Here is a 57,671-nt window from a genome sequence, read left to right as displayed (position 1 = left end):
AGTGTCATTGATCGAGAATTTCTGCTCGGTCAGTCCTTCAAACAGGTTTTCCAGTTCGTGGGACAGGTCACCCACGGCCGGAATGTCGGCCAGTCGGGCGCCACCCTTGAGGGTGTGCAGGTCACGCTGGAGCAACCGCAGGAGGTCCAGGTTTGATGTGTCCTCGCTCCAGCTGTGCAGGGCTTCCGCGGTGCTGTCAATCAGGTCGCGGGCTTCCTCCAGGAAGATTGCTGCCAGCTCGTCGTCCATGGCCTGATCGTCTTCAGACGTTTCAGGCAGTGGCGGCGTTTCTGTCAGCTCAGGTTCTTCTGTTGCCTGCTCCAGTTCATCCATCTCCAGGCTGAGGTCGATCTCTTCCAGGTCGTCGGTGAACTGCTGCTCGAACTCATCCGGTTCTGCGGGCTCGGCTGCGGTTGCCTGTGCCAGCGCCTCGAGTTCCTGAATCAGTTCCTGGCTGGGTTCAGTAGCCAGCCCGGCCGCCACCTGATCCATCATGTTAATCAACTGCTCATGGCCGGCGCGCAGGGTCTGGAATACATCATCGCCCGGCGGCAGGCCCTGCTCTGAAATCGCGGTGTAGGTGCGGGTCAAAGCGGCGGCCAGTTCGGCAACATCGGGCAGATTGGCGTCCGTCGCACCCTGGGTCAGTTGCTCCAGTTCGGCACGGAGGGTTGCCAGTGCCTCGTCCTGCTGCGGGTTTTCAGACCAGCGATCGACAATGCTTTCGGCATCCAGAACGATATCCAGGCCTTCACCCAGGAACAGCTGTACCAGCTGTGACGACGATTTCCTGGCGGGTTGTTCGTCGTCTGCCTGGGCATGGCTGGTGAGTGTCTGCTCACACACCTGGTGCAGGCGCTCAAGGTACTCGTCGGTGCCTGCCAGCGGTGCCTGGGGATTCTCCCGAATCTGGGCAAGCCCTTGGGTCAGGAAGCCCGCCGCATCACTGATCAGCGCCAGTACGTCGCGGTCTGCCCGTTTGTTCTGGGCCCGGGATTCTTTGATAAAGCGCTCAAGCGGCGTAATGACTTCCGCAATCGGCGCGATACCGGCGGTGTTGGCACTGCCTTTCAGGGTATGCAACGCCCGAGAGAGATCGTCCGTGTAGGCGGCGGTGGCTTTGTCGCCCGCAGCCTCCAGGTATTCCTTGATGGTCTGCAGATGGGTTTCGGTTTCGTTCTCGAAGATATCCAGCAGCACCGGATCCACTTCGTCTTCTCCGGGCAGGGCATCATACTCAATGCTGTCTTCCGGAGTGACGGTACCGGCCGTTGTTTCCTCTGCAGACTCTGTGTCGGTGTCCACCAGCGGCATGGCGGTGGCATCGGGAATTTCGCCATTGGCCAGGGCATTGGCCCGCGCCTCCATGGCAGATGTGTTCAGGCTCGGCGCCTGGCGTTTCTCAAAATCGGTGACCAGCGCCGGCACCGAATCGGTGACATCCTGAAGCAGCTGGGCAATATCATCATTCATGAACACGCTGCCGTCGATCACCCGGTTCAGCATGTTCTCGACCGACCACGCCAGCTCCCCGATCACGGTAGCGCCAACCATCCGGCCACTGCCTTTCAGGGTATGAAAGGCCCGTCGAACTTCTGCCAGGGCACTGCGGTCATCGTGCTGACGTAGCAGCATGGGCAGGTATTCGCGAATGGTGTCGAGTACCTCGCCAGCTTCCTCAATAAAGATCTCGAGGATTTCGTCATCAATGAGATCGTCACTGTCGTCCGCTTCTTCAACTTCGCTCGTTGGCGCGGTAACGGGCGTTTCGGGAATTTCGATTTCGTGCTCGGCGGCGGCCTCGTCTGCAGTTTCTGCTTCGCCTGTGGTCTCTCCGGCCGCCTGTCCGGTTTCTGCGCGTCGGGTCGTTGCCAGCGCTTCAGCCTGTTCAATCAGCTCGTTGACGTCGCCACTGGTCTCGCCGTTCCGGAAGTCCTCAATCAGGGAAGGAATACGGGCGTTGACCTGGTCCACCAGGGTGAACATGTCATCGGTCGGTTTGATGGTCTGGTCGATGACCCGATTGAGCAGATTTTCCACCGACCACGCCAGTTCCCCAATGCTGGTGGCGCCGACCAGGCGGCCACTGCCTTTGAGGGTATGGAAAGCCCGGCGAACTTCCGTCAGAGCTTCGCGATCGTCGTGATCCTGGCGCAACCTCGGATAGAACTCGTGGATGGTCTGCAGAACTTCTTCCGCTTCCTCAACAAAAATGCCGAGGATCTCATCATCCAGCAGCTCGGCATCAGAGGTTTTGGCCTCTGGTGCGGTGGTCTCTTCGGCGCTTGCCTCAGGTTCTTCAGCAACGGGTACTTCAGCCGGGGCCTCTTCAGCTTCTTCCGTCAGGCTCCAGGTGGGCTCCTGTCCGACCGGGAAGCCGAGACTGGCGAGGCTGTCTTCCGCCACGCGCAGGATAGCGTCGTTATCGCTGATGCCATCTGCCAGTCTCTCCAGGTAATACTCGATACTGGTAACGGCATCGGCCAGGGTGTCGAGCTGTTTCCAGTCCGGAACCTGTTTGTTGCTGAGCAGTACGTCGGTGACGTAACGCTCGGCTGAGGCGAGCATATCGGCAACGCGATCCAGTGGCACCAGGCTCAGACCGCCACGGATACTGTGCAGGAGTCCGGGTACGTGTTCGATTTCACGGGCATCCCACTGGGAGGCAATGAAATTGACGATGGCGGATTTAACCTGCTCCAGGGTATTCCGGGATTCGCGGATCAGCGCTTCGCTGGCCTCTCCGAGTTCACGGGAGCCCATGTTGATGGCGGAGGCTTCCTCGGCCGAGCCGGAAGACTGCTCCGGGCGTCGCTCGCTGTCGAGACCAGCCAGACTGGCCTCCACGTAAAGCAGGGCACCGGCAATGTCCATCAGGGTGCCATCGTCGACCACTTCGGCCTGCTGGCAGAGTTTTTCTACCAGTTCAATCTGTTCGGTGACGACCTTCCGGGGAATGCCAAGACCAAGAACGGCCAGGGTGTTGGCAACCTGACGCAGGCCGGGCAGTAACTCGTCCAGTTCGCTGTTCTGACGAAATTCGGCCCGCACAAACAGGTCAAGCTGATCTTTCAGTCGAGCCAGTTCTTCGTTGAGGGCACTGACCACGGAGTGGATGGCGTCCCGGCCTGGACCGGATACCCGGTTGCGGGCCGCATCCACGTCGTCTTCCGAGGGCAGGGCGCTATCCAGCTGATAGGCCTGACGCAGTGCCTGAACCTGAGGGCGATCGAGATCCCGGGCGCGGGCGACGTAATACAACAGGTGTTTGAACAGCGCTTCCGGAACCGGCTGCTGAAGGATATCCGCATGTTCGTCGGTGAGCCGGCGGATCTCGGAATCCAGTTCCCTGAGCAGGGATTTGACGGCGGTGTTCACCGGGTTGACCCGGGCTTGCAGAGTGTCGACAAAGGCGCTGGCCGCTTTCCAGAGTTCGCCCCGGGGCGTTTTCTGGCACAGGCGCACCAACCGCTGGATTACCTTCTGCATGTAATCGAAATGGGCGTCGAGGTCCGCCTCGCGAACCACGCCAGCAAGGGCAAACTGGTACATCTGGCGCAGCTTGCGCAGGTGGCCCAGGACTTTTGGATCGTGCAGGCGTTCAGACACCTTGCCGCTGACCCTCATCTGTGAAGCAGAGAGATCCGGCTTGAACAGGGAGGTGTCGGACAACAGGGAGTCGCCCCGGGCGGCCCGGAGATCGTTGAGCAGCGGCAGCAGAACCATGGGAAAGTCATCGCTGCTGCTGCCAATGTGCTCCAGATACTGTGGCAGCTGCAGAATGGCCTGCATCAGCACGTTGACGGCATCGTCAACGCTGGTCACGGTTTCGTTGAGAATGGCCTGGGTCAGTTTTTCCATCTCTTCGGTGAGCAATGCTGCACCGTAGAGTTCCACCATTTGCAGGGTACCGTGTACCTGGTGAAGGTAATTCAGGCAGAAGCGCAGGCGCGCAGTGTCGTCGCGATTCTCGACATACGCTTCAAGTGCATGCTGGCCCTGGGTCAGCGTGTCCTGTATCTCTCCCCGAACCCAGTCGAGGGCGATGCTGTCATGGTGATTGCCCATAACCACTCCGGTTATTCTTCGTCGGACTGGCGCTTGATCCACGCCAGTACATGTTCCGAGGGAACCCTCTGCAGGCCCGGTGGCTGCCAGTCGGTCAGTTCACCCTGGCCAAGCACCAGTAACCCCCCCGGTGCCAGACGCTCTGCGAGCCGTTTGACGATCTCCCGTCGGCGCCAGCGACGGAAGTAGATCAGCAGGTTCTGGCAGAAGATAATGTTCATCCCGTGCATGGGTGCTTTATCCAGATCCAGAACATTGAGCCTGGTAAAGCACACCCGGTCACGGATGCTGTTCACAATTTCTACGGTATTCCGCTCCGAGGGCCGGAAATACCTGGCTTTCAGGTCTTCTTCCATTCCCAGCAACTTGCGGGCATTAAACCGGCCCTGGCGCGCTTTTTCGATGGCCGGCTGACTGATGTCCGAGCCGGTTACGCCGAAGAGCGGTTGCACGCCCAACTGAGCCATGCCCTCGTTCAGGATCATCGCGAGCGTGTAAGGCTCCTCGCCGGTGGAGCAGCCAACACTCCAGGCCTCCAGGGCCCGCTTCCTGAACTGTTCCCGGGGACGGGTAAGCACATAATCCGCCACCAGCCGGAAGGCGTCCGGGTCCCGGAAAAACCGGGTTTCCTGAACAGTGAGCCGGTCTACCAGTGTGGCCCACTCCCTGACAGCATCCGGGCCGGATACGATTTTCTCGTAATAGGCCTGGTAGCTGCTGCAACCGATTTCGCGCATCCGGATGCCAAGATTGGTTTCCAGAAACGAGCGCCGTTCGGTGGTCAGGGTTATGCCGGTGCGGTGCTCCAGCAAGGTCTGCCACTGGCTGAACTGCGCGTCGTCCATATCCGGAAGACGGCGCAGTGACCAGATGCCTTCGGCGGGTGACAGTTGGTTATGCGTATGCGCCATAGACCGTCATCTGCCCCGGGCCGGTGATCAGCTGACCACCGGTACGTCGCTGTTTTCCTCTTCTTCCTGATTGGCCATTTCCTCATCCGGCAGGGTGAAGCCGGCAACGGAGGACCGCAGCTCGGAGGCCATTTCTGCCAGGTTACCGATAGACTTCGCGGTAGCGTTGGTACCGGAGGAAGTCTGGGAGGTGATTTCCTGGATAACGTTCATGGTGTTGGAAATGTGCGCCGCAGAGGATGACTGCTGACGGGCGGCGTTGGAGATGTTCTGGATCAACTCCGCCAGGGACATGGATACGTTCTCGATTTCCTCGAGGGCGATACCCGCGTCCTGGGCCAGTCGGGCACCACGGACCACCTCGGCGGTGGTGTGTTCCATGGAGATAACCGCTTCGTTGGTATCAGACTGGATCGTCTTAACCAGGGCTTCAATCTGCTTGGTTGCTGCAGAGGAACGTTCCGCCAGGCGCTGAACTTCGTCCGCAACCACCGCGAAGCCCCGACCCGCGTCACCGGCCATGGAGGCCTGGATTGCCGCGTTCAGGGACAGGATGTTGGTCTGGTCGGCAATGTCGTTGATCAGGGATACGATGTCACCGATTTCCTGGGAGGATTCACCCAGACGCTTGATCCGCTTGGACGTTTCCTGGATCTGCTCCCGGATGTTATCCATGCCGCGAATGGTGTTCTGTACCACTTCTGCGCCTTTCTTCGCGATCGCAACCGACCGCTCCGCAACCGCGGAGGATTCGGCGGCGTTCGAGGATACCTGGTCGATGGACACGGCCATCTCGTTAACCGCGGCAGAGGCGCCGGCAATTTCCTGGGCCTGGTGCTCGGATGCATCGGCGAGGTGCATGGCCGTGGCCTGAGTTTCCTGGGCGGCGGAAGCTACTCGTACCGCAGTACCACGAATGGCCTGTACCAGGCCGCGCATCTGGTCGATCGCGTAGTTGATGGAGTCGGCGATGGCACCGGTGAAGTCCTCGGTTACCGTGGCCTCTGTGGTCAGGTCACCATCGGCCAGGTCGGCCAGTTCGTCCAGCAGTCGCAGGATCGCGTTCTGGTTCTGTTCGTTCTGCTCCTGGGTGGTGGCCAGACGCTCCTGGGCGTCGCGGTACAGGGCAAGACCGATAAAGACAACAATCGCAACCATGGCGGCCAGGATGGCGAAGGCCAGGGTCGGGCTGATCAGACGGGAACTGGACTGGGTAGCGAAGTTGTCGGCCAGAGTCGACAGTTCGGCCAGCAGGTTCTCGGAGTTCTGGAAGATGTCACTTGCGGCGGTACGAACCTTGAAGAGGTCGGGAGAGGCTTCAAGGATCGCGTCTACGTTCTGGGAAACGAACTGGAACAGCTCGTCAACCGCTTCCAGGCCATAGATGGCGTCTTCGTCCGCTACGCGGGAGATGCCCATGGCGGGATTGCCGTTGAGCTGGCCGTCAAGAACCCGGCCGAACAGGCTGGCGTCCCGGCCGAAACGGTCGGCCGCGATAACGGCGTCTTCGTTACCGGACAGTACGTTGTTAACGGAGCGGACAATACGCTCTGCCAGCAGCGACTGACGCTGGGCCAGAGAGATCTGTTCGGCAGGGGCACCGTTATCCAGCAGAATCTGAACGATGTCGTCGTATTCCACCTGCAGCTGGGGAATGGTTTCGTTCAGAGTCCGGGCTACTTCGTGCAGGCCGAGTACTGCATCACGGGTGGAGAGGATGCTGTCGGCGTTTTCACGAACGGTGTTCCAGTGTTCCTGTACGCCACTTTGCTGGGCCAGTTCACTGGGCGGGAGGCCGGTTTCCGGGTTGCCCTCGGTCACGTTGGTCCAGAGCTGCTGGAACTCATCCCGCGAACGACGGAGTTGGTCGAAGGCTTCGGCGGTACCACCGGCGGCCTCGGTCGCGTTCTTCGCGATCTCCTGGGAGAGTACCCGCATTTCCGCGGTGTTGGCGATGTACTGCTGGTCGTGCTGACTGTCCTGGTTAATGATGAACAGTACCACAACGAGCAGGACGGTAAGTGCAATCAGCGCTGCGATCAGGCCGGCAACCAGTTTGTTGCCTCCCTGTCCCATACTGAGTCTTCCGGCTCTGTTTTTCATTTTCTGGCTCCCGGCCTCTTTCTTCTGGAAATGGCAAGTATGTGTAGCGGGTTTCAGACGGTCAGGGTGATGTTCCTGCCAGTACCATCACCCTTACCACTGTGCAACATCAAGAAAGCGTTCGTCTTCCACCAGATCGGTGGCTGAGAACACTTTCCAGACCTCCTCATTACGCTCGTAACCGCCGCTCACAAACGGACGAACGCTGTCGGGCACCCCGTCGGGGGTGGCCCTGAAACTGTCTTTGGCGAAGTACTGCATGCCCAGTACGCTGTCGACGACCAGGCCACTGAATACGTCGCCCTGCTCAACCACCAGAACCCGCCGTTCACGCAGGCTGCGGGAAGAGCGGGGCACATCGAAAAAGGTGGCGAGATCGACCAGGGGTAACAGGCGGCCGCGAACATTGGCCGCTCCCATCAGGAACGACCGAACCCCCGGAACATGGGTGAACCGGGGTACATGCAGGATTTCGGTAACTTCGCCCATGGGGGCAACGTAGCGCTCGCCCGAGAGAATAAAACCGATGCCGTTCCAGAGTTCAACGGCTTCCTGTTGTTCCGGCAGACCGGCGGCCATGGACCGGCTGCGCTGGGCGATATCCGTCAGAACGGCAAAAGGGGCGGCCTGGGCGGACATGCGTACTCCAAGGTTGGGGATCAGGCAATCAGGCTGTTGATTGTTTTGATCAGGTCGTCTTCGTTAACTGGCTTGACCAGATAACCCTTGGCACCCTGGCGGGTTCCCCACACCCGGTCAGTTTCCTGATCCTTGGTGGTTACGATCACAACCGGGATGGAAGCGGTTTCCGGCGCACGGGTCAGCTGGCGGGTCGCCTGAAAGCCGTTCAGGCCGGGCATGACAACATCCATCAGCACCAGATCCGGAGTTTCCGCGCGGGCCTTGGCCACACCATCGGCGCCATTATCTGCGGTCAGCACTTCGTGCTTGTGTTTTTCCAGAATGGTGGAAATCTTCTTAACTTCAGTTGGCGAGTCGTCAACAATCAGAATGCGGGCCATGGTTTCCTCGATGGTTCTGTGTGTCAGCAGGGGTTACTGTTCCGCCTGAGGCATGTATTGGCGGATGGTGTTAAGTAGTTCATCCTTGCTGAACGGTTTGGTCAGATACTGGTCCGAGCCTACGATTCGGCCTTTTGCCTTGTCGAACAGGCCGTCCTTGCTCGAAAGCATGATAACCGGCGTCTTTTTAAAAGAGGAATTGTTCTTGATCAGTGCGCAGGTCTGGTAGCCGTCCAGGCGGGGCATCATGATATCGACAAAAATGATGTCCGGCTGGGAGTCGGCAATCTTGGCCAGAGCGTCAAAGCCGTCTGTGGCAGTGATAACCTCACAGCCAACCTTTTTAAGAAGGGTTTCCGCGGTGCGACGAATGGTCTTGCTGTCGTCAATCACCATGATCTTCAGGTTCTCGAAGTTGTCATCCATTGTCCAACTGCCTTGCGCTCTAGCGACTGTCGTTATTTTCGAACGGGGGTTTTAACACAAACGTTAAGGTTGTTCTATAAACCCCGCTCATTTATAGAGTATCCATGGCTGGATAAAAAGTATTAGTTTGTGACCAAATGTACTTCTGCCGCTGCCATCACGGATTTATCTGCGGATTTCTCCGGATGCATTCGCGGCTCGGGTACAATACCATCTGACCTCTCAGCATAGCACTTAATAACCGGTTCGCTCTGCTGACCGGTTCGTGTTTTCTTACCGACAGTTCCAGGAGACGCTATGACAATCCGGCTGGGGATCGTGATGGATCCCATTCAGGATATTCACTTCAAGAAAGACAGTTCTCTGGCCATGCTGCATGCCGCCCAGAAACGCGGCTGGGAAATCGAGTACATGGAACTGCCGGATCTTTATCTTGCGGGCGGCCAGGCCCGGGCTCACACCCGTGGGCTGACTGTGCACATGGATCCGGACAACTGGTACAGCTTCGGCGCCAGTCAGGATCGTGCGCTGGGTGACCTCGACGTCATTCTGATGCGGCAGGACCCACCGGTGGACCGGGAGTTCCTGATGGCCACCTATATACTGGAATCGGCGGAGCAGCAGGGCGCTCTGGTGGTCAATCCGGCGGCCACTCTGCGGGACTGCAACGAAAAACTGTTTGCCACCCAGTTTGAAGACCTGACACCGCCGCTGATCGTGACCCGCTCTGCCCAGCGTTTCCGGGAATTCTATGCCGAACATGGTGACATCATCATGAAACCAGTGGACGGCATGGGTGGCCGCTCGATATTCCGGGTCAAGGAAAACGATGCCAATCTCGGGGTCATCATCGAAACCCTCACCAATTACGGCAGCCATCAGGCCATGGCCCAGAAATTCATCCCCGAAATCACCGAAGGTGACAAGCGTATTCTGCTGATTGAGGGCGAGCCGGTACCCTATGCCCTTGCACGCATTCCGTCACACGGTGAGAATCGCGGCAACCTGGCCGCCGGAGGTCGTGGTGAGGGCCGGGAGCTGACCGAGCGTGACCGTCAGATCTGTGCCCGGGTAGCGCCGGTGATCAAGGAAAAGGGCCTGATGTTCGTGGGGCTTGATGTCATTGGTGACTATCTCACGGAAATCAACGTCACCAGCCCCACCTGCATTCGTGAGCTGGATGCGGCGTTTGGCATCGACATTGCCGGCATGCTGATGGACGCCATCGAGCGACGTCTGGCCAGAGACTGAAGACCGATCACAGCTTTTGAGCGCACAAGGAGACTCAGGAACCGTCATGGCAACCCAGGTTAGCGATTTCGATCGGTTTTCCTTCACCCTGTTTATGGCATTGGCCGTTCATGCCATGTTGGTGTTGGGGATTACCTTTGCCCCGGAATCGCCCCGGTCTTCGGCTCAGACCATGGAAATTACCCTGTCCCAGTTCGACGATGAACAGGCGCCGGAGAAAGCCGATTTTCTGGCCCAGACCAGTCAACAGGGCAGTGGCTCGGAAGAGCAGGCCATGGAAATGACCTCGCCCAATCCCTCCGAGATCAGTCAGCCGGAGCTGGCCCAGGTGCAACCCGAGCCACAGACCACCACTCGGCCTCAGCCTCAACAAAAGCGGGCGGTCGTCCAGACCGAGACTCGCACCGAGCGCCAGGCGTCAAGGCCCGAGGAGCGAACCGAGCCCCAGGAAGAGCCCTTGCCCCAGAGCGAGAAAAAGAGCCTGATGGAGCGCAGCCTGGAGATTGCCAGCCTGGAGGCGCGGTTTGACGCACAGCAGCGGGCCTATGCCCGCAAACCCCGGGTAATGCGGGTAACGGCAGCCTCGACCCTGAAGTCCAGCAACGCCTGGTATGTGCAGAACTGGGTGAGCAAGGTGACCCGGGTGGGCAACATCAACTATCCCACCGAAGCCAGGCAGGCAGGCATCTACGGCACCCTGCGCATGCTGGTTTCGCTGAAGAAAGATGGCACAATCAAGGAAGTGGCAATCCTCCAGTCCTCCGGCAGCACGGTGCTGGACGATGCCGCAATCCGAATTGTGCGTATGGCCGCTCCGTTTGCGCCTTTCCCGGAGGAAATGCGTCAGGACGTGGACGAACTGGAAATCATACGCACCTGGTCATTTCAGAGACGGGGGCTTACATCAGGATGACGGCCGAACACGACACCACAGGCAGTCTCAGGCACCACTTCCTGGTGGCTTCGCCCTGGTTGGCTGATCCTCGCTTTCACGGTGGGGTGATCTACCTTTGCGAACACTCGGAAGAGGGCGCGCTGGGGCTGATGATTAATCAGCCGCTGGATATCCACCTGGGTGAGATCCTCGAGCAGCTCGACATGCACGGCGGGGAGCTGGACTTGCCGGTATACACCGGCGGGCCGGTTCAGCCAGAGCGCGGCTTTGTTCTGCACTCGCCGGGCCGGCAGTGGCAGAATACCGCGCGAGTCACCGACGAAGTGCTGTTGACCACCTCCCGGGATATTCTGGAAAGCATTGGCCGGGATGAGGGGCCGGAATCGTTTCTGGTGGCACTGGGTTACTCTGGCTGGGGCGAGGGTCAGCTGGAGGAAGAGCTGGGCAGCAATGCCTGGTTGACCTGCCCGGCCAGCACCGACATTCTGTTCCGTACGCCGGCAGACCAACGTTACCAGGCGGTACTCCGCCTGATGGGCATTGATCTGAACCAGCTCAGTGATTCGGTGGGTCATGCCTGATCCCGGTAACCGTCGACTACTGGCCTTTGATTTCGGCACCCGGCGTATCGGGGTGGCGTCAGGGCAGGAAATGCTCGGAACCGGCCAGCCCCTGGCCATGCTTCCGGCCAGGGACGGGATCCCCGACTGGCAGCAGATCGAGGCGCTGCTGGCGGACTGGCAGCCGGATATTGTCCTGGTCGGCCTGCCTCTGAATATGGATGACACCGAAAATGAGATGTGCGCGCGGGCCCGCAAGTTCGGCAAGCGTTTGCACGGCCGCTACCATGTCACGGTCGAAATGGTGGACGAACGACTCACCAGCTACGAAGCCAAGGGCGAGGTGATGGCTGGTGGTGGCAGCCGCGATTTCGGCCGCCACGGCGTCGATGACCGTGCCGCCGTGCTGATACTGGAAACCTGGTGCCGGGAGCAGGCCGGCTGATCTGATAAACGAGGCTGTAATGACCGCATTGCTTGATATAGACCAGCTGCTCGACACTTTGGAATCCGGCCTGCGTCAGATTCTCCAGGCGCGTGGCGTAGATGACCCGGTGCTGATCGGAATCCGGACCGGCGGTGTCTGGCTGGCGGATGTGTTGGGGAAGCGCCTGGGTATTGCCCAGCCTTTCGGCGAGCTGGACATCTCGTTCTACCGGGATGACTTCAGTCGCATTGGTCTGAACCCCCGGGTGATGCCGTCCAGTCTGCCGTTTGATACCGAAGGCCGGGACATCATCCTGATCGACGACGTGATCATGAGTGGCCGGACGATCCGGGCTGCCATGAACGAAATATTCGACTACGGTCGTCCGGCCAGTATCATACTGGCCACGCTGATCGATATGGGCGCCAGGGAACTACCAATCCAGCCGGATGTGGTGGGGCGGGCCCTGACGCTGGAAGCCCATCAACGAGTGAAACTGCGTGGCCCCGAGCCACTGCGCATTGAAGTACAGGAATCCGGGCAGTAAACCTTCCCAACTGATAACAGGCGAGCCATGACCGCGAACGACCCTTCCCCGAACCACTTGCAGCTGACCCGGGATGGTCAGTTGCGGCATTTCCTGACGCTGGATGGCCTGGGCCAGCCACTGCTCACGGATATTCTCGACACCGCCGACTCCTTTATTGAGGTGGGAGAGAGAAGTATCAAGAAAGTGCCCCTTCTCAGAGGCCGCACCGTAGTCAACCTGTTCTTTGAATCCAGTACCCGGACCAGGAGTACTTTCGAACTCGCGGCCAAGCGCCTGTCTGCCGACGTCCTGAACCTGGATATTTCTACCTCAGCTACCTCCAAGGGTGAATCCCTGTCCGATACCCTGCTTAATCTGGAGGCCATGGCTTCGGATATGTTCGTAGTGCGTCATTCCCAGAGCGGCGCGCCGCATTTCATAGCCGAGAGTGTGACCCCGGGCGTTGCCATCATCAATGCCGGTGACGGCCGCCACGCCCATCCCACCCAGGCGATGCTGGACATGCTGACCATCCGTCAGCACAAGGGCCGATTCGAAGGCCTGAAAGTTGCCATTGTCGGGGATGTGCTGCACTCCCGGGTGGCGCGCTCGCAGATTCGTGCTTTGAATGTGCTGGGCGCGGAAGAGGTGCGGGTGATTGCTCCCGGCACGCTGCTGCCCAGAGATGTCGAGGATCTTGGCTGTACCGTGGAATACGATATGGCCCGGGGCATGAAAGACCTGGATGTGGTGATCATGCTGAGGCTTCAGAAGGAGCGCATGGAAGGTGCCCTGCTACCCAGTGAACGTGAGTTTTACCGTCTGTACGGGCTGAATCAGGAAAAGCTGGGGCTGGCAAAGCCCGATTGCATCGTTATGCATCCGGGCCCGATCAACCGCGGGGTCGAGATTGAGTCGGCAGTGGCCGATGGGCCCCAGTCGGTCATTCTTAATCAGGTCACCAACGGTATTGCTATCCGGATGGCGGTGATGTCCATGGCCATGGGCGGTCAGATGGCGGAGCGTCAGCAAAGACAGCAGGAACAGCAGGAGGGCCGGGCATGACAGTGTCAGCGAACTGGAATGAGGGCGGCCTGAAACTGACCGGCGGGCAGTTGTTTGAGCCGGGCAAGGGGTTGATCAGTAACCCGGGCTTGTTGGTGCGCAATGGTCGCATAGAGGCGGTTGGAGAGCTGGCTCAGGCAGCCGAGAGCGCCGCAACACTGGACGCCGCCGGGCAGGTGATCGCGCCCGGTTTTATCGACTTGTGCTGTAATCTCCGGGAGCCGGGCAATGGCCAGAAGGGCAATATTGCCTCGGAAACACGGGCCGCCGCCCATGGCGGTTTCGCCACGGTCTGTGCCTCGCCGGAAACCTCGCCGGTCAATGATTCCGGTGCCGTAACCAATCTGATTCTCGACAGCGTGGCCTCCCGAGGTGTGGTTCGGGTGCTGCCGATCGGTGCCATCACCCGTGGCCTTGATGGCGATATGCTCAGTGATATGGCAGGCCTGAAAGCAGCCGGTTGCGTGGCGGTCGGCAATGGTTCCCGGGGCGTGCGCAATGCCCGCATTCTGCGCCGGTGTATGGCCTATGCCCAGACCTTCGGACTGACCGTGATGTTCAGTCCGGAAAATACGGCACTGGCGGCCGATGGCTACGCCCATGATGGCCAGGTCACCACGCGTCTGGGGCTGCTGGGTATCCCCGAGGTGGCCGAAACGGCCGCGGTTATGGAAATGCTACTGCTGGCGGAAGAGACCGGGGTGCGCCTGCACCTGAGCCAGCTGTCCTGCGCCCGCAGCGTCGAGATGCTGGCCCAGGCCCGGGATCGCGGCGTGAAGGTTACCGCCGATGTTGCCATGCACCAGTTGGTCTTCACCGAGTCGGCCCTGGCCGGCTTCGACAGTCGTTTTCATGTCCGGCCTCCCCTGCGCGGAGAAGCCGACCGTCAGGCGCTGGTGGCCGGTGTGCGGGACGGCGTTATCGATGCAATTGTGAGTCAGCATCAGCCCCATGATTCCGCGGCCAAGCAGGCCCCGCTGCCCGCGACCGAGCCCGGGCTGTCGAGCATCGAAAGCGTGCTGTCCCTGGGTCTGGAGCTGGTACAGAATCATGAGTTGGAATTGCCGGATTTGCTGCGGGCACTGACCGCTGGCCCGGCGGCTGTCCTGGGCCGGGAAGTGGCTCTGACGGCCGGGGCTGCTGCTGATCTTTGTCTGTTTGACCCGGATGGCCACTGGCAGCCTTCCGCAGCAACGCTGCTGTCGGCTGGGCGGCACGCTCCGGTTCTGGAACGAGCCCTGCCAGGGGAGGTGAAACTCACCCTGGTGGCAGGTCGCACCGCCTGGCAGGCTCCCGGAACACCACTTTGAAAAATGAGGCAGAGGTGGCTCCGCCTCTGTCGACATCATCACAGAACTCGCCGGTTTTGCTGAAAAACCCTTGATGGCAGGCACCTGAGCCAACGTATTCTATGACCTGACCCTCTACGGTCAGGTCATAGAATACGAGAGCCAGTCACCCGGATGTGACCGGCCCGACAATAAAAACTCAGGAGTCATCCCGTGAAATCAATCCGCTTTTCCCGCCGGCTCGCCATGGCGGCCGCCCTGTGTGCCAGCGTGGTGGCACCCTCCCTGGTTCAGGCCCAGGATGAAATCCTTGAGCGCAGTTTCTGTGTGTTTGACCCGGTTGGTGCCAATGGCCCGCTGTTTGCCATTACCAAGGAGTTCCAGCCGGTGGCCCTCAAGCGAGGCATCAAGCTGGAACTGCGTGCCTACACCGATGAAAAAGTAGCGGCCGAAGACTTCAAGGCCGGTCAGTGCGATGCCGTGTTGCTGACCGGCACCCGTGCCCGGGAATTCAACAAGTTTACCGGTAGCCTCGAAGCCATGGGGGCAGTGCCGGGTGAAGAAGAAATGCGCCTGTTGTACAACACCCTGAGCCAGCCCAAGGCCCGGCCGTTCCTGGTTGACGGGCCTTATGAGGTAGCCGGTGTCTTTCCTGCCGGGGCCATTTACCTGTATACCCGCGACCGGGCCATTGATTCGGTCGAGAAACTCCAGGGCAAACGCATCGCAACGCTGGATTACGACTCGGCCTCGGTGCGCATGGTCCGTCATGTCGGCGCATCGGTGGTTGGCTCCAACTCCGCCAACTTTGCCGGCAAGTTCAATAATGGCAGTGTCGACCTGGCCTATGCACCAGCCGTGGCCTATCAGCCTCTGGAACTCTATAAGGGTGTTAATTCCAAGGGTGGGGTGTTCAAGTATGCCCTGGCGTACATGAACTTCCAGGTCATTATTCATCGCGACCGTTTCCCGGAAGACGCCGGCCAGATGGTTCGGGATGAGTCCATCAAGCGGATTGATCAGGCCTACGAGATCATTGCGGAAGCGGAGTCCGGGATTCCTGCCGAGGTTTGGATGCACCCGCCCCGGGAAGATGTGGCCGAGTACGACAAGATGCTGCGCCAGGTTCGTCTTTCACTGTTGGAGGACGGGGTCTATGACGAGCGCGCCATCAAGTTGATGAAGGCGATTCGCTGTCGGGTGGATGGCTCCCGTTCGGAGTGCGCCTCCTGAGGCACTGAGCGGCCCGCATACAGAGCGGGCCGCAGGTGATCAGCGGATGGCGTCTTTCAGGGCCTTGCCGGCCTTGAAACCCACGGTCTTGCTGGCAGGGATCTGGATGCTTGCGCCGGTTTGCGGGTTGCGTCCGTTGCGGGCTTCCCGGCTGCGGATATTGAAGGTGCCGAAACCGATCAGTGTCACGTCCTCTCCCCGCGCGGCAGCCGCCGATACCTGGTCGGTAAACGCGTTGATTACCTCTCCGGCCTTTTCCCGGGTAAGCCCGGTTTTGTCGGCAATGGCAGCAGCAAGTTCAGGTTTGCGCATCGGATACTCCTGATTATTCGTTCTGATTGTTGTTGGTTATTGCCCCGGCCAGGCCGGAGGCTGAAGCAATCTATAGTGGCTTTGGGCTGAATCTGCAAACCTTCTTCGGTAACGATATGTTCCCGGAGGCGTCATTTGCGGGATCGGTCTCATAAACCCGGGGCGGAGTTCGTCATAATGAGCGTCGGTTACAGACTGTAACAAATGGTGCAGTCCGCCCCCATCTTCTGGACAAAACACAAGAACAAAAGGTTGAAAGGTATGAAGGGTTTCCGGAGATCCCCGACAACATCATCTGGGCTTCGCGGCATGGTGGCGGCATTGACTGCCGGTCTCCTGCTGAGCGGCTGCGGGGCGGTCAATAACATGATCTACAAGACCACGGGGGATGTCATGAAGGGCTTCTCCCGCAACCATACCGTCCCCTACCTCATGGAGTCGGACGATCTGGCCATGGGCTGTTCCATGAGCGAGGCTACCGCGCCGCTGTTGATGTCGTTTGGTCGGGTAACCAGCGAGCCGGATCAACTGGCTGTGATGCTCTACCTGTCTTCGGGCAGTTGTGCGGAAGAGCAGGCCAGGGAGCATGAGCTGGCAGGGTTGGCCGCCATGTACGCCATGGACGCGACCGCGGCGGAAGACGCCTTTATTCGCCAGAAGCGTGCCCATACCCTGGCCGCTCGCCGCTATCTGAAAAGCTGGCAGCATCACAATAGCCACTATGGCAACCCGGATGAAACCGAGTGCCCGGATTTCGACGATGACATGGACGAGTTCATGTACATGGCCGGTTTGCTGTCCGGGCTGCAGGCGCTTAACGCCCAGATCCAGGCCACTTCCTCGGTGGGCGTTCCGTTCAATACCGGCTCCGTGGTGGGCCGTGCTACCCAATGTCTGGATAACAAGAAATGGTGGGGCGCCCCCATGGGCCTGCGTGCCACGGTCTGGGCCATGATCCCGGGAACCCAGCCCCAGGGTGAAGATGCCTTCGAGCGCCTGGCCATTGCCGCGGAGCAGGGTGAGGAAGCTGGCGTCCGACTGGGCCATGTGTTCCAGGCCATTGCGGCCATGAACAAGAATGATGAAGCCCTGGTGAAGTCGGTTATCCGGGACCATGCTGAATCCCTTGAGGCCAATCCCGCCAACGAGGAATGGCGGTTTGTGGATGCCATGGCGACCAATATGCTGGTGGCGATTTCGGATCGGTTGTGGGTGGAAAACACCGGCCACCGCACTCCCATCGGGCAGTTCGGTGCCTTCTGGGATGACCAGCGTGAACCGGTCGAGACCATGGATCTGGACGACCTGTTGTAACCATCATCAAGCCGAGTAAGCCGTTATGCCCCAGGGTGGTTTTCGTCGTAGTGGTCTGGAGTGGTTTTCATCGCTGCCGGCCTGTCTGTTGTTGCTGGCTGTGGTTCTGTTCTCCACCAGCAGTGATATTCATAATCAGATGTTGCGCGCTGGTGAGCAGCTCTGGAGCGGTTATTACAAGCTGCGCATGGACCCGGTACAACCGGAGTGCGACCTCGACCGGGATATTGAGGCAGAGGTCGCCCGGGAGCTGGCTGAGCAAGCGCCGGCAGACGACCCGATGGCAGCACTGCTTGGCGCCCATGAAAAAGACCCCCGGGAAGTCCGTCTTGCCATAGAGCGCTCGGTGGCGGATTGCCGGGCCGCTCACGCCAGTTACGAAGACCTGCAGGACAAACTGACTCCCGGTGTGAAAGCCTATCGGGCGGTAGAGCTTTTTGTAGCCGACCTGATCGCGTTCGGGCTCACAGCCCAACGCTATGTTCTGGTGATTCTGGTAATGCTGTGTGCGGTGACCGCCACACTCACCCGCCATCACATTGCCATGCGAGCCATGGAGACCCGGTTGGACTACACCGTCTCCTATACCCTGCAAACCATTGCCAACGCCATGTTGCTGGGCTCGTCGGTGATCTTCCGGCAATCCAGCCTGGCCAGCAGCACCACAGTATCTGGTGAGGAGCTGCTCCTGCACAATTTCTGGATTGTCGGCTTTGCCTGCCTGACACTGGCGAGCCTCTATCGCCTGTTCCGCGTGTCCGACAATCTGGCGCCGGGGGGCAATCTGAACCAGGCGTTTCTGTCGGTTCCGCTCTATACCGTGATGTGTCTGATTTCAGGTACTTACTTCGCGCTGATCGGTCATTCCTCCGGTATCGGGATCTATCTGGGCAAGATGATGGAGCTGGCCGACATGTTCCTGAATGTCGGGCTGTACGTGTGGGTGGGCATGATGCTGAAGCAGACGCGCCTGGCGACACTGGTTTTCAATATTTTCCGGCCCTGGCGTATGCCGCCGGAGATGCTGGCGGTGGTGGCTGTTCTGGTGGCGGCGGTGCCTACCGCCTATACCGGTGCTTCCGGTATTTTTGTGATTGCTGCCGGTGCTGTTATCTACAGTGAGCTCCGAGCGGCGGGCGCGCGCAGACATCTGGCCCTGGCGGCCACGGCCATGTCGGGCTCCCTGGGTGTGGTATTGCGGCCGTGTCTGCTGGTGGTGGTGATTGCCTACCTGAACCGAGAGGTGACGACCGATGAGTTGTTTGGCTGGGGCATCTGGGTATTCGTACTGACCGCCACCATGTTTGCGATGGTGGCTCTCACGGTGAACCGGCAGAGCCAGTTTGACCTTGCCCCGGCGGCCGATGCCTTTCCGGCGTCCATTCAGGCTTTGCGGCCATTGATTCCCTATGTGATCGTGATCGCTGCCGTAGTGCTGTTCTACCGGCTTGCCCTGGATGTGAAGATGGACGAATTTTCGGCACCCCGGTTGCTGCCGGTGATCATGCTGGCCATTCTGGTATATGAGCATATCAGCCTGAAAAATGGCCGGGGCCGGGCGTCCGGTGAGATCAATCACCAGGGGCTGGAGCGCAGCGTTCGTGGGGCCACCAACGATACCACCGCTGAGATTGGCGCCCTTTTGTTGCTGCTGGGGCTGTCGGTGAGCATTGGTGGTGTGATCGAGCGCTCCCACATCATGGAAACTTTCCCTCAGGCGTTCGACAGTCCCTGGTCTGCCATGCTGCTGATGGTAGTGATCCTGGTGATTCTGGGGATGATCATGGACGCCTTCGGGGCGGTGATTCTGGTAACCGCAACGGTGGCGACCATAGCCTACTCCAGCGGTATTCACCCGGTGCATTTCTGGATGGTAACGCTGGTGGCCTTCGAGCTCGGCTACCTGAGCCCGCCTGTGGCCCTGAACCATCTGCTCACCCGCCAGGTGGTGGGCGAGGCTGAGGTGCTGGCGGCCCAGCAGGAAGGTGGAACCTTCTACCAGCGCCATGAACGCATCATCATGCCACTGATTGCCATGGGTATTTCCCTGGTACTGGTGGCCTTTGTGCCGTTGCTGTTCTACGCCAACTGATCTCTCTGCCCGAGGCCGCCCCGGCGGCCTGTCTGGTCTGTGTTCTCAAACCAAAGGCACAAAAAAAGCGCCGAGCTTTCGCAAGGCGCTTTTTTTATGGCAGTGAGAAAGCGGCTTTAGCCGGCTTTCGGGCCCGCCTCAACAATGGCGTCGGCCACGTCGAACTTCTTGAAGTTCTCCACGAACTGGGCAATCAGCTCCTGGGCCTTGCCATCGTAGTAGTCCGGGCTGACCCAGGTGGTGCGCGGGTTCAGCAGCTCGGTGTCTACGCCCGGAACATGCTTGGGCACGTCCAGGTTCAGGGCATCCAGGTGCTCAGTTTCGACGTCGTCCAGATCACCGTTCTGGATGGCGGCAATGATGGCGCGGGTGGTCGGAATGCTGAAGCGCTTGCCTTCACCGTAGGGGCCGCCGGTCCAGCCGGTGTTGACCAGAAATACCTTGCTGCCGAATTCGTCGATACGCTTCATCAGCAGCTCGGCATAGACGCCGGCCGGGCGCGGGAAGAACGGCGCACCAAAGCAGGTGGAGAAAGTGGACTTCAGCTTGGAGGATGAGCCCATTTCGGTGGAGCCCACCAGCGCAGTGTAGCCACTCAGGAAGTGGTAGGCTGCAGCTTCACGGCTCAGGATGGATACCGGAGGCAGAACGCCGGTCATGTCGCAGGTCAGGAAGATGATGTGCGAGGGCTCACCGGCACGGTTCTCGATCACGCGCTTTTCGACGTGCTCGAGCGGATAGGCGCAGCGGGAGTTTTCGGTCAGGGAAACGTCGTTGTAATCCGGCTCGCGGGTCTCCGGATCAATCATCACGTTCTCAACGATGGCGCCGAAACGGATGGCGTCCCAGATGATCGGTTCGTTCTTCTGGCTCAGGTCGATGCACTTGGCGTAGCAACCGCCTTCAATATTGAATACGGTGCCCGGGCCCCAGCCGTGCTCATCGTCACCGATCAGGAACCGGTGCGGGTCTGCAGACAGGGTGGTTTTGCCGGTGCCGGACAGGCCGAAGAACAGGCAGGTCTCGCCGGTTTCACTGACGTTGGCTGAGCAGTGCATGGGCAGAACGTCTTTCTCGGGCAGAAGGAAGTTCTGAACCGAGAACATGGCTTTTTTCATCTCGCCGGCGTAGTGCATGCCGGCCAGCAACACCTTGCGCTTGGCGAAGTTGATGATGACGCAGCCGTCGGAGTTGGTGCCATCACGCTCCGGTACACACTCGAAATTAGCGGCGTTGAGAATCTGCCATTCCTGCTTGTCGGCCGGGTTGAAGCTATCCGGGCGAATGAACAGGTTGCGGCCGAACAGGTTCTGCCACGCGGTTTCCGTGGTCATTTTTACCGGCAGGTAGTGTTCCGGGTCGGAACCAACGTGAACGTGAGAGACGAAGCGGTCTTTTTCAGCGATGTAGGCTTCAACGCGATCCCACAGGGCATCGAACTTTTCAGCATCGAACGGGCGGTTGATCGGACCCCAGTGAATGTCGTCGGCGGTGCTGGGCTCCTCGACGATAAAGCGGTCCATAGGAGACCGGCCGGTACGCTCACCGGTGGTGACCACCAGAGAACCGTTGGATGCCAGCTGGCCTTCGTTCCTTGCTAATGCCAGCTCGACCAGTCGTGCTGTACTCAGATCATTATAAGTGTTGCTCACTTCGACCTCGCCCTCGGGATGTCTTCGTGATTGCCCAGGCCGTCCCCCCGAAAATTGACGGAAAACTGAACAATCGGGTCAATTCAGGCGCGCTATTATGCCAGAGACGCCCACAAAAAACGACTGCCCTGAAAGCCGCGCCAGAGGCGGCTTCCGGGCAAGTTCAGTGACGGCTTAGTGTAACGTATGGCCGGTGAAAAGGTGATCAATATCATTTCTATTGAAGCGATAGTTTGCGTGACAGAACTGGCAGTCCATGTTGATGCTGCCCTGTTCGTCGAGGATGCTGTAGCACTCGTCCTTGCCGATGGCTTCCAGCGCGGCCAGGGTGCGTTCGTGGGAACAGCTGCAGCGGAAGGCAACCGGATCCGGCTCGAACAGGCGCACCGTTTCCTCGTGGAACAGCCGGTGCAGCAGGGTTTCACTGTCCAGGCTCAGCAGTTCCTCCGCTTCCACTGTGCGGGCCAGGTGGTTCACCCGGTTCCACAGGTCATCGTCGTCATCGGTATGGCCGGGAAGGCGCTGGAGTAACAGGCCGGCAGCGGTATCCTCGTTGGCAAACAGGAACAGGCTGGTGGCGATCTGCTCGGAGCGCTCGAAGTACTCTTCCAGGCAGCCGGCCAGGGTTTCTGATTCCCTTGGTACCACGCCCTGATAGCGCTGGCCCTGTTCCGGGGTAATGGTGATGGCCATACGGCTTTTTCCGAGCAGCTCGTGCAGGGTTTCGCCGCTGACCGCATCGGCATCAAAGCGGGCCAGGCCACGGATATGGCGGTCATGGCTGCATTCGGCCATGAGTGTGCTGAGGGCACCTTCACCCGCTGCCTGCAGCGAGAGAGTGCCTTTGAATTTCAGGGTGCTGCTCATCAGTACGCTGGCTACCAGGGATTCTCCCAGCAGCTCGCGGACTGAATCCGGGTAGGGGGCCTGGCCGGTGATTTCCTTGAAACTCTCGCCCAGCTGTACCCAGGCACCCCGCACCTGGCTGTGTTCAAAGAGAAAACGTTGGAACTGGTCGCGGGATGCCATGGTGTCTCCTGGAGCTGATGTATCGATTTACTGGGAGTTACTGAAACGGGGTTGTATACGGGTTGTCAGATATGTGGGATTCAATGGTTACAGACCATTCTGTTCCCGGAAGCGCTGGATATCCCGGCGATCTTTCTTGCTCGGCCTTCGAGCCGGGGGCAGCTGTGCAGCCTGCATGGTCTTGCGTTGCCAGGCCAGGTCTTCCCGCCGTTTCACGCTGTCGTCGGTTTCGTGATAGAGCTTCTGGGCTTCCGGGGCGCCCCGGCGTCGGTCGCTGATGTCGTCGACGATCACGATCTTTTCCTGCCAGCCCAGGCGCAGGGTCACTTTGGCGCCGGTCTCAACGATCTTGCCGGGCTTGGTGCGCTGGCTGTTGTAGTGCACCTTACCGCCTTCAATGGCCTCTTTGGCGAGCGAGCGGGTTTTATAGAATCGCGCTGCCCACAGCCATTTATCGAGCCGGACTTTCTGATCGTCTGCGTTCGCCGCCGTCATATCTCCTCACCTGTCGGGCACATGCCGCAATAACCCATTATAACCCCCTCATGGGGTGGATGGCACTGCTGTATGTGAGCGCAAGGCAGGCAGGACTTCATCGAAGTGATGAATGCCGGGAATGTCCGGGTGGTGGTCTTTGGATGGCTGCTGGCTGTCGGGCGCCAGAATCGCCAGGCACTGGCCAATACCGGCGGCCCGGGCACTCTCAAGCACCGGGAAACTGTCGTCGACCATCAGGGTAGATTGGTGGCGATAGGGGGAGCGGCTGGCAAGGTCCTGCCAGAATACCGGGTTCTCTTTGGGCTTGCCCAGTTCGTGGCTGGAGACGATGCCGTCAACATGCTGATCCAGTCTGGTCCGTTGAAGTTTCAGGGCCAGAGGATCCGGATGGCAGTTGGTGACGATGACCGAGCGCAGTCCGGCCTGGCGGAGTGCGGCCAGAAAGTCGGTTACATGGGGGCGGTAGCCAATGCGGTCGCCAACTTCCGCCTTAAGGCCGGTGATGTCCAGGGCAAGGCGTTCGCTCCAGTAATCGGTGCAGTACCAGTTCAGTGAGCCCCGCTCGGCCATAATCATCGGAATCAGGTAGTCCCGGGCCTCGGTTGGGTGCAGGTCAAAGTGTTCGGCATAGCGCCTGGGCAGGTGCTCCAGCCAGAAGTGGTTGTCGAAATGCAGATCCAGCAGTGTCCCGTCCATATCGAGGAACACCGTATCGAGGGTTGACCAGTCCACCATAAACAAAACAGCCTGAAGAATTTTCTTCAGGCTGCCTCAGATCCCGGCCAGTGGCAAGCCGGGATTTTACGGATCGGTGCGCCAAATCAGTTGTCGGACTGCTCCACCGTTTCTGACTTGCGACCGGTGCGGGTGCAGCCCAGGCAGCGCACGAAGGTGGCCTTGGCCGGGCCAACCACCAGTACTTCACCGGCTTCACCGGCATTGCCGCCAAGCGCCGAGAATGGCAGGGATACCAGGTACACAGCACTACCGATAATGGTTGTGGCCAGCAGGGCAGGGCGCAGCAACACCGCATCGGCGGTCATGGCCAGCGCAGACGGGCTTTCATCCACGGCACGGGCATGGCCGAGCGATGAGAATGCCAGCAGGCAGGCTGCGACGGTGGCTACCAGGGTGCGGGAAATCTTGCGGGTCATGTCATTCTCTCCTGAACGTATCAGCCCGGTTGGTCAGGGCTCGCCTGTCTCTGTATTGCGAGCCAGCATGTTCGCGCTGCGTGCGGCGACCGGGTACTAGCACTCCATTAACTATGAATCATATTGCCTCAATTTCAAACGGTTTTTCGTTGAAAAGTGTGAGCCGTTGCGGAATCTCAGCGCTGGCACCGGGGACAGTAAACCGTCGATCGGTTGTTCATGCGGATCTCTTTCAGCGGGGTGTTGCATTCGGTGCAGGGCGCTCCCGCCTTGCCATAAACCAGTAGCGACTGGGCGAAATACCCCGGTTTGCCGTCGCTGTTGACGAAGTCCCGCAGAGTGGTGCCGCCCATCAGTATGGCGGCGCTGAGGGTTTCCCGGATGGCCTCGGCCAGCTTGTGATAGCGGTCCAGGCTGATGCGGCCGGCTTTCCGTTTCGGGTGGATGCCGGCCTTGAACAGGGCTTCGTTGGCGTAGATATTGCCCACGCCCACCACCACATGATTGTCCATAATGAAGGATTTGACCGGCGTCTGTTTCTGCCGGGACAGGCGAAAAAGCCAGACGCCGTTGAAACCTTCGGATAAGGGTTCCGGCCCGAGCGCGCTGATCAGCGGATGCCGGTTCCAGTCGGTAGTCCAGAGCCAACAGCCGAAGCGTCGCGGGTCATTGAAGCGCAGGCGGCGATGATTGCCGAGGACAAGCTCGACGTGATCGTGAGTCATGGCGGGGCTGTCGTCGGTGATCACTCTGAGACTGCCCGACATGCCCAGATGGACAATCACCGAACCTGTCTCCAGGTGCAGGAACAGGTATTTCGCCCGGCGCTCCACGGTACGGATGGTTTTGCCCTCCAGGTGCTCGGCCAGATCCGCCGGCACCGGCCAGCGCAGGCTGGGATTGCGGACAATTACCCGCTGGATGGTCTGGCCTTCGCAGTGAGGCGCAATGCCCTGACGGGTGGTTTCAACTTCAGGTAATTCCGGCACAGAGCCTCCACCAACAGACAGATTTTGAGACGAAACAGTGTAATCGGTAACAAAAAAGCCGCCAAACCTGGTTGTCCAGGCTTACATCTGTACGCTAGAGTGGGCCTAACGATCACCCCCTTCGAGTGCCAGCGACATCCCTCAGCAGTATCGCCTTTCGAAGTTAATCGAGTTTCGAGGATTATCTATGTGGTTTAACGGTCTTCTGGACCTTTCTGTGTGGCAGCTGATCGCGGTCACTCTGGTGATGACACACATCACCATCGTCAGCGTTACCCTTTATCTGCATCGTCATTCGGCCCATAACGCGCTGGATCTGCATCCCGTCCTCAAGCACTTTTTCCGCTTCTGGCTCTGGCTGACCACGGCCCAGAACACCAAAGAGTGGACGGCCATCCACCGTAAACACCATGCCAAGTGCGAAACCGAGGAAGATCCTCACAGCCCGGTGGTGCTGGGTATTCGCAAGGTGCTGTTTGAGGGTGCCGAGTTATACGCAGCTTCTGCCACCCCTGAAACCCTTGAACGCTATGGCCAGCGCACGCCGGAAGACTGGCTCGAGCGTAACCTCTACAGCCGGTACAAGACCCTGGGTATTGCCTTGATGGCAGCGATCAACCTGGCGCTGTTCGGGGTGCACGGCATCTGGATCTGGGCGGTCCAGATGATGTGGATTCCGGTCTGGGCCGCCGGCGTGGTCAATGGCATCGGCCATTACCTGGGTTATCGGAATTTCGAATGCGCTGATAATGCCCGCAACATCTCGCCGCTGGGTATCCTGATTGGTGGTGAGGAGCTGCACAACAATCACCACACCTATCCGAATTCGGCCAAGCTGTCTCGTCGCTGGTACGAAGTGGACATCGGTTGGGGTTACATTCGTCTGTTCCAGCTGTTTGGTCTGGCGACGCCGAAAGGCTATCGGCCTATTGCCCATTATGTTCCCGGCAAGCAGGCGGTGGACGTGGAAACCGTTCAGGCCATCGCCAATAACCGCTTTGTGATCATGCGCCAGTATCGCAAGCGAGTAATGGAGCCGGTGCTGCGACAGCAGAAAGCGTTGATGGACGACGAAATTCGTCCCCGTTATCGCAAACTCAAGCAATTGCTGTCTCGCGAAATCAGCCTGATCAAGCCTCGGGAAAAAGAGCATCTCGACACGGTGCTGGAGCGCAACGAGGTGCTCAGGCTGATTTACGAGAAGAGTCATGAGCTGCAGGCGCTCTGGCGCCAGCGTGGGCTCAAGCCCCAGGATAAGCTGCAGGCACTGATGGAGTGGTGCCGCGACGCCGAAGCCAGCGGTGTTCGTTACCTGGAAGAGTTTGCCGCCCACCTGCGGGCGTATTCCTTGCGCCCCGCCAGTTGAGTTTCGCCTGCCTGTAGGACATCGCCGGAAGCCTCTGTTATTGGGCTTCCGGTTCTTCTCTCTGTTCAACCCGGAAAAGACAGTAGCTGACCTGGCCTGCTGATTTCTGTCGGTGCAGGTGCCAGCTGGCCGGTACCGCCGGCAAGGCTCTTTCACTCTCGTGTTCGACATAGATCCAGCCACCCGGCTTCACCCATTGCTGGGTGTCCAGCAGCGGTATCAACCGTTCAAGCCAGCCTTGCCGGAATGGCGGGTCCATAAACACGATGTCGTAGCCCCGGCCGTCACCCTTTGCCAGAAACTGTTCCACATCCTGGCAGGCGACATCCCCTTTGTTGGTTCCCAGCAGCCGGAGGTTGTCCCGGAGCGCTTTGGCCAGGGCGGGGGTGTGGTCCACCAGCGTTGCCTGCGCTGCTCCACGGGACAGTGCTTCCAGTCCCAGAGCCCCGGAACCGGCGAACAGATCCAGGCACCGGCTGCCTGCCAGGTGGAAGTTCAGCCAGTTGAACAGGGTTTCCCGGGTGCGGGCCGGGCTGGGCCGCACGCCGCCGGCGTCCGGAAAGCGCAGTTTCCGGCTGCGCCAGTCGCCGCCAATGATTCTCAGTTCGCCGGTTCCGGAGCCTTTGACTGGTGAGACGACGGGTTTTTTGCGGGCTGGGGGACGTCGTGCCATAGGGGCGAGGCTCCGGGGAAATCATGGATGGCTGATGTTTGCGGCTATGGTACCGGAATCCACGAGACCGGTTAATCCTGCCCCATCACTTGTGCCGGCCAGTCTGTTAGAATGCTCCACTTATTTTGGCGAGCTGAGGTTCTTGTGTCCTCTTCGCGAACCTGCGGCCTGTGCCCGCCCTTTTTCAGACAGATGGATAGATTATGACGGCAGAGTGGATTTCAGTCGGCCTGTTGGCCCTTCTTGTTCTGTTTTTTGTGCTGGATATCGCCGGCAATCGCAAGCGTGCGCCCTGGCCCAAGCCGGTACCTCAGCGTAAGCGGGAGGTGGCCAGGGGGCCGGCTCCTGTGCCAGCGGAACCGGAGGCCGAAACTGAAGTGCCGCCTGAACCCGCGGTAGAAGCCGCTGAGCCGGAAGCGGCTCAACCGGCTGTTGAGCCGGCTCCCGCGCCGGAACCCGTTCCGGCGGCGGAGCCTGAGGTTGAGCGCGAACCGGAAACCCGAGTCAGTGTCTTCGAACGCATCAAGCAGGGTCTGGGGAAAACCCGGGCCAGCCTGACCGGTGGTCTGGCCGACCTGTTCTCGGTGGGCAAGAAGATTGACGAAGATCTGCTGGAAGAAATCGAAACCACGTTGCTGATGGCCGATGTGGGTGTGACCGCCACCTCTGAGATCATCGACGCCCTGACCGAGAAACTCGAACGCAATCAGCTGAAAGATGGCGAAGCCCTGCGCAAGGCGCTACGGGATGAGTTGCATGGCCTTCTCAAGGAGGTGGCCCGGCCGCTGGAGATCGATGCTGGTAAACAGCCATACGTTATCCTGATGGTTGGCGTGAACGGTGTCGGCAAAACCACTACCATCGGCAAGCTCACCAAGAAATTCCAGAGCGAGGGTAAGTCGGTCATGCTGGCCGCTGGTGACACCTTCCGGGCGGCGGCGGTTGAGCAATTGCAGGTCTGGGGCGAGCGCAACAACGTTCCGGTGGTGGCCCAGCATACCGGCGCAGACAGTGCATCGGTAATTTTCGACGCCATCCAGTCTGCTCAATCCCGGGGTGTGGATGTGGTGATTGCAGACACCGCCGGTCGCCTGCAGAACAAGGACAACCTGATGAACGAGTTGTCCAAGGTCGTTCGGGTGATGAAGAAGCTGGATGAATCTGCGCCTCATGAGGTGATGTTGGTGCTGGATGCCGGTACCGGTCAGAATGCCCTGAGCCAGGCCCAGGTATTCCAGCAGGCAGTAGGTGTCTCCGGCATTACGCTCACGAAACTGGACGGCACGGCCAAAGGCGGTATTGTGTTTGCGATCGCCCGTCAGCTGCAGTTGCCAATCCGCTATATCGGGGTGGGAGAACAGGCCGAAGACCTGCGCAGCTTCGATGCCGAAACTTTTGTGGATGCGTTGTTCGAAGACTGACGCCGTAAATACGGAGTAGCTGCCCCGATGATCGAGTTCCGCCAGGTAACCAAACGCTACGACAGTGATCACATCGCACTCAGGGCTGTGAACTTTCACCTGGATCGTGGTGAGCTGGCGTTTCTGACCGGTCATTCCGGCGCGGGCAAGAGTACCCTTCTGAAACTGATCATGGTGATGGAGCGCCCGACAGCGGGTGAGGTGATCGTGGGCGGCCAGAAACTGAATAGCCTGCCCCGCCGCCAGATTCCTTACATCCGGCGTCATATCGGTGTGGTGTTCCAGAATCACCAGCTGTTGTTCGACCGCACGGTGTTCGACAACGTGGCCATGCCATTGGAGGTGATGGGGGCCTCGCCGGAAGATACCGGCCGGCGCGTGCGGGCGGCACTGGACAAGGTTGGTTTGCTGAAAAAGGAAAAGATGAACCCCATGCAGTTGTCCGGGGGTGAGCAGCAGCGGGTCGGTATTGCCCGTGCGGTGGTAAACAAACCACCCGTACTGCTGGCGGATGAGCCGACCGGTAACCTGGATCCCGAATTGTCTGCAGACATCATGCGATTGTTTACCCAGTTCAGTCAGGTTGGGGTAACGGTACTTGTGGCAACCCACGATATTGCTCTGATTAATGAAATGAATCGACGTACGCTGACTCTGAATCAGGGCCAGCTGGTTGCTGGCGGAGGTGTGAGTGGCCACTGACTCTCGCCAGAAGCCGGATAATCGCCGGGGAGCTGACCGTTCGCGATCACTGTTGAGTGATCAGGCCCGGAGTTATCTGGGCCACCACCGGAAAGTAGCCCGGGATTCTATCCAGAGAATGTGGAAAACCCCGGTAGCCAGCGCCATGACCTGGACAGTGATGGGGGTAGCTCTGGCCTTGCCGGTTGCCCTGCTGTTGCTGTTGACCAGCCTGCAGGGTGTGAGTGCAGGCTGGGAGAGTACGGCCCGGATTACCGCCTATCTGGCGATGGATCTGCCGGCGGAGGAAGCCCGGGGTATGGCCGCGGACATTGAAAGCGATGGGCGAGTGGTATCGGTTCAGCTGGTCGAGCGTGACCAGGCCCTGGCCGACTTTCGAGCCAGTTCCGGGCTGGACGAGGCGCTGGATTTTCTGGAAGAGAATCCTTTGCCGCACACGCTGCTGATTACACCCGAAGACAGCGCTCGCTCGGCAGAGGGTGTTCAGGCACTGGTGACGTTTGTCGAGAATATGAACGGTATCGATCAGGTCCAGGTCGACCTGGGCTGGCTGCAACGCCTGAACGCAATGACCGACATCCTTGCCCGCGCCGTCTGGGCGCTGGCTTTGTTGTTGGGGGCTGCGGTTATCCTGGTGATTGGTAACACGGTGCGTCTGGCCATCGAGAACCGGCGGGATGAAATTCTCGTGGCGAAACTGGTGGGCGGAACCGATGCTTTCGTTCGTCGCCCGTTTCTTTACACCGGCGCCTGGTTCGGGCTCGGGGGTGGCCTGGTGGCGTGGTTACTGATTCAGGTGTCGCTCTGGTGGTTAAGCGGCCCGATCGAGCGTCTTGCCGGGCTGTATCGCAGTGAGTTTACCTTGCAGGGACCGGGGTTCGATGGCGCGCTGGCATTGATAATCGTAGCGATGCTGTTAGGCTGGCTGGGCGCCTGGGTTGCGGTGAGGCGTCATCTGGATGACATAGAGCCGGGCGATATTGCTGGAGGCTGATCCGGATCGCGGGAAAACCGTATTGAAAAAAGAGCCTTTTCTGACGTAGTTTGGTTTATAGAGAAGCAAAGGCGATCTTTCCAGATGTATGATTTTTAACGTTTTACTGGGGAGTTCGGGAACTAATTGAGTTCTTGGCGGTCTCATATTGAGTTGCTATATTTAAAGGCTGTCAGGTTCGGAGGTTAATGCATGGGTACGAGTTTACAGCTGGTTGACAGACTGGTTCCGGGTGCGAATCTCGAGTCGTATATTCAGGCGGCGAGTCGCATTCCAGTTCTCTCCGTTGATGAAGAGCGGGAACTGGCAGAACGGCTGCACTACCATGGCGATGTTGAGGCCGCGCGTCAGTTGGTACTGTCGCACCTGCGCTTTGTGATTCACATTGCTCGCAGCTATGCCGGCTACGGCCTGGCCCAGGCCGACCTGATCCAGGAAGGCAACGTTGGCCTGATGAAGGCCGTCAAGCGGTTTAATCCTGAGTATGGTGTGCGTCTGGTGTCGTTTGCCGTGCATTGGATCAAGGCGGAGATTCACGAATTCATTCTGCGTAACTGGCGCATTGTGAAAGTGGCCACCACCAAGGCCCAGCGCAAGCTGTTCTTCAATCTGCGCAGCCAGAAGAAGAAGCTGGCATGGCTGAATCACGATGAGCTGAAAGCGGTCGCCAATGATCTGGGTGTCGAGCCGCACGTGGTGCGGGAAATGGAAGGTCGCCTGGCTTCCCAGGACACCGCCTTTGACGGCCCGATGGATGATGACGAAGACAACGCCTACCAGGCGCCGGCTTATTACCTGGAAGATCGCCGTAGCGATCCGGCGGTTCAGCTGGAAAACGCTGACTGGTCTGAGGACTCCAACGGCCGGCTGATGCAGGCGCTGGAGCAGCTGGACGAGCGCAGTCAGGATATTCTGCGTGAACGCTGGTTGTCGGAGAGCAAGTCGACGTTGCATGAGCTGGCCGACAAGTACGGGGTGTCCGCTGAGCGGATCCGCCAGCTTGAGAAAAACGCCATGAAGAAGATCCGGGTGCAGATGGCCGAGGTCGCCTGAGGCTTTATTGCAGCCCGGAAGCTGAAAACGCCACCACCGTTCGCGGTTGGTGGCGTTTTTGTTTGTATAATCCGCCTAAACCATTTAATTCACGTGGCTGGGAAGAAGGGATTGGGGTAGCCTTTCCAAAAAACGCTCCTGCGGCACCCCTACGGGGCCCGGCCCGCAATCACAGATTGCGGTCGCTCAGCTGTCGCATGAAGCGTTGCTTCATAATCGCTCGGCTGAGCCCATGTGGCGCTTCTGCTCCGCCATCCATGGCTCCGCAAATTTTTGGAAAGGCTACCCCAATCCCTTCGCCGGGCTTCTGAGTGGGATTCCCCAAAATGTCTACACATTCTCCTCGTATCGCTTTTCTCGGCATCGGCCTGATGGGCACGCCGATGACCCGTAACCTGCTGGACGCCGGTTTTTCCATGACGCTCTGGAATCGCACCACCAGCAAATGCGAGCCCTTTGCCAGCGAAGCGACGATCGCCGGGACGCCCGCCGAGGCGGTGGCGGAGGCCGATATCGTGATCACCATGCTGGAAAATGGCCAGGTGGTGGACGATGTGCTGGTAAATCAGGGCGCTCTGGCTGCGGTGAAGGTGGGTGCGCTGGTAATTGATATGAGTTCGGTGCAGCCTTCGCTGGCGCGACAGCATGCCGAGCTGGCCGCAGAGCAGGGGGTGGGTTATGTGGATGCACCGGTGTCCGGTGGCACGGTGGGTGCGGCCGAGGCCCGGCTGAGTATCATGGCGGGCGGTTCTGAAGCCGATATTGAGCGGGCTTTGCCGGTGTTCAGCGCGCTGGGCAAATGCACCCGCATCGGGCCGGTGGGGGCCGGTCAGTTGGCGAAGCTGGCCAATCAGGCGATTGTGGGTATCACCATTGGTGCGGTGTCGGAGGCGCTGTTGCTGGCAGCCAAAGGTGGCGCGGATCCGGCCGCCGTGCGGGAAGCGCTGATGGGCGGGTTTGCCGGCAGCCGGATTCTGGAACTGCATGGCCAGCGGATGATTGACCGGGACTTCGCGCCGGGCGCTCCGGCCCGCATCCAGCTCAAGGATATGCGTATGATTCTGGATGAGGCCCGCTCGGAAAATCTGACCCTGCCGCTGGCCCAGCAGGTGCATAATGAATACCTTGCCCTGGTCGCCAATGGCCACAGCGATGTCGATCACAGCGGCCTGTTGCTGGAGTTGGAGCATCTGAACGGTACCCTGATGGGTTCCCTGGGCCGAGGCCCCAAGCACTGAATTAACCGGAGAAATCTGCCATGCCCCGTTTTGCTGCCAACCTGAGCATGCTGTTTACCGAAGTGCCGTTTCTGGAACGTTTCGCCCGGGCCCGAAGTGCCGGGTTCCATGGTGTGGAGTATCAGTTTCCCTATGAGTGGCCGGCGGAACAGCTGGCGGAGCGGCTTCAGAGCAACGGGCTGGAACAAGTGCTGTTCAATCTGCCACCCGGCGATTGGGCAGCGGGGGAGCGTGGCATTGCCTGTCTGCCGTGTCGCATTGAGGAGTTTCGCGCCGGTGTCGAGCAGGGCATTCACTACGCCCGGATGCTGGGCTGCAAGCAACTGAACTGTCTGGCAGGTTTGAAGCCCGAATCCGTTGCCGAGGAAGAGGCCTGGCAGACCCTGGTGGCGAATGTGCAGTACGCAGCCGACCGCTTCGCCGAAGCAGGTTTGACCCTGTGCCTGGAAGCCATCAATTCGCGGGTGGATATGCCGGGCTTCATGCTCGATACCAGTGGCAAGGTGATGGCGCTGATTGAGGCGCTGGAGGCAGACAACGTGCGCCTGCAGTACGATCTCTATCACATGCAGATCATGGAAGGGGATCTGATTCGTGGCATGGAATGCCTGTTGCCCTGGATTGGCCACATTCAGTTCGCCGACAACCCGGGCCGGCATCAGCCGGGAACCGGGGAGATTAACTTTTCGAATGTTTTCTCGGCGATAGACAGACTGGGTTATGGCGGCTGGGTGAGCGCAGAGTACAGGCCTACCGGGGCGACAGAGCCGTCTCTGGGCTGGTTTTCTGAGGCAAACTGACCGTCGCCATAGGCGACACCCTCTTACAAGATCGTAACTGGCCGGTTCCCGGAGTTCTTCGTACCCTTGTTGTTAATGTTTTCCGCTATCAGGAGGAGCACCGGTGAAAGCGCTGGTAATCGAAGACGATCGGGATGTAGCAAATTATCTGCTAAAGGGACTGAGGGAATCCGACTTCGTGGTGGATCATGCGGCCGACGGCAAGGAAGGCATGATGATGGCGGCCAGTGAAGAATACGACATCATGATTGTCGACCGGATGTTGCCGGGTATGGATGGCCTTTCCATTATCAAGACGGTAAGGGCCACGGGCAACCAGACGCCGGTGCTGATTCTCAGTGCCCTGGGCGATGTCGATGACCGTGTCGAAGGGCTGCGTGGCGGTGGCGATGACTACCTGACCAAGCCGTTCTCCTTCACCGAGCTGCTGGCGCGTATCGAGTCACTGATCCGGCGTAATCGTCAGGCGGCCGAGACCGAGACAGTTCTGAAAGTGGCGGATCTGGAAATGGACCTGCTGGCCCGCACCGTGAAACGCGCTGGCCAGAATATTGATGTCCAGCCCCGGGAGTTCCGGCTGCTGGAGTATCTGATGCGTAATGCCGGGCAGGTGGTTACCCGTACCATGCTGCTGGAGAAAGTGTGGGACTATCACTTCGACCCCCAGACCAACGTGATCGACGTGCATATCAGCCGTCTGCGCGCCAAGATCGACAAGGAATTCGATACACCCCTGCTGCAGACAGTGCGGGGGGCGGGATACATGTTACGTGAAACTGCTTAGTCAGCTCAGAACATCGTCTTTCCAGCTTGCCCTGCTGTATATGGTGGTGTTTGCCACCTCGGTGTTTCTGCTGTTGGCATTTATCTACTGGCGTACAGCCGGGTTCATGACTGCCCAGACCGACGAGACCATTGAAGCGGAAATCGCCGGCCTGGCGGAGCAGTATCGCAGTCGTGGTGTAAATGGTCTGATCACGATCATCCGGGAACGGGTGGCCAGGGATCCGAATGCCAAGTCCATTTACCTGTTGACCACAGACGACTTTCTGAAACTGGCCGGGAATATTGAAACCTGGCCAGAGGGCAGCCGCTCGTCTGACAGTGGCTGGATCAATTTCACCCTGAATCCCGCCGTTGGCTGGCAGGGCCCAGAGCGCCTGGCCCGGGCCCGGATCTTTGAGGTCCAGGGTGGTTTGCGCTTGCTGGTGGGGCGCGATGTGGATGACCTCACCAACCTCAAGCGGGTGATTGAAACTGCCATCAACTGGGGTATGGGAATCACCCTTGCCCTGGCGCTCCTGGGTGGCTTCCTGATGAGCCGAAGCACCACTCGCCGCATTGAAGTGATCAACAACACCTCTCGCCGGATCATGAATGGGCACCTGTCCCTCCGGATTCCGACCCGTGGGACCGACGACGATTTTGATCAACTGGCCGAAAACCTGAACCAGATGCTGGACCGGATCGTGTATCTGATGGAAGGCATACGCCATGTTTCCGACAGCATCGCCCATGATCTTCGCACTCCACTGACGCGACTGCGTAACCAGCTCGAAAACACGCTGATTACGGTCGACAATGACGAGGCGCGCGAGCATGTCGGGCAGGCTGTGGCGGAGGCTGACCAGCTGCTGGCCACCTTCAATGCCTTGCTGCGCATCGCCCGGCTGGAGACCCGGGGCAACTCGGCCGACATGAAAGTGGTGGCGCTGGATGAACTGGTCAGCGATGCCTGTGAACTCTACGAGGCCCTGTCTGAGGACAAGGATCAGAGTTTCTCTCAGGAACTTGAGCAAAATGTCCGGATTGAGGGAGACCGGGATCTCCTGTTCCAGATGATCAGTAACCTGATCGACAACGCCATCAAATACACGCCGGAGCATGGTGCCATCAAGGTGGTCGTTCGCCGGGACGGCGGCGGAGCGGTGTTTGAGGTTCAGGATTCCGGTATCGGTATTCCGGATGATGAGAAAGACCAGGTTTTCCAGCGCTTCTACCGGGTTGGCAAGAGCCGCTCGTTACCCGGCAATGGTCTGGGGCTCAGCCTGGTGTCGGCGGTGGCGGAGATTCATCAGGGCCAGATTCTGCTGAGTGATACCCATCCTGGGGAAGACATGCCGGGCTTGACCGTCACGGTCCGGATGCCAGCGTACACCGCCGTAAAAAAGCGGATCAAGGCCACACAGTCTGAGAATGGTGGTTCAACGGAGGAGGGTCGCTCCTCCGCAGAACCCGGCACGGCCTGAGATTACTGGCTGGCGCGAAAGCGGTTGATACGGCTCAGGACAGGGCCAAGTACCGCGTCGGCCCGTGACTCGACCTGCTGGCTGATATGATCAAACTGCGAGCGACGGCGATCCACCTTGGCCTGAATACTGTCCCACTCGCCTTCCAGATGCTTCTGTTCGGCCATCAGAAAGGCCGCAATATTGTGGCGATTGACGCGGCTGGTGATGCCCAGCTGGTCCAGCCGGAAACCCAGGCTATCCACCCCTTCAAGTGCCAGATTCATCAGTTTCTTGGTATCCATTAGCATATCTCCATGCAGAAAAGATCAGGTGTCATTGTCGGCCACGCTAATCCTTGGCGCTAGAGTGTTCAACCTAGATTGCGGAACGGATGCCTTGCCAAAAGGTAATCGCATGGCCACAGGCAGGTAATGGTCAATGTGCAGAATAGAGGGTGTAGATGCGGAAGCGGGCGGATGATCTGCTTGCTTCCCCCTCCAGCACAGCGCTAGCCTTATACCCCGTGATTCACGGGGTTTTTTTTGCCCTTCCGAAATGCATTGTTTCTTGAACCAGGACACCCATGGCCAACCAGACGCCTTCAGGCAACAACCGGCCGCGCTATATCACCCCCGAAGGTGAGCAGGCGCTCCGGGATGAGCTGCAATTCCTATGGAAAGTAAAGAGACCAGAGGTTACCCAGGCAGTACGTGAAGCGGCTGCCCTGGGAGACCGGTCCGAGAATGCCGAGTACATCTATGGCAAGAAGCAGCTTCGGGAAATCGACCGCCGCGTACGCTTCCTCAGCAAGCGGCTGGATGAGGTCTCGGTGGTGGATCGCCTGCCAGAAGACCGGAGCCGGGTATTCTTTGGTGCCTGGGTGACCATCGAGGATGAGGACGGCAGTGAGCAGGAGTATCGAATCGTGGGTGCCGATGAATTCGATCTCGAAAAAGGCTATCTCAGTATCAATTCTCCGCTGGCCCGCGCGCTCATTGGCAAGCATCTGGATGACGAGGTATCGGTGAGAACCCCTGAGGGCTGGAAGCAGGTGGTGATTACCGATATCCGCTACCAAATGGCCTCGAACGACAAGTGAGTGCTGTCACAAAACTGGCTTTTGCCTGGGCAAAGGGTCATTTTTGGCGATAGACTGATCAAATATTGTCACCCGTCAGGGCAAATGGATGATCGGCTAGGGTTGGGATGAGCACCATGAATGTCAGGAAACAGACAGAGGAAAAACGAGCCGGGGCAGCGTTGCTGGCGTTGCCGTTGATGCTGCTGACGACCTTGCCTGCCTATGCCCAGAGTGACGATGACGCCGCGTTTGAGTACGAAGAGCGCTCCACTATCGACACCATTCCGTTTCGCTCGGTCGCGGAAGAGGAGCTGGCTAATACCGTAATTGAGGGTGGGCTGGCAGCGCCGGCGGCCGGGGTACCGGTGCAGCAGGCAACGGATGACGATTTCTATCTGGACCCGCTGGCCCTGCAGCCGAGAGACCCGCGAACCGATCTGGGTCGTTCCGAGATTCCCGTCGAGATCCGTTTCAGTAACCCCAAAGTGATACCGGGCCAGAGCCACGGCAACAATTACGTGATCCGACCACCCGAGAACCGCACCTACGATACCCTGAATACCAATCTCACCGGCCGTTAATCATCGGCCCTGCTGCCCAGGCTCAGGCAGCGGCTGAATCTGAAGCAGCAGCGGGCCTGCCGAGCACATCTTCGTAGAAAAAGCTCAGAGCCTGACTGGCCTGATTCAGTCGGGCCCGGGATACCCGGATCTTTTCACTCAGATAGGTCAGGAACAGCTTCTGATCCTCTTCGGCCAGGTTGTCCGGATCCTTCAGATCATGAAACAGCACAAACCGGCTGATCCAGTGCAGATAGGTTTGCTCGGCGCGTTGATTCAGTTCGCGTTTGCGGATAGCGGCCTGTACCTGGCCAATCATGCCTGGGCGCGATTGCTCCAGGGCCTCAGTAATGTCCATGGTGTTTACTCGTTCAAAAGCTTGTTTTTGTTATGTTGCGCGCATCATATGACAAACGTTTGAACGGCGCAAAATTCTGGCGGGTGCGGTGCCCCGCAGCCGGTGTGACGGCGGGGCAGGGGCGTTACTTCAGGGATTCAAGTTTGTCGATGTACTGCTGCATGGCGTCATCGCTGGACATGCCCTTGAGTTTCTCCCAGGCGTCGTACTTGGCCCGGCCAACAAAATCCATCATGCCCGGACGCTTGCCGCTGACATCGCCTTCGGTGGCCTGCTTGTAAAGGGCATAGAATTCCAGTTTCAACTCGTTGGAAGGTTTGAAGTCGCCTTCCGCGGTCTGGATGTAGTTTACCGCTTCTTCGAATTTCGCTTTCAGGTCACTCATGTTGTGTCTCCGTGGTGTTGGTGGTTTTTTTCCATTCAAGTATGCCGGCAGTATAGCGACGGGGCTGGTTGGCGTCATTGACCGAAATAGCGGTTTTCCGGTCGCCCTGGCAATCTGGCAAAAGTTTGCCCAAGCACACATTTTGAGCCATCGCTGGCCAATTTTTGCTTGAGAACCCTGGGTGACCTGTGTACAGTTTTACGCGTTGTCTGCCAGGAGGGCAGACACCAAGGATCGATACAATTGCAAATGACTTGCACAGGGAGCACGCCATGTCTGCCAAAGACGGTTCCGTTGCGCCGAAAGAGCGCATCAATATCAAGTATGTCCCCGCCACAGGCGATCAGCAGGCCGAAACCGAACTACCACTGAAGATGTTCGTGGTTGGTGATTTCAAGGGTCACGCTGAAGAAACCCCCATTGAAGACCGTAAGGCCATTTCCGTCGACAAGAACAACTTCCGTTCTGTCATGAAGGAAGCGGGTCTGACGCTTTCCACCAGTGTTTCCAACAAGCTCGAAGACGGTGCCGACGACCTCCCCGTGAATCTCGAATTCCAGGGGCTCGAAGACTTTTCTCCGGACAGCATTGCCCGCCAGGTCCCTGAGCTCAAGAAGCTGATTGAGCTGCGTGAAGCCCTGGTTGCCCTCAAGGGCCCGCTGGGCAACGTGCCTTCGTTCCGTTCCAAGCTGCAGGAGCTGCTGGACAACGACGACGCCCGGGAAAAGCTGCTGGCTGAACTTGAGCTGGCCACCGACGGCGGCGAGTAATCGCAACACCGGAACCCGGTAACCTACACCGATTATCAATCACGTACTGAAGGGATGTGGTATGTCTGATACTGCTGTGCAGCAATCTGCTGCCTCCGAATCCGTAGCAGAAGGCTCTCTGCTTGACCAGGTCATGGCCAACAGCCGTATGGCGCCGGCCGATGAAGGCTACGATGTTGCCCGTAAAGGGGTGGCTACGTTTATTGCCAACCTGCTGAAGAGCGATGAGAAAGGCCAGCCGGTCAACAAGGCGCTGGTCGACCAGATGGTGGTCGAGCTGGATCGCAAAATCAGCGCCCAGATGGATGAGATTCTGCACGCGCCCAAGCTGCAGGAACTGGAATCGTCCTGGCGTGGCCTGAAACTGATGGTGGATCGCACCGATTTCCGCGAGAACATCAAGGTGGATATCCTCCATGCCACCAAGACCGAACTGCTGGAAGATTTCGAATTTGCTCCGGACGTGACCCAGACCGGCTTCTACAAGCACATTTATGCCGCCGAGTATGGTCAGTTCGGTGGTGAGCCGGTGGGCGCGATTGTCGGCAACTACGCCTTCAGCCCATCAACGCCGGACATGAAGCTGCTGCAGTACGTGTCGTCGGTTGGCGCCATGTCCCACGCGCCGTTCCTGTCCTCGGTTGCACCGTCGTTCTTCGGCGTCGACAGCTACCAGGAACTGCCGGCTATCAAAGAGCTGAGCGCCGTTTTCGAAGGCCCGAAATACGCCAAGTGGCGTTCCCTGCGGGAATCTGAGGATGCCCGTTACCTGGGCCTGACCGCACCGCGCTTCCTGCTGCGGGTGCCTTACGATCCGACTGAAAACCCGGTGCGCAGCTTCAACTACAAGGAAGATGTCTCCGGTGACCACGAGCATTACCTGTGGGGCAATACCTCCTACCTGCTGGCCACACGCCTGACCGAGAGCTTCGCCAAGTACCGTTGGTGCCCGAACATCATTGGTCCCCAGAGTGGCGGTGCGGTGGAAGATCTGCCGGTGCACACCTTCGAGTCCTTCGGTCAGCTGGAAGCCAAGATTCCGACTGAGGTGCTGATTACCGACCGTCGCGAATACGAGCTGGCGGAAGAAGGTTTCATCGCCCTGACCATGCGTAAAGGCAGCGATAACGCCGCGTTCTTCTCCGCCAACTCTGTGCAGAAGCCCAAGCAGTTCCCGAACACCAAGGAAGGCAAGGAAGCGGAAACCAACTACAAGTTGGGTACCCAGTTGCCGTACATGATGATCGTGAACCGCCTGGCCCACTACATCAAGGTGCTGCAGCGAGAGCAGATCGGCTCCTGGAAAGAGCGTCAGGATCTGGAGCGGGAACTGAACACCTGGATTCGCCAGTACGTGGCCGACCAGGAAAACCCGCCTGCAGACGTCCGCAGCCGCCGCCCCTTGCGTGCCGCGAAAGTGGAAGTCTCCGATGTAGAAGGCGATCCGGGCTGGTACCAGGTCTCCCTGGCAGTGCGTCCGCACTTCAAATACATGGGCGCCAACTTCGAACTCTCGCTGGTTGGCCGACTGGACAAGGATTAATCCGTGTTCGGCGGCACCGGCACTGACGGCGTTCGCAACACCGGCAGCCTGTTTGAACGGCTTGAACAGGCTGCCGCTCCTGCGGGCCAGAGCATGGGGGAGTTCACCCATGTGGTTGAGTCCATCAAGCGCCACCTGGTGCGACTGCTGAACGCCCACCCGGGCAACAGCAGCAGCGCACCGGATCTTGGCTTGCTGGATTTCAACGACGCCACGCTGGGCACTCATGACCTGAGCATCCAGATCCGCGGGGCCATCCGTCAGTGCATCGAGAAGTTTGAGCCGCGGGTTAAGCGGGTGGATGTGGTGGCCATGCCACCGGGCCCGGACCCGTTGCAGTTGAAGTTCCAGGTGACGGTCTACCTGAACGTTGCAGGAAGCGATGATCGGACGACGATAGACCTGGTTTTGGATGATAAGCGGTACTACCGGGTTGTTTAGACTTGGTTGCTGGAGGAGATGGGGACACTTTTCTTCTGGGAAAAAATAACTCGCTTTGCTCAGACATCTTTTTTCCCGCCAGAAAAGCATCCCCATCCCCTCCGGCAAACCTGAGTGGAATGCGGTCCGGATCATTCGGAGCCAGAAAGGAAGCAGGCAAGGTGCAGTAACATGAAGTTAAACAGGTTCTACAGGGATGAGTTGAGCTTTCTGCGGTTGCAAGGCAGGGAATTTGCCGAAGCCCACCCGCAGCTCACCCGCTTTCTATCCGAACAGAGCACCGACCCGGACGTAGAACGGCTGCTGGAAGGCTTCGCCTTCCTGACCGGCAAACTGCGGGAAAAAGTTGAGGACGAGTTTCCGGAGCTGACTCATTCGCTGCTGAACATGCTCTGGCCCAATTATCTGCGGCCAGTGCCCAGCTGCACCATCATGCGCTTTGATCCACAGCTGCATGCCATCAGTGAACGTCAGGTTGTTGATCGTCATACCGAGATCAAGAGCCGCCCCCTGGGCGACGCCAGCCGCCAGACCCAATGCCGGTTCCGCACCTGCCGGTCGGTGGATATTTTTCCGATCAGTGTGGCCGATGCCAATGCCGAGCACTCACGGGAGGTTTCCTCCGTGACCGTAGACCTGGCCCTGCATACGGACCAGCCACTGAATGGCATTGGCCTGGAAAATCTGCGTTTTTACCTGGGGGGCGACAACCACACGGCAGAGACCCTGTATCTGTGGTTAAACCATTACCTCAGCCGTATGGAGCTGGTGGTGGGCGACCGTGTGGTCAGTCTGCCTTCATCCCTGTTGCAGCCGGTTGGCTTTGCGGCAGACGAGGCGATCCTGCCTTATCCCAAGAATGCTTATGCCGGCTACCGGATTATCCAGGAGTACCTGAGTTTTCCGGAGGCCTTCCGGTTTGTTGACATCACCGGCCTGAAATCCCGGTTGCCAGCGGTGCAGGCTGATGAGATCAGTCTGCGTTTCCACTTCAGCCGGATTCTGCCCCCGGACACCCGGGTAACCCGCGACTCCATGCAGTTGTACTGCACCCCCGCGGTTAATCTGTTCAGCCACGAAGGCGAGCCGGTAGACCTGAACGGTCGCCAGACTGAATACCGTATTTCACCCTCCAGCCGCTGCCCGGAACACTACGAGGTGTTCAGTATCGAGCAGGTTGAGGGCTGGCTGGAAGGTCGTTCCGGTAGAGGCGAGCCGCGCATCTACACGGCGTTTGAGAGTTTCCAGCATGAAGTGGAGCGGGATCGGGGCCGCACCGCCCTGTACTACCGGGTACGTACCCGGGAGAGCGTGCGTGGGGATGGTTTTGATCACTACATTTCCTTTGTTCGTGGTGATGAAACCGAATGTCTGAATCGTCAGGAAGCGGTCTCGCTCACGCTCACGTGCACCAATCGCCAGTTGCCACAACAACTGGCCGTCGGGGAAGTGTGCATGGCCACCGAGAGCACACCGGCCTTTGCCGCATTCAGCAATATCACGCGCCCGACGGCGACCCTGCGGCCTACCCTGGATGGCAGCCTGTTGTGGACGCTGATATCCAACCTGTCATTGAACTACCTGTCGATGCTGGATGTGGATGCCCTGCGCACCGTGCTGCGAGTGTATGACTTCCGGGCCCTCGTCGACCGACAGGCTGAGCGGGTGTCCCAGAAGCGGCTGGCCGGTATCACGGGCATCACCACCAAGCCGGTTGACCGCATGATTCGCGGGCTGCCGGTGCGCGGTATCCGCTCAGAGCTGAAGCTGGATCAGCATGGGTTTGCCAGTGAAGGTGACCTCTACCTGTTCGGCACGGTCTTGAGTCAGTTTTTTGCGCTTTACGCGAGTATCAATGCGTTTCACCAACTGGAAGTGGTGAATACAGACAATCAGGAACGGTACACATGGACGTTACAGCAAGGTCAGCAGCCGCTGATGTAGCCGGGCTGGAACCCGTTCTCGGCAACGCGCGGCGATACAGTTTTTTTCAGCTGGTGGATCTGATTCACCGGCACCATGGAGACGACCTGGAGCGTGGCGGTCACGATGAGCCCCGCCAGGAACGCATCCGGTTCTCGGCCTCGGCCGGCCTTGGATTTCCCGGCAGTGACGTGGTGTCGGCGCTGTCGCCGGAGCATGAGCACGCTCCCTATCAGATGGAAGTCAGCTTCCTGGGGCTTCACGGCTCCCAGTCGCCACTGCCCGGTTATTACCTGGAAGATCTGGCCTGGGAAGCGGGGCAGAATCTCGGTGTTCGTCGGCATTTTCTGGATTTCTTCAATCACCGGCTGGTGACCCTGTTCCATCGGGCCTGGCGCAAATACCGCTACTACATCCGGTTCCAGCCCGGGGCCAGCGACGGTTTTTCGGAACTGGTGTATGCCCTGACCGGTTTGGGCGACAGTCGGCTGCGGGAAGCGACGCCGGTGAACTGGTCCAAGATGCTGGCCTATGCCGGCTTGATGGCGGGTCGGAGCCGGTCACCGGAAGTGGTCAGCGGCATCATCGGCCACTGTTTTGACCTGGACGACGTCAGCATCGAACAGTGGGTGCTGCGCAAAGTGGACATCGCTCGGGATCAGCAAACCGCGCTGGGCAGGGCCAACGCCACCCTGGGCGAAGACACGCTGGTGGGTTCGCGCATCCGGGATCGCAGCGGCAAGTTTATTCTCCGGCTGCGCAATCTGACTCGGCAGCGGTTTGCGGATTTTCTGCCCAATGGCCGGGATCACCAGCGCCTGGTCAAACTGGTGGAGTTCGCTACCCGGGAGCAGCTGGCCTATGACCTGGAGCTGCAAATGCGGCCCAAGGATATTCGCCCCATGCAACTGGGCGAGGATGTTCGCCTGGGCTGGAATTCCTTCGTAACACCGGACCGGGCCCGTGAGCGTCCGGCGGTGCGGATACAGATCAGACGTTAGGGCAGGGAGCCGGAGACGTGGCACAACAAGCAGCAGAACTGACATTAGTGATCACCAACCCGACGGAAACCGGTGGTGGCGCCAGCATTGAACATAGCTTCGGAACCCGTGGCGGTTCCATCGGCACCGCGGCCAGCGACAGCTGGCAGCTTTCGCCTCACCGTACCGGCGCTGTCGCCGGTCATGCCGAGGTGCGTTACCTGGACGGTGGCTTCTGCCTGATTGATCGCAGTGGCCGGACCTACATCAACAGCAGCAGTCAGCCTGTGGGGCGGGGCCGTCGTGCCCGACTGAGCCACGGCGACACCGTGACCATAGGCCGCTACCAGATACGGGCCGAACTCTCCGGCGTCCCGGCGGCTGTCGGTGAAACCGACCACGACGCACGCGAAGATCATGGTCTGGTGGATGCACCCGAGAATGGTTTGCGGCATGCCGCCAACGAACAGAGCCGGCCTGAAGGTCGCGAGCCTCTGGAGGGTTTGCAGCCGGCAGCCGGCGATCCGGTCAGCTGTGATCCGCTGGCGCCCTGGCAGCAAAAACCGACGCGCCCGGACGAGGAGGCTCCCGAGCTGCTGGCCAGCGACCAGGCCTGGTTTGCCCGTTCGGCTGAGGTTAGCGATGAGTACCGGGAGAACCGGGATGTGGCCATGGGCCTGCCGGTCACCCCACAACGCGAGCATAAGGAACGACAGGGAATGTCCGAAACGACACGAAACATGCGGGAGGTCAGCCGCCAGCACATCAGTGGTGCACCACTGCTCCGGGGGCTGGATGCGGATATTGATTTTGCCGACAGCGACGAAATGCGGCTGTTTCTGGAGGAAGCCGGCCAGACCCTGAAGGCAACGGTGGAAGGATTGCTGGCGCTGCATCAGGGCGAAGACAGCCGTCACCAGGCGCTGCGCACCCGCTTGCAGCCCATCGAGGACAACCCGCTGCGGCTGGCCAACGACTATCCGGACACCATTCAGACCCTGTTTGCCGCCCAGCGCAGCCCGGTGCATCTGTCGGCCCCCGCCGCTGTCCGTGAGAGCCTGGAAAGCCTGAATCACCACCAGCAGGCCACCCGGGAAGCCATTCGCGAGGCGCTGGAAGCCATTCTGCACGCCTTCTCACCGGAAGCCTTGTTGCGCCGGTTTCACGGCTATCGCCGTGGTTTGCAGGACAACGAAGACGAGGGCCGCTGGGCCTGGGATATGTACAAACACTATTACCGTGAACTGAAATCCAGTCGTCAGCAGGGTTTTGAACGCCTGTTCCAGGAAGTGTTCGACCAGGCTTACGACCAACACTTGCGCCAATTACAGAGGGAGAAACTGTTGTGAAGTACTGCAAATGGAGCTTGCTGGTTGTTGCTTTGATTCTGGCGGGGTGTAGCACCCCTTACAACGCGGTGACCAAGACCGCCAAGGTGCTCTGGGATCCTGATATTCCTGTTGGCTACCCGGAAGACCTGCCTAGCCGGGTGGATCTCACCATGCTGGCGGAACCGAACGTGAACCCGAATGAATCCCTGGCACCCACCCCCATTGCGTTTCAGGTGATTGAACTGCGGGACAGCTCGCTGCTGATGGCCGGCGATTTCGACCAGCTGTTGAACGACCTGGAGGACTCTCTGGGCCAGAACTACGTGGACCATAGCGATTACAGCCTCGTGCCCGGCCAGTTCAAATTTGTCGAGCCCTTTGAGGTCAGCACCGACACCCGCTACATCGCCGTGATCGCCTTCTACGCCTACCCGAACCTGTCCCAGTGGAAAAAAGTGGTGAAGGTCGACCCGATTGGCGGACGGTATCACCTGCTGGTGAACCTGCGCGAACGTGAAGTGCAACTCAGACGGTCGGATGAAAGCTAATGGCAGTCACGAATCGAGTGGTCTGGAGTGATGGGCTGTTCATCAAACCCCAGCACTTCCAGCAACAGCAACGCTATCTGGAACACCAGATTAACGAACGGGCTCTGGCCGTCTCGGACTATCTGTTCGGGTTCAGTGATCTGGAGCTCAATGCCGAATACCTGAGCTTTGGTCGGGTCGGACTGGTGCGGGCCTCCGGACTGTTTCCGGACGGAACCCGGTTCAACCTGCCCCAGGACGACGTGATGCCGGAGCCACTGGAGATCACCGATGCCTCGGTGGCCAACCAGGTGGTCTATCTGGCTTTACCTCTGGGCAGCGATAGCCTGGCCGAAGTCGAATGGCCGGAAGCGCCCGTGGCCGGCCGGTTCCAGGCGCAGCCGGTGGAAGTGCGGGATCTGCATTCCATTGACGGCGATGCTCACACCATCGATGTGGGGCGGGTGGCTCCGCGCCTGATGCTGGAGCGGGAAGATCGCAGTGCCTATGCAGCACTGGCCATTGGCCGGATTCTGGAAAAACGTCCCGATGGCAGCCTGGTGATGGACCCGAACTTCCTGCCGACCATGCTCAGCGTGCGCTCAGCGCCAAGGCTTCAGCGCTTTGTCGGTGAGATGGCGGGTTTGATGCAGGAACGGGCCCGTAACATTGCCGAACGGGTGGGCGCGCCCGGGCAGGGTGGTGTCGCCGATGTCTCGGATTTCATGCTGCTGCAGATGCTGAACCGGGCGCACCCGCGTTTCATGCACCTGGCACGGCTGCGTCAGCTGCACCCGGAGCGTTTGTACGAAGCGCTTCTGGAGCTGTGTGGGGAGCTGGTCACCTTTACCGATGAAAGCCGTTTGCCGAGGGAATTCACCCCTTACGATCACGATCTGCCGGAAGGCTGTTTCAGCCCGCTGATGCAGATTCTACGGCAGGCCTTGAGCACGGTCCTGGAGCCCCGGGCGCTGTCGATTGCCCTGCAGCAGCGCCAGTACGGACTCACCGTCGCACCGGTTCAGGATGGCCAGTTGATGAACGACGCCGAGTTCATTCTGGCGGTCAAAGCCGATATGCCACTGGACGACCTGCGCAAACAGTTTGTTCAGCAGTGCAAGGTGGCCTCCGTGGAGAAGATTCGGGATCTCATCAGCCTCCAGCTGCCGGGTATCCCACTGTCGGCACTTCCGGTGGCCCCGCGTCAGTTGCCCTACCACGCCGGTTTTGTGTATTTCCGATTGGACGATCAAAGCCAGGCCTGGCAGATGCTGGACAACGCCAGTGGATTTGCCTTCCACGTGGCGGGCAGCTTCCCGGGGCTGGAGATGCAATTCTGGGCAATCAGGAGCTAAATCATGGCAGATGCACCGGTAATGGACAGACCAGACAACACCAGGGATTCGGGTGATCGTGCATTCAGCGACCTTTTGTTTGCCGATAGCGGCGCCGGCCAGTCGCCGGTTGAATCCGATGACAGCAGCTTCCAGCTTCGTGGCCTGGAAGAAAACCGGCTGATTGACGCCGCCACCCCGCTGCTGGGACTGGTTATTCGGGTGCGGCGACTGGCGGATTTCCGCGAGGTGGAAACCCTGTACCGGCAGGTAGTGGACGAAGTCGCCGCCGTTGACCGGGAACTGGTGGAGCAGGGCTATGAGCGCCCCACGGTGGTGGCCTACCGCTACGTGCTTTGCGCCTTCATCGACGAGGCCGTGCTGGGCACTGACTGGGGCGCCCACAGCGTCTGGTCACAGCATTCGCTACTCAGCCGATTCCATAACGAAACCTGGGGTGGCGAAAAGGTGTTTGCCATCCTGGCCCGCATGGAAAAAGAGCCGACTCGTTACCGGGACATGCTCGAGTTCATCTATCTGTGCCTGTGTCTGGGTTTTGAGGGTCGCTACAAGGTCATGGAAAACGGTCGGGACGAATACGAACAGGTGGTTCGTGGCCTCTATGACCAGCTTCGGGAACTGCGTGGCGACCGCGACAGCCGGCCGCTGGCCGATGCCACGGAAAACCTGATGCCGGCCCGCAACCGCCTGCGCAGCGGCCTGCCCTTGTGGGGTATTGGTGGTCTGTTTGTGGCGGCCATGGCCGGGATCTATTCGCTCTATAACATGGCGCTGAACGAACGCATCAGGGATGTGCTCAGCGTTCTGGAACAACTACCGAAATAAGGACATCACTGTGATTCGGGTAGAACTGCCGGCGCTGATCGGGCGCCTTAACGACATTTCACGCCAGGCTCTGGAGGCCTCCGCGGCCCTGTGCATCAGCCGTCAGGGCGCCGAGATTACCCCGGCGCACCTGCTGTTCAAACTGCTGGAAACGCCGTTCTCGGATGTTCGCCAGATCCTCGAACACACCGGCATCAACCACCAGCAACTGCAACCCGTGGTGGGTGACAGCCTGAACGGCGAACCTCAGACCGCCGAACCGTATCCGTCGTTCTCGCCGCTGCTGGTAGAACTGATGCAGGACGCCTGGCTGCTGGCCTCGACCGAACTCGGCCATACCGAACTGCGTTCCGGCGCGGTGTTCCTGGCCCTGCTGATGAACGCCGATCGCTACCTGATGCCCCGGGTGGCGCAGGCGCTGGTGGACATCAACCGGGAACAGCTGCGCAAGCAGTTTGATCGGGTAACCGAGGGTTCTGTGGAGCGTCCGCAGCTGATGGAAAGCGGTGGTGCCAGGCCAGCGGTTGAAGCCGATATGGACCCACTCAAACGTTACGCCACCGACTTCACCAAGCTGGCCCGGGAAGACAAACTGGACCCCGTGGTGTGTCGCGATGCCGAGATCGATCAGATGATCGATATCCTCTGCCGTCGCCGCAAGAACAACCCCATCGTGGTGGGCGACGCTGGCGTGGGCAAAAGCGCCGTGGTGGAGGGCCTGGCCCTGCGCATTGTTAACGGCGACGTGCCGGACCGGCTGAAGAACGTCGAACTCTGGACCCTGGACATGGGTGCCCTGCAGGCCGGTGCCTCGGTGAAGGGCGAGTTTGAAAAACGCCTGAAGGGCGTGATCGAAGCCGTGAAAGGTTCGGCGACCCCGATCATCCTGTTCATCGACGAAGCTCACACCCTGATCGGTGCGGGTAACAGCGAAGGTGGCTCCGACGCTGCCAACCTGCTGAAGCCAGCCCTGGCCCGTGGCGAACTGCGCACCATCGCTGCCACCACCTGGCGCGAGTACAAGAAATACTTCGAAAAAGACCCGGCTCTCAGCCGCCGGTTCCAACCGGTGGCCCTGGACGAGCCAACGCCGGGCGAAGCAGTCCACATCCTCCGTGGCCTGCGCACGGTCTACGAAAAAGCCCATCAGGTACTGATCGCCGACAGCGCCCTTAAAGCCGCCGCAGAAATGTCCGCCCGTTACCTGGCCGGTCGCCAGCTGCCGGACAAGGCCATCGATGTTCTCGATACCGCCTGCGCCCGGGTCAGCCTGAACCTGAGTACACCGCCACGCCGTCTCAGCCATGTGCGCAGTGAGCTGCACCAGTTGGCCATGGAGCAGGAGCTTCTGAGCCGGGAACACACGCTTGGCCAGAACGTGGATGCCGAGCGCGAACAGACCCTGGAACAGAAGATTGCCGACCTGACCGCCGAATCCAGCACGCTGGAACAAAGCTGGAATGACCAGCGCGAACTGGTGGCCCGCCTGGTCGAGATCCGTGAACAGCTGTTGGCGGGGGATGTCGAGGGCGAAACCGCGGATGACGCTGCTGTTGAGATGGCCGAGAGCGATCACGAAGAACGCCCGGACCTGAAAAGCGAAGCCGCCGCCATCGAACAGGAACTGGCTGAACTCCAGGCCGACGAACCGTTGGTACACGCCCGGGTGGATGCCCGCCAGGTGGCCGAAGTCATCGCCGACTGGACCGGCATCCCGGTCAACCGCATGACCACCGACGAGCTGGAAAAAATCACCCACCTGCCGGCGTACCTGCAGGCCCACATCAAAGGCCAGGACACGGCCATCGACTGCCTGCATCAGCACCTGCTCACCGCCCGCGCCGACTTGCGCCGGCCGGGTCGCCCCATGGGCGCCTTCCTGCTGGTAGGCCCCAGTGGTGTGGGCAAAACCGAAACCGTGGTGCAACTGGCTGAACTGCTCTACGGCGGCCGCCAGTTCCTCACCACCATCAACATGTCCGAATACCAGGAGAAACACACCGTCTCCCGCCTGATCGGCTCGCCCCCAGGCTACGTCGGATTCGGCGAAGGCGGCATCCTCACCGAAGCCATCCGCCAGAAGCCTTATTCCGTGGTGCTGCTCGACGAAGTCGAAAAAGCCCACCCGGAAGTGCTTAACCTGTTCTACCAGGCTTTCGACAAAGGCGAACTGGCCGACGGTGAAGGCCGGTTGATCGACTGCAAGAACGTGGTCTTCTTCCTGACCTCCAACCTCGGCTTCCAGACCATCGTCAACCACGCCGAAGAGCCGGAGAAGATCGAAGAAGCCCTGTACCCGGAACTGGCCAACTTCTTCAAGCCGGCATTGCTGGCGCGGATGGAAGTGGTGCCCTACCTGCCGCTGGGTGAAGACACTCTCAACCGCATCGTCGGCGACAAACTCCAGCGCCTGGCTGACCAGATTCAAACTCGTTACCACACCGAGGTGGAACTGGAAGACGGCCTGGTCGAAGCCATCCGCAGCCGCGCCACCAGAAGTGAAAACGGCGCGCGGATGCTGGAGTCGATCATCGAAGGCGAACTGCTGCCACCGGTGTCGCTGGCGTTGCTGGAAAAATTGGCAGCCAGAGAGCCGGTGACGAAGGTGACGCTTGGGGTTACTGAAAACAAGTTCACGGGCACAGTCGCCTGACTTTCGGGCTGACTGAATCGTAGCGCACCGTGGGGGATAGCTTTCCAAAACCCTGCGGAGCCATGGGTGAAGGGCAAAAGCCCTTCACGGGTTGGCCAGGGATGGCCAAGACAGGACCCTCACTGCGACGCAGGAGCAGTAAGCAGTGAGGGGCGGAGCGGAGCTTACAGGGATGTATTCACAGCGTGTTTTGGAAAGCTATCCCCCACGGTGTGCGGGCGGCGATCTCCATGAAGAAGGAACGATATCAATGGGACGGATGCAGAAGGAACTGCACACCGGCATCGATCTGGCGGTGGCACTGATCAAACAGGACACACTGCCAGCGCTGTTGAACACCGCCACCCGCCAACTCGAAAGCGCCTTCGGGCTCAGCAAGTGCTGGGCGCTGGAACTCGACCTCAGCGGCCGGACCCTGCACTGCAGCAAACTGGACGAAGCGGGCGAGTTTGATTGTAACGACTTCAGCCACCCCTTTGCCCACGTGCTGCAGACAGGCCAGCCGCGGGAACTCACCCGTGCTGCCAGCTATCGCCTGGATCATGCCGGCTTCCAGACGCTCCTGGAACTCAGTGGCCGCCCAAGAAGCTTCTGGCTGGAGCCACTAAAAGGCGAAGATGGCCGCACCCTCGGTATGCTCGTGTTGTGCGGCGACCACCCGGACTGGCAGGGCATCGTCACGCAGCCACTTTACAGCGGCCTGAAGCAACTGCTGGTGCATCAATGGATCAGCCAGCTGCAAACCCGTGACCAGGTGTGGCAACGGCGGCTGCTCAAGCGCTCCCTGGACCACCTGCACGATGCCGAAAGCCTGCGCCAGCGCTGCAGCCAGTTGGCCTATACCCTGGTTGGCAATTCCGAAGCCATGACCCACCTCCGGGCCCAGGTGGTGCGAGCGGCTGGCAGCCAGCTGTCAGTGCTGATTCAGGGCGAAACCGGTTGTGGCAAAGATGTGGTGGCCCGGGGCATCCACGATATGTCCGACCGTGCCAGTGGGCCTCTGGTGGTGGTCAACTGTGCCGCCATCCCGGACACCTTGCTGGAGAGTGAACTGTTTGGTCACACCAAGGGTGCCTTCTCCGGTGCCGACCAGGCCAAAGAAGGTCTGCTGGCCCAGGCCAACGGCGGCACCCTGTTTCTGGATGAAATCGGCGATATGCCCATGGCACTGCAATCCAAATTGTTGCGGGTGCTGGAAAGCCGACAGTTCCGGCCATTGGGTGCCCGGGAAGAGCAACATTCGGATTTCCGCCTGGTGGCGGCCACCCATCAGCCGCTTCAGGAGGGCATTGAGGATGGCCGGTTCAGGCGGGACCTGTTCTACCGCCTCAGCCAGTTTCCCCTGCGCGTTCTGCCACTGCGGGAACGCAGTGAAGATCTGGAAGCGCTCAGCCGTCACTTCATCCGGCTCTACACCGAGCGCGAGGGCAGTGGCCCGCTGGGCATCAGCAGCCATGCCCTGAGCGCGCTGGCCGACTACAACTTCCCGGGCAATGTCCGGGAACTGCGCAACATCATCGAACTGGCCTGTCTGCAGACCCCGGCCGGTGACGACATTCAGCCGGAGGTCCTGCGCCTGGACGATCTGTTTGCCGACTCCCCGGAGTCGACCATGGCCTTCGTGGAAGCCAAAACCATCCCGGGCGTACCTCCGGCCGATGATATCCGAGACCTGAAAGCCGCCGCCCAGGCCTTTGAGGCCGCCATCATCCGCGAACGTCTGCGCCAGTATGGCGGCAATCGCGCCCAGGCCGCGGAAAGCCTGGGCCTGCCAAAACGCACACTGGCCCATAAATGTCTGAAGTATCAGGTAACCGACGTATGACCCTGAAAGACCTGCACCGATTGCCCTTGATGGTCCTGTTGCTGGTGAGTACCAGCAGTTGGGCCGATACCCGCCTGGCGGAAGCCCGGGCCTGCACTGAACAACCGAACCGGCTGGAACGTCTGGCCTGTTTTGATGAGGTGTTCGGTACGCCGTTGGCGCAGTACGAGGCCGGCCAGCATCCGGCATTGGTGAACCAGTCGGAGCGCTGGCGCCGGGTGTTTGCACAGGCCAGCGGGAACGATGCCGGCGGGGTGGTCTATCGCGACACCGGCAGCGCGGCGGGTCATCTGGTGACGGTGACCGCGCTCGGGGTAAAACCTCCACGCCCGGTGCTGTCGCTGCAGTGCCACAACAACATCACCGAGCTGGCCATCATGCTGCCGGAGCCACTGGATCGCGAGCGAGTGGACGTAACTCTGGGGCCCCATCGGGCACATTGGCGGGTTCGCGATGAAGGTTTGGTGGTCAGCGCGGGTCGCGGCCTGCCCGCTATCCGCACCGTACTGGATGTGGTCAACCAGCCGGATGTGCGCCTGCAGGCGGGGGTTCGGGAGCTTGATGGCCTGCTGTTTGACCTCAACGGCTTTGCTGAGGCGATCAAGCCTTTGCGCCAGGCCTGTGGCTGGTAAGGAGTGATGGCATGCAGGTGATTGAACAGCATCCGTACGTGGATCAGGTACTGAACCCGATCCCGGGTGACACCGGGGTAGGCGAAAGCCTGGCTGAAGACAGCACGCTGGAGTTTCTCGAAGACGAGATCATGAAAGTGGGCTCGCTGGCCCACAACGACATCGACTGGCACAAGGTTGAAAGCGAAGCACTGAAACTGCTGGCGGATCGCAGCAAGGACATCAAGGTTCTGGGTTTTGTCATGCTCAGCCTGCAACGTGGCGGCGATGGTGAACGGTTTGCCCTGTCGCTGTACCTGCTGCATCGGGTGCTGGACGACTGGTGGGAAAACGCCTGGCCCTATCCCGGTGCCAAGGGGCAGCGGGCTCGCAAGATGCTGTTTACGCAGATGCTGCAGCGGGCCCTTAAAGCGGTTGAGAGCCTGAACTTTGATGCCAGCGTAGGAGATGGTCGTCAGTTCTGTCTGGATCTGGTTGAGAAACTGGATACCCAGGCCAAAGACCGGGATTTACCTGACGACGCCCTGTTCGACCTGAAGCGGGCCGTGGAAAAGCTGCCCAAGCCGGACCAGGCCACCGCGCCCCGGACGGCGTCTGAAAACACCCCGACAAACAACCAGGAGAGCACGGCCAGCTCTTCGCCCTCCAGCGCGGCCAGTTCCAACACTACGGCCGCGTCGCTGGGCAATCTGACACTGGACCCGAGTAACGAGCGTGCGACCCGGCAGAGTCTGCTCAAGGTCGCCGAGCTGCTGACCAGCAGCGAACCGGACAACGCCCTGGGCTACCGGATGCGTCGGTATGCCATCTGGCAGAGTATCACCAGCCTGCCGCCAACCCGGGATGGCAAGCGCACAGATCTGGCAGCCGTCAGCGCCGACCGGGTGGCCGAGTACAAGGAAGCTCTGGAGAAAACACCGGACCTTGAACTGTGGCAGCGCATTGAACAAAGCCTGTCGGTCAGCCCGTTCTGGCTCGATGGCCACTGGCTCAGCGCCCGGGCGGCCATGGCCCTTGGCAATACCGATTGCGCGGAGGCCATCCGGGAAGCCCTGAAAGCGTTTGTCGACCGCCTGCCGCAACTGGCCGAGCTCACCTTCAACGATGGCACACCGTTTCTCAGTGACGATGGTGCTGATTGGTTGCACACAGCCCCGGCGGCTGGCAAAGGAACGGGCGCAGGTGCCAACCCCTGGGAGCAGGCATTCGACGGTGCGCTTGAGCTGGTGCGGCAGAACAAACTGGCTCCGGCCATGGAACTGCTGGAGCAGGGTCTGGCCGATGCCCGGGAGCCGCGCGAGCGCTTCTACTGGCGCCTGGCCACGGCCCGGCTGCTCAAGGAAACCGGCCTGAAAGCCCTGGCCGCCGAACAGATTCAGGATCTGAAAAACCAGATCCAGGGGCGGGTTCTCGATGACTGGGAACCGGCTCTTATAAAACAACTGGAACGACTGGCGTAACGCCCGCAAGACGCAACGAACGCAGGAATGGAAACCATGTGGAGAAAAGCATTACTCATTGGTCGTTGGCTTCTGCCCTACATCCGCAGCGCCGCCCCCGTCACCCTGGCTCTGGGGGTGATCGCCCTGCTGGTAGCCACCTGGTGGCTGGGGCCACGCCTGGAAATCAACGGCGACTACCCGTTGATGGCCTGGCAGATGCGTGCTCTGGTCACCCTCGGTGTGGTCCTGATGGTGGTGATGGTCTGGGGCACCATGCTGGCCCGTCGCCTGGGCAAAGTGAACAAAGCCAAGGCCGAGGAGCAGCGGGAGCAGGAAGACCCGATTCTGCCCATGGAGCGTCGCCAACAGCGGCTGCTGGACCGCCAGCTGCAGGCGTTGAAAAGCAATCTGCCGGGTCGCAAGGGCCTGTACCGTCTGCCCTGGTATCTGGTGATGGGCCTGGAAGATGCCGGTAAGACCAGCCTGATTCAGCGTGCCGGGCAAACCTATACCCTGACCAACGTCACCCGTAACAACCGTGGCGACCGTAACCCGTTCAGTTTTGACTGGTGGATTGGCGACAACGGTGTCCTGATCGACCCGGATGGCGAACTGCTGAGCCAGAACCAGGGTGAGGGCGCCACCGGCGAAATCCAGAGCCGGCTGTGGAACCACTTTATCGCCTGGCTGGAACGCAGCCGGCCCCAGCGGCCGCTCAATGGCGTTATCCTGGCTGTGGATCTTGCGCGCCTGAGCGCCGCCAACGAACAGCAGCGTGAAGCCCACGCCATTCTGCTGCGCACCCGCCTGCGGGAGCTGATGGAACAGCTTGGGTCCCGGCTGCCGGTGTATGTGACCTTCACCAAGATGGATCTGATGTACGGATTTGCGCCGTTTGTCCGTACTCTCAGCAAGGCGGAGAAGGACAAGGCCCTGGGGTTCACCTTCAGGCTGGACGGCCAGCAGGATCAGGACCAGTGGCTGGAACAGTTTGCCGAGCGTTACGCCGATATGGTGGATGAGCTCACCGAACGCCTGCCGGACGTGCTGGCCAACACCCGTGATAACGAAGAACGGGCGGCGGCTTATTCGTTCACCCGCCAGTTGGCGGGCCTGAAGCCGGCCATGGAGCAGTTCCTGACGGATTTGCTGTCAGCGGATGCCTTCTCCACGCCGGCACTGGTACGCGGCACCTACTTCACCTCGGTGTTGCAGGAAGGTGTGCCCGAGGACGCCTTTGTCTCCGCTGCTGCCCGGAACTACCAGATGTCGGACCCGATTCAGCCGGCCCAGCGTGGTGGCCAGTCTGCAAGTCTGTTCACCAAGGGGCTGTTCCCCGAAATCATCTATCCGGAGGCGGGCCTGGCCGGGGATAACCGGCGGGTGGTGCGCCAGCGTCATCGTCGGGTGGCCGTTGCCGCCGTGGTGGCCCTGGCCGCCGGTGCGGGCATGACGGCGGGCTGGCAGCATTATTTTCTCCAGAATGCCGAAGCGGCTGCCCAGGTGGAAAACCGGGTGAAAAGCTATCTGAACGACTGGCAGCCGGTTGGCTACGAGCCGGACACCACCGGCCGTAATCTGCTGAAACCGCTGGATGAGCTGCGGGATGCCACGCTGGCCTTCGGCGATTACCGCAAGGAGTGGCCGCTGGTGACAGACATGGGGCTGTACCAGGGGCACAAGGTGGGCCCGGAAGTGGATAAGGCCTACCTGAACATGTTGGCCTATCAATACCTGCCTGCGCTGATGTTTGGTGTGATGGAGGAAATGGGCCAGGCCCCGGATAACAGCACTGAGCGGCTCGAACACCTGCGCGTGCTGCGGATGCTTTACGATGCCAGCGGCCGCCGTACCGACATCGTGTCCGGTTACATGCGTGAATACTGGCAGGCCCGTTTCCCCGGCCAGCGCGATGTGCAGAATCGCCTGTATGGGCACCTGCAATACGCCATGGCCCACACCGACCTGTCGGACCTGGCAGCCAACGGCGACCCAACCGCCACTATGGCTCTGGCGCCCTTCCGCAGCAGTGTTGAATGGGCACAGCACGAGCTTGGTCGTATCAGCACCTCAGACCGCGTATACCGCGAGCTGGAGAATGAGGCCAGCCGTGATTTCCCGACCCCACTGGAACTGGCCCGCAGCTCCGGCCCGGCGTTCTCGACCGTGTTCACACGCCTGGACAGTTACGGCGAGCCGCTTGCCGAGGATGTGCCGTCTGCTGAGGATCCACTCTCGATACCAGCGTTGTTGACCCGGGAGGGACTGGAAAAATGGTTCCTTCGGGAATCCGGATCGGTCACCGAACTGGCCTTGATTGACGCCTGGGTGCTGGGCCGAAGGGATGATGTCGATTTCAGCAAGGCCGATGAAGCCGAACTGCTGGCCAGCCTGCAAACGCTGTACGCCGAGCACTATGCCGAGGCCTGGCGCACAGCGCTGAGCCGGCTGGATATCCATCGGTTTGAGGATCTCAACCACGGCGTTCGTATTCTCGACAGCCTGACCAGCGGCCATCAGCCACTGGCCCGATTGCTGGCGCAGGTGCGGGAAAACACCCGCCTGATTCCGGTAGGTGAAGGCGAAGCGGAAGCCGCACGCAAGTTGCTTGAGCAATCTCCCCATTACCGCATGCTGCAGGACATAGAACGCCAGTTCAGCGATCTGAACCAGCTTACCCGCAAACAGGGTGAGGAGCCGTCTGGGCTGGAGGAAGTCATGCTGGTGGTGGGTGAGCTGCATGAATACATGCGAAACATCCAGGAATCCCCGGATACCGGCAAAGCCGCCCTCAGTGCCGCCCGTGCCCGCATGGGCCTGCAGGGCGCCGACCCCATCTTCACCCTGCAGCGCATGGCCGGTCATCAGCCGGAACCCCTGAACCGGATACTGAACCGCCTGGCCACCGAAAGCTGGCGGGTGGTTCTGGACAGTGCGGTAGCCCAGTTGGAGCGTGACTGGTATCGCGAGGTTTATCAGCCATTCCAGCAGAACCTGGCCCGGCATTATCCGTTTACCCAGGGGGCAGGGCGTGATGCCGCGCTGCAGGACTTCGAGCGGTTCTTCGCGCCGGACGGTATTCTGGAAACCTTCTACAACGACAACCTGAAGCTGTTCCTGGAGGACCATCCGGAACATGTGGGTGATGCCCGCCGGGCCAGCCTGGTGCGCCGGGACGTGGTTGCTGCGCTAGACCGTGCCCGGCAGATTCGCCAGGCATTCTTCACCCGCAGCGGTACGCTGGATGTGGAATTCGCGCTGGAGCCCCTGAACCTCAGCAACAATAAACGTCGCTCGGTGGTGAACATCGATGGCCAGCTGGTGGAGTTCTCCCATGGCCCCAGCCAGAGCATTCCGCTGGTATGGCCAAACACCCTGCGGGACACCGTGGAGAGCCGGGTAACGCTGGTGCCGATCCAGGTTAACCGATCGCCCCGGAGCATCTCCGAGAGCGGCCCCTGGGCACTGTTCCGGTTGCTGGGTAAAGCGGACATTACCGGTGTCAGCAGCAATGCGGTGGACGTGAAGTTCACGGTGGATGACGGGGAAATGCGTTATCGCCTGCACGCGGCCAGCAATACCAACCCGTTCACAGAGCAATTGCTCTCAGGGTACCGCATACCCCGCAGCTTGTATTAAACTGTGTTCCGTCGCCCGGGTATGCTTGCCCGGGTTGGCGGGAGCCGGCACCCGGATGGCGCAGGCTGAAAACGGATACATTCAATCTTCAGGGATCGAAGTCA

At 59.8% G+C, this 57,671-nt stretch carries 52 protein-coding genes (1 of these 52 running past the window's edge); 35 read left to right on the top strand and 17 right to left on the bottom strand.

The features are described 5' to 3' along the window. The 6 genes from Q669_RS03985 to pilG form a co-directional block, all read right to left on the bottom strand. Positions 1-4,068, bottom strand: the 5' portion of a protein-coding gene (locus tag Q669_RS03985) for an Hpt domain-containing protein (RefSeq protein WP_022991333.1). The gene continues 3,552 nt to the left of window position 1, outside the view; 4,068 of the gene's 7,620 nt are visible here — the first part of the coding sequence; its start codon is at positions 4,066-4,068; the stop codon falls past the left edge of the window. A gap of 11 nt (positions 4,069-4,079) precedes the next feature. Continuing rightward, positions 4,080-4,979, bottom strand: coding sequence for a CheR family methyltransferase (locus tag Q669_RS03980; RefSeq protein WP_011787174.1), 900 nt, complete (start codon positions 4,977-4,979; stop codon positions 4,080-4,082). A 27-nt stretch (positions 4,980-5,006) separates the two neighbouring features. Next, positions 5,007-7,082 carry a methyl-accepting chemotaxis protein gene (locus Q669_RS03975; protein WP_036148756.1) on the bottom strand — a complete coding sequence of 692 codons (2,076 nt, stop codon included), beginning with the start codon at positions 7,080-7,082 and terminating at the stop codon, positions 5,007-5,009. Between the two features lie 93 nt (positions 7,083-7,175). Beyond that, entirely contained in the window at positions 7,176-7,721 is a 546-nt protein-coding gene (locus tag Q669_RS03970; protein WP_011787172.1) for a chemotaxis protein CheW, read from the bottom strand. Between the two features lie 20 nt (positions 7,722-7,741). Beyond that, entirely contained in the window at positions 7,742-8,104 is a 363-nt protein-coding gene (pilH, locus tag Q669_RS03965; protein ID WP_011787171.1) for a twitching motility response regulator PilH, read from the bottom strand. Between the two features lie 33 nt (positions 8,105-8,137). Further along, positions 8,138-8,530, bottom strand: coding sequence for a twitching motility response regulator PilG (pilG, locus tag Q669_RS03960; RefSeq protein ID WP_011787170.1), 393 nt, complete (start codon positions 8,528-8,530; stop codon positions 8,138-8,140). Between the two features lie 297 nt (positions 8,531-8,827). On the opposite strand from pilG, the gene gshB reads away from it, so the two are divergent. The 8 genes from gshB to Q669_RS03920 all read left to right on the top strand — a co-directional run bounded on the left by gshB (position 8,828) and on the right by Q669_RS03920 (position 15,779). Next, positions 8,828-9,781, top strand: a complete 954-nt coding sequence (gshB, locus tag Q669_RS03955; RefSeq protein ID WP_011787169.1) for a glutathione synthase — start codon at positions 8,828-8,830, stop codon at positions 9,779-9,781. A gap of 46 nt (positions 9,782-9,827) precedes the next feature. After that, entirely contained in the window at positions 9,828-10,694 is an 867-nt protein-coding gene (locus Q669_RS03950) for an energy transducer TonB (RefSeq protein ID WP_011787168.1), read from the top strand. Further along, the gene (locus Q669_RS03945) at positions 10,691-11,257 is read left to right on the top strand and encodes a YqgE/AlgH family protein (protein ID WP_011787167.1); all 567 of its coding nucleotides are present in this window, start codon (positions 10,691-10,693) and stop codon (positions 11,255-11,257) included. Before Q669_RS03950 ends, Q669_RS03945 begins: the two co-directional genes overlap by 4 nt. Beyond that, entirely contained in the window at positions 11,250-11,681 is a 432-nt protein-coding gene (gene ruvX / locus Q669_RS03940) for a Holliday junction resolvase RuvX (protein WP_011787166.1), read from the top strand. The genes Q669_RS03945 and ruvX overlap by 8 nt, the downstream gene beginning before the upstream one ends. A 19-nt stretch (positions 11,682-11,700) precedes the next feature. Continuing rightward, entirely contained in the window at positions 11,701-12,210 is a 510-nt protein-coding gene (gene pyrR / locus Q669_RS03935; protein WP_011787165.1) for a bifunctional pyr operon transcriptional regulator/uracil phosphoribosyltransferase PyrR, read from the top strand. Between the two features lie 27 nt (positions 12,211-12,237). Further along, the gene (locus Q669_RS03930; protein ID WP_022991331.1) at positions 12,238-13,257 is read left to right on the top strand and encodes an aspartate carbamoyltransferase catalytic subunit; all 1,020 of its coding nucleotides are present in this window, start codon (positions 12,238-12,240) and stop codon (positions 13,255-13,257) included. Then, on the top strand, positions 13,254-14,567 hold the full coding sequence (locus Q669_RS03925; RefSeq protein ID WP_022991330.1) for a dihydroorotase: 1,314 nt from the start codon (positions 13,254-13,256) through the stop codon (positions 14,565-14,567). Before Q669_RS03930 ends, Q669_RS03925 begins: the two co-directional genes overlap by 4 nt. Positions 14,568-14,759: 192 nt before the next feature. Continuing rightward, positions 14,760-15,779 (top strand): putative solute-binding protein, encoded by a 1,020-nt coding sequence (locus Q669_RS03920; protein ID WP_022991329.1) that lies wholly within the window; start codon positions 14,760-14,762, stop codon positions 15,777-15,779. Positions 15,780-15,818: 39 nt separating this feature from the next. On the opposite strand, the gene Q669_RS03915 is transcribed toward Q669_RS03920, so the two are convergent. Continuing rightward, entirely contained in the window at positions 15,819-16,091 is a 273-nt protein-coding gene (locus tag Q669_RS03915) for an HU family DNA-binding protein (RefSeq protein WP_011787161.1), read from the bottom strand. Between the two features lie 261 nt (positions 16,092-16,352). Between Q669_RS03915 and Q669_RS03910 the strand changes: the two genes are divergently transcribed. After that, positions 16,353-17,405: a hypothetical protein gene (locus Q669_RS03910; RefSeq protein WP_011787160.1), complete on the top strand. Its 1,053-nt coding sequence runs from the start codon at positions 16,353-16,355 to the stop codon at positions 17,403-17,405. A gap of 25 nt (positions 17,406-17,430) precedes the next feature. Further along, a complete protein-coding gene (locus Q669_RS03905) occupies positions 17,431-19,497 on the top strand; it encodes a TRAP transporter large permease subunit (RefSeq protein WP_022991327.1) in 2,067 nt (688 codons plus the stop codon). 116 nt (positions 19,498-19,613) lie between these two features. Here the strand turns inward: Q669_RS03905 and Q669_RS03900 are convergent, their stop codons facing one another. From Q669_RS03900 to mutM, 6 genes are all read right to left on the bottom strand, one after another. Next, positions 19,614-21,149: a phosphoenolpyruvate carboxykinase gene (locus Q669_RS03900; RefSeq protein WP_022991326.1), complete on the bottom strand. Its 1,536-nt coding sequence runs from the start codon at positions 21,147-21,149 to the stop codon at positions 19,614-19,616. A gap of 174 nt (positions 21,150-21,323) precedes the next feature. Continuing rightward, the gene (gene hslO / locus Q669_RS03895) at positions 21,324-22,178 is read right to left on the bottom strand and encodes an Hsp33 family molecular chaperone HslO (RefSeq protein WP_022991325.1); all 855 of its coding nucleotides are present in this window, start codon (positions 22,176-22,178) and stop codon (positions 21,324-21,326) included. Between the two features lie 87 nt (positions 22,179-22,265). Beyond that, the gene (hslR, locus tag Q669_RS03890) at positions 22,266-22,673 is read right to left on the bottom strand and encodes a ribosome-associated heat shock protein Hsp15 (RefSeq protein ID WP_011787156.1); all 408 of its coding nucleotides are present in this window, start codon (positions 22,671-22,673) and stop codon (positions 22,266-22,268) included. Positions 22,674-22,721: 48 nt separating this feature from the next. Continuing rightward, entirely contained in the window at positions 22,722-23,411 is a 690-nt protein-coding gene (gene yrfG / locus Q669_RS03885; RefSeq protein ID WP_022991324.1) for a GMP/IMP nucleotidase, read from the bottom strand. An 86-nt stretch (positions 23,412-23,497) separates the two neighbouring features. Beyond that, positions 23,498-23,830, bottom strand: a complete 333-nt coding sequence (locus tag Q669_RS03880) for a hypothetical protein (protein WP_011787154.1) — start codon at positions 23,828-23,830, stop codon at positions 23,498-23,500. A 176-nt stretch (positions 23,831-24,006) separates the two neighbouring features. Then, positions 24,007-24,819 (bottom strand): bifunctional DNA-formamidopyrimidine glycosylase/DNA-(apurinic or apyrimidinic site) lyase, encoded by an 813-nt coding sequence (mutM, locus tag Q669_RS03875; protein ID WP_022991323.1) that lies wholly within the window; start codon positions 24,817-24,819, stop codon positions 24,007-24,009. Positions 24,820-25,006: 187 nt separating this feature from the next. Here mutM and Q669_RS03870 point away from each other — a divergent pair, with 187 nt between their 5' ends. After that, positions 25,007-26,185 (top strand): acyl-CoA desaturase, encoded by a 1,179-nt coding sequence (locus Q669_RS03870; protein WP_022991322.1) that lies wholly within the window; start codon positions 25,007-25,009, stop codon positions 26,183-26,185. Positions 26,186-26,222: 37 nt separating this feature from the next. Here Q669_RS03870 and rsmD read toward each other — a convergent pair whose 3' ends face one another. Next, positions 26,223-26,858, bottom strand: a complete 636-nt coding sequence (gene rsmD, locus Q669_RS03865; protein ID WP_022991321.1) for a 16S rRNA (guanine(966)-N(2))-methyltransferase RsmD — start codon at positions 26,856-26,858, stop codon at positions 26,223-26,225. 203 nt (positions 26,859-27,061) lie between these two features. Between rsmD and ftsY the strand changes: the two genes are divergently transcribed. The 8 genes from ftsY to Q669_RS03825 all read left to right on the top strand — a co-directional run bounded on the left by ftsY (position 27,062) and on the right by Q669_RS03825 (position 35,315). After that, entirely contained in the window at positions 27,062-28,279 is a 1,218-nt protein-coding gene (gene ftsY / locus Q669_RS03860; protein WP_022991320.1) for a signal recognition particle-docking protein FtsY, read from the top strand. 27 nt (positions 28,280-28,306) lie between these two features. Beyond that, complete coding sequence (ftsE, locus tag Q669_RS03855) at positions 28,307-28,981, top strand: cell division ATP-binding protein FtsE (RefSeq protein WP_011787149.1); 675 nt, start codon at positions 28,307-28,309, stop codon at positions 28,979-28,981. Next, positions 28,971-29,975 (top strand): permease-like cell division protein FtsX, encoded by a 1,005-nt coding sequence (gene ftsX / locus Q669_RS03850; protein WP_022991319.1) that lies wholly within the window; start codon positions 28,971-28,973, stop codon positions 29,973-29,975. Before ftsE ends, ftsX begins: the two co-directional genes overlap by 11 nt. 192 nt (positions 29,976-30,167) lie before the next feature. Next, positions 30,168-31,028: an RNA polymerase sigma factor RpoH gene (gene rpoH, locus Q669_RS03845; protein ID WP_011787147.1), complete on the top strand. Its 861-nt coding sequence runs from the start codon at positions 30,168-30,170 to the stop codon at positions 31,026-31,028. A 326-nt stretch (positions 31,029-31,354) separates the two neighbouring features. Continuing rightward, positions 31,355-32,266 carry an NAD(P)-dependent oxidoreductase gene (locus Q669_RS03840; RefSeq protein WP_036148750.1) on the top strand — a complete coding sequence of 304 codons (912 nt, stop codon included), beginning with the start codon at positions 31,355-31,357 and terminating at the stop codon, positions 32,264-32,266. A 20-nt stretch (positions 32,267-32,286) separates the two neighbouring features. Then, complete coding sequence (gene hyi, locus Q669_RS03835; protein ID WP_022991317.1) at positions 32,287-33,066, top strand: hydroxypyruvate isomerase; 780 nt, start codon at positions 32,287-32,289, stop codon at positions 33,064-33,066. 103 nt (positions 33,067-33,169) lie between these two features. Beyond that, positions 33,170-33,850 (top strand): response regulator transcription factor, encoded by a 681-nt coding sequence (locus Q669_RS03830; RefSeq protein WP_011787144.1) that lies wholly within the window; start codon positions 33,170-33,172, stop codon positions 33,848-33,850. After that, a complete protein-coding gene (locus Q669_RS03825) occupies positions 33,837-35,315 on the top strand; it encodes a sensor histidine kinase (protein WP_022991316.1) in 1,479 nt (492 codons plus the stop codon). Before Q669_RS03830 ends, Q669_RS03825 begins: the two co-directional genes overlap by 14 nt. Positions 35,316-35,317: 2 nt before the next feature. On the opposite strand, the gene Q669_RS03820 is transcribed toward Q669_RS03825, so the two are convergent. Further along, complete coding sequence (locus Q669_RS03820; RefSeq protein WP_011787142.1) at positions 35,318-35,599, bottom strand: hypothetical protein; 282 nt, start codon at positions 35,597-35,599, stop codon at positions 35,318-35,320. Between the two features lie 281 nt (positions 35,600-35,880). Here Q669_RS03820 and greB point away from each other — a divergent pair, with 281 nt between their 5' ends. Together greB and Q669_RS03810 are read left to right on the top strand one after the other, a co-directional pair. Then, positions 35,881-36,396 carry a transcription elongation factor GreB gene (gene greB, locus Q669_RS03815; RefSeq protein WP_014422972.1) on the top strand — a complete coding sequence of 172 codons (516 nt, stop codon included), beginning with the start codon at positions 35,881-35,883 and terminating at the stop codon, positions 36,394-36,396. Between the two features lie 116 nt (positions 36,397-36,512). Then, positions 36,513-36,959, top strand: coding sequence for a hypothetical protein (locus tag Q669_RS03810; RefSeq protein ID WP_114434973.1), 447 nt, complete (start codon positions 36,513-36,515; stop codon positions 36,957-36,959). Positions 36,960-36,981: 22 nt separating this feature from the next. Here Q669_RS03810 and Q669_RS03805 read toward each other — a convergent pair whose 3' ends face one another. Both Q669_RS03805 and Q669_RS03800 read right to left on the bottom strand, forming a co-directional pair. Continuing rightward, positions 36,982-37,296 (bottom strand): site-specific integrase, encoded by a 315-nt coding sequence (locus tag Q669_RS03805; protein ID WP_022991314.1) that lies wholly within the window; start codon positions 37,294-37,296, stop codon positions 36,982-36,984. Positions 37,297-37,420: 124 nt separating this feature from the next. Next, a complete protein-coding gene (locus Q669_RS03800; RefSeq protein ID WP_011787138.1) occupies positions 37,421-37,681 on the bottom strand; it encodes an acyl-CoA-binding protein in 261 nt (86 codons plus the stop codon). Between the two features lie 272 nt (positions 37,682-37,953). Between Q669_RS03800 and tssB the strand changes: the two genes are divergently transcribed. The 14 genes from tssB (at position 37,954) to tssM (ending at position 57,567) form a co-directional block, all read left to right on the top strand. Continuing rightward, positions 37,954-38,451 carry a type VI secretion system contractile sheath small subunit gene (tssB, locus tag Q669_RS03795; protein WP_011787137.1) on the top strand — a complete coding sequence of 166 codons (498 nt, stop codon included), beginning with the start codon at positions 37,954-37,956 and terminating at the stop codon, positions 38,449-38,451. A 61-nt stretch (positions 38,452-38,512) separates the two neighbouring features. Beyond that, positions 38,513-39,994, top strand: coding sequence for a type VI secretion system contractile sheath large subunit (gene tssC, locus Q669_RS03790; protein ID WP_011787136.1), 1,482 nt, complete (start codon positions 38,513-38,515; stop codon positions 39,992-39,994). Between the two features lie 3 nt (positions 39,995-39,997). Beyond that, on the top strand, positions 39,998-40,435 hold the full coding sequence (gene tssE, locus Q669_RS03785) for a type VI secretion system baseplate subunit TssE (protein WP_011787135.1): 438 nt from the start codon (positions 39,998-40,000) through the stop codon (positions 40,433-40,435). A 171-nt stretch (positions 40,436-40,606) separates the two neighbouring features. After that, complete coding sequence (gene tssF, locus Q669_RS03780) at positions 40,607-42,379, top strand: type VI secretion system baseplate subunit TssF (protein ID WP_022991313.1); 1,773 nt, start codon at positions 40,607-40,609, stop codon at positions 42,377-42,379. Further along, positions 42,343-43,359, top strand: coding sequence for a type VI secretion system baseplate subunit TssG (gene tssG / locus Q669_RS03775; protein WP_022991312.1), 1,017 nt, complete (start codon positions 42,343-42,345; stop codon positions 43,357-43,359). The genes tssF and tssG overlap by 37 nt, the downstream gene beginning before the upstream one ends. 17 nt (positions 43,360-43,376) lie before the next feature. Next, entirely contained in the window at positions 43,377-44,687 is a 1,311-nt protein-coding gene (tagH, locus tag Q669_RS03770; protein WP_036148746.1) for a type VI secretion system-associated FHA domain protein TagH, read from the top strand. After that, on the top strand, positions 44,684-45,217 hold the full coding sequence (gene tssJ, locus Q669_RS03765) for a type VI secretion system lipoprotein TssJ (protein ID WP_011787131.1): 534 nt from the start codon (positions 44,684-44,686) through the stop codon (positions 45,215-45,217). The genes tagH and tssJ overlap by 4 nt, the downstream gene beginning before the upstream one ends. Beyond that, positions 45,217-46,551: a type VI secretion system baseplate subunit TssK gene (gene tssK, locus Q669_RS03760; protein ID WP_014422964.1), complete on the top strand. Its 1,335-nt coding sequence runs from the start codon at positions 45,217-45,219 to the stop codon at positions 46,549-46,551. The genes tssJ and tssK overlap by 1 nt, the downstream gene beginning before the upstream one ends. Before the next feature lie 3 nt (positions 46,552-46,554). Further along, positions 46,555-47,376, top strand: coding sequence for a type IVB secretion system protein IcmH/DotU (icmH, locus tag Q669_RS03755; protein ID WP_011787129.1), 822 nt, complete (start codon positions 46,555-46,557; stop codon positions 47,374-47,376). After that, the gene (tssH, locus tag Q669_RS03750) at positions 47,342-50,029 is read left to right on the top strand and encodes a type VI secretion system ATPase TssH (protein ID WP_081699710.1); all 2,688 of its coding nucleotides are present in this window, start codon (positions 47,342-47,344) and stop codon (positions 50,027-50,029) included. The genes icmH and tssH overlap by 35 nt, the downstream gene beginning before the upstream one ends. 259 nt (positions 50,030-50,288) lie before the next feature. Then, complete coding sequence (locus tag Q669_RS03745) at positions 50,289-51,854, top strand: sigma-54 interaction domain-containing protein (protein ID WP_011787127.1); 1,566 nt, start codon at positions 50,289-50,291, stop codon at positions 51,852-51,854. Beyond that, positions 51,851-52,486, top strand: a complete 636-nt coding sequence (gene vasI, locus Q669_RS03740; RefSeq protein ID WP_022991308.1) for a type VI secretion system-associated protein VasI — start codon at positions 51,851-51,853, stop codon at positions 52,484-52,486. Before Q669_RS03745 ends, vasI begins: the two co-directional genes overlap by 4 nt. Before the next feature lie 11 nt (positions 52,487-52,497). Next, complete coding sequence (gene tssA, locus Q669_RS03735) at positions 52,498-53,946, top strand: type VI secretion system protein TssA (protein WP_022991307.1); 1,449 nt, start codon at positions 52,498-52,500, stop codon at positions 53,944-53,946. 27 nt (positions 53,947-53,973) lie between these two features. Further along, complete coding sequence (tssM, locus tag Q669_RS03730; protein WP_036148740.1) at positions 53,974-57,567, top strand: type VI secretion system membrane subunit TssM; 3,594 nt, start codon at positions 53,974-53,976, stop codon at positions 57,565-57,567. The last annotated feature ends 104 nt before the right edge of the window (positions 57,568-57,671 follow it).

It is taken from the genome of Marinobacter sp. C1S70 (assembly GCF_000475355.1).
In the GTDB taxonomy this organism is placed as follows: domain Bacteria; phylum Pseudomonadota; class Gammaproteobacteria; order Pseudomonadales; family Oleiphilaceae; genus Marinobacter; species Marinobacter nauticus.
Note: the sequence above shows the minus strand (reverse complement) of the source record. Positions and strands in the feature narration are given on the sequence as shown.

Excerpts from the sequence above, each read along its gene's own strand:
- pilG (WP_011787170.1), bottom strand. The coding sequence starts at position 8,530 with ATGGATGACAACTTCGAGAACCTGAAGATCATGGTGATTGACGACAGC.
- hslR (WP_011787156.1), bottom strand. The coding sequence starts at position 22,673 with ATGACGGCGGCGAACGCAGACGATCAGAAAGTCCGGCTCGATAAATGG.
- Q669_RS03925 (WP_022991330.1), top strand. The coding sequence starts at position 13,254 with ATGACAGTGTCAGCGAACTGGAATGAGGGCGGCCTGAAACTGACCGGC.
- hslO (WP_022991325.1), bottom strand. The coding sequence starts at position 22,178 with ATGGCATCCCGCGACCAGTTCCAACGTTTTCTCTTTGAACACAGCCAG.
- tssA (WP_022991307.1), top strand. The coding sequence starts at position 52,498 with ATGCAGGTGATTGAACAGCATCCGTACGTGGATCAGGTACTGAACCCG.
- hyi (WP_022991317.1), top strand. The coding sequence starts at position 32,287 with ATGCCCCGTTTTGCTGCCAACCTGAGCATGCTGTTTACCGAAGTGCCG.
- greB (WP_014422972.1), top strand. The coding sequence starts at position 35,881 with ATGGCCAACCAGACGCCTTCAGGCAACAACCGGCCGCGCTATATCACC.
- rpoH (WP_011787147.1), top strand. The coding sequence starts at position 30,168 with ATGGGTACGAGTTTACAGCTGGTTGACAGACTGGTTCCGGGTGCGAAT.
- tssF (WP_022991313.1), top strand. The coding sequence starts at position 40,607 with ATGAAGTTAAACAGGTTCTACAGGGATGAGTTGAGCTTTCTGCGGTTG.
- pilH (WP_011787171.1), bottom strand. The coding sequence starts at position 8,104 with ATGGCCCGCATTCTGATTGTTGACGACTCGCCAACTGAAGTTAAGAAG.
- Q669_RS03970 (WP_011787172.1), bottom strand. The coding sequence starts at position 7,721 with ATGTCCGCCCAGGCCGCCCCTTTTGCCGTTCTGACGGATATCGCCCAG.
- ftsY (WP_022991320.1), top strand. The coding sequence starts at position 27,062 with ATGACGGCAGAGTGGATTTCAGTCGGCCTGTTGGCCCTTCTTGTTCTG.
- icmH (WP_011787129.1), top strand. The coding sequence starts at position 46,555 with ATGGCAGATGCACCGGTAATGGACAGACCAGACAACACCAGGGATTCG.
- vasI (WP_022991308.1), top strand. The coding sequence starts at position 51,851 with ATGACCCTGAAAGACCTGCACCGATTGCCCTTGATGGTCCTGTTGCTG.
- Q669_RS03870 (WP_022991322.1), top strand. The coding sequence starts at position 25,007 with ATGTGGTTTAACGGTCTTCTGGACCTTTCTGTGTGGCAGCTGATCGCG.
- Q669_RS03980 (WP_011787174.1), bottom strand. The coding sequence starts at position 4,979 with ATGGCGCATACGCATAACCAACTGTCACCCGCCGAAGGCATCTGGTCA.
- ftsE (WP_011787149.1), top strand. The coding sequence starts at position 28,307 with ATGATCGAGTTCCGCCAGGTAACCAAACGCTACGACAGTGATCACATC.
- Q669_RS03915 (WP_011787161.1), bottom strand. The coding sequence starts at position 16,091 with ATGCGCAAACCTGAACTTGCTGCTGCCATTGCCGACAAAACCGGGCTT.
- Q669_RS03800 (WP_011787138.1), bottom strand. The coding sequence starts at position 37,681 with ATGAGTGACCTGAAAGCGAAATTCGAAGAAGCGGTAAACTACATCCAG.
- Q669_RS03810 (WP_114434973.1), top strand. The coding sequence starts at position 36,513 with ATGAATGTCAGGAAACAGACAGAGGAAAAACGAGCCGGGGCAGCGTTG.
- tssG (WP_022991312.1), top strand. The coding sequence starts at position 42,343 with ATGGACGTTACAGCAAGGTCAGCAGCCGCTGATGTAGCCGGGCTGGAA.
- Q669_RS03745 (WP_011787127.1), top strand. The coding sequence starts at position 50,289 with ATGCAGAAGGAACTGCACACCGGCATCGATCTGGCGGTGGCACTGATC.
- Q669_RS03950 (WP_011787168.1), top strand. The coding sequence starts at position 9,828 with ATGGCAACCCAGGTTAGCGATTTCGATCGGTTTTCCTTCACCCTGTTT.
- yrfG (WP_022991324.1), bottom strand. The coding sequence starts at position 23,411 with ATGGTGGACTGGTCAACCCTCGATACGGTGTTCCTCGATATGGACGGG.
- tssM (WP_036148740.1), top strand. The coding sequence starts at position 53,974 with ATGGAAACCATGTGGAGAAAAGCATTACTCATTGGTCGTTGGCTTCTG.
- Q669_RS03880 (WP_011787154.1), bottom strand. The coding sequence starts at position 23,830 with ATGACCCGCAAGATTTCCCGCACCCTGGTAGCCACCGTCGCAGCCTGC.
- gshB (WP_011787169.1), top strand. The coding sequence starts at position 8,828 with ATGACAATCCGGCTGGGGATCGTGATGGATCCCATTCAGGATATTCAC.
- tssK (WP_014422964.1), top strand. The coding sequence starts at position 45,217 with ATGGCAGTCACGAATCGAGTGGTCTGGAGTGATGGGCTGTTCATCAAA.
- rsmD (WP_022991321.1), bottom strand. The coding sequence starts at position 26,858 with ATGGCACGACGTCCCCCAGCCCGCAAAAAACCCGTCGTCTCACCAGTC.
- ruvX (WP_011787166.1), top strand. The coding sequence starts at position 11,250 with ATGCCTGATCCCGGTAACCGTCGACTACTGGCCTTTGATTTCGGCACC.
- Q669_RS03930 (WP_022991331.1), top strand. The coding sequence starts at position 12,238 with ATGACCGCGAACGACCCTTCCCCGAACCACTTGCAGCTGACCCGGGAT.
- Q669_RS03975 (WP_036148756.1), bottom strand. The coding sequence starts at position 7,082 with ATGAAAAACAGAGCCGGAAGACTCAGTATGGGACAGGGAGGCAACAAA.
- Q669_RS03840 (WP_036148750.1), top strand. The coding sequence starts at position 31,355 with ATGTCTACACATTCTCCTCGTATCGCTTTTCTCGGCATCGGCCTGATG.
- Q669_RS03910 (WP_011787160.1), top strand. The coding sequence starts at position 16,353 with ATGAAGGGTTTCCGGAGATCCCCGACAACATCATCTGGGCTTCGCGGC.
- Q669_RS03905 (WP_022991327.1), top strand. The coding sequence starts at position 17,431 with ATGCCCCAGGGTGGTTTTCGTCGTAGTGGTCTGGAGTGGTTTTCATCG.
- tssH (WP_081699710.1), top strand. The coding sequence starts at position 47,342 with ATGTGCTCAGCGTTCTGGAACAACTACCGAAATAAGGACATCACTGTG.
- tssC (WP_011787136.1), top strand. The coding sequence starts at position 38,513 with ATGTCTGATACTGCTGTGCAGCAATCTGCTGCCTCCGAATCCGTAGCA.
- Q669_RS03820 (WP_011787142.1), bottom strand. The coding sequence starts at position 35,599 with ATGGATACCAAGAAACTGATGAATCTGGCACTTGAAGGGGTGGATAGC.
- tssB (WP_011787137.1), top strand. The coding sequence starts at position 37,954 with ATGTCTGCCAAAGACGGTTCCGTTGCGCCGAAAGAGCGCATCAATATC.
- pyrR (WP_011787165.1), top strand. The coding sequence starts at position 11,701 with ATGACCGCATTGCTTGATATAGACCAGCTGCTCGACACTTTGGAATCC.
- Q669_RS03945 (WP_011787167.1), top strand. The coding sequence starts at position 10,691 with ATGACGGCCGAACACGACACCACAGGCAGTCTCAGGCACCACTTCCTG.
- Q669_RS03805 (WP_022991314.1), bottom strand. The coding sequence starts at position 37,296 with ATGGACATTACTGAGGCCCTGGAGCAATCGCGCCCAGGCATGATTGGC.